The organism is Acidovorax cavernicola (assembly GCF_003581445.1).
In genome coordinates this window covers 56869-112438 of the sequence record NZ_QXMN01000010.1, presented here as the reverse complement: position 1 = coordinate 112438, position 55570 = coordinate 56869, and the positions used below count along the sequence as shown (strand labels likewise).

Sequence of the window (55570 nt, the reverse complement as noted above, 5' to 3'; positions counted from 1 at the left end):
ATCGTTCCAGGCTGCTTCGGTACGGGCGGTGCATCAACGTATCTCAACTGGATGATGTCCGCCTGGGGCTGGACGGTGTCGGTGTCGCTGTGCGCACTGGTCATCGCCCTGGTCGTCGGATCGGCCATCGGCATCCTGCGCACGCTGCCCGACAACCCGTGGCTGGTGAGATTCGGCAACGCCTGGGTCGAGCTTTTCCGCAACATCCCCCTGCTGGTGCAGATCTTCCTCTGGTACCACGTGGTGCCGTCGCTGTTCCCGGTCATGCGCGACTTCCCGCCCTTCGTGCTGGTGGTGATCGCGCTGGGCCTGTTCACGTCGGCGCGCATTGCCGAGCAGTTGCGCTCGGGCATCCAGGCCCTGCCCAAGGGGCAGCGTTACGCAGGCATGGCGGTGGGCTTCACCACGCTGCAGTACTACCGCTTCGTCATCCTGCCCATGGCCTACCGGATCATCCTGCCGCCGCTCACCAGCGAATCGATGAACATCTTCAAGAACTCGTCGGTGGCTTTCGCGGTGTCGATCGCCGAGCTCACGCAGTTCTATCTGCAGGCCGGCGAGGAAACCGGGCGCAACATGGAAATCTACGCCGGTGTCGTGCTGCTTTACATCTTCTCGGCACTGGTGATCAATCGGATCATGGTCTACATCGAGAAGAGGGCGAGGGTCCCGGGCTTCGTTGCCGCAGGCACCGGAGGAGGACACTGACATGATGAATCTCGACTTTTCGTTCTACGACTGGGGCGTCATCAGCAACTACGTGCTGAAGGGCTTCTACTTCAGCGTGTTCCTCACGGTCGTGGCCACCCTGGGCGGCATCGTCTTCGGTACCGTGCTGGCGCTCATGCGCCTGTCGGGCAAGAAGTGGCTGGATGTGCCGGCGGCCATCTACGTCAACGGCATGCGCAGCATCCCGCTGGTGATGGTGATCCTGGGCTTCTTCCTGCTGGTGCCCTTCGTCATCGGACGGCCCATCGGCGCGGAGTATTCCGCGGTGATCACCTTCATCGCCTTCGAGGCGGCCTACTTCAGCGAGATCATGCGCGCGGGCATCCAGTCGATCCCGCGCGGCCAGGTCTTCGCCGGCCAGGCCGTGGGGATGAGCTATGGGCAGAACATGCGGCTGGTGATCCTGCCGCAGGCCTTCCGCAACATGCTGCCGGTGCTGCTGACGCAGACCATCATCCTGTTCCAGGACACCTCGCTGGTGTATGCCATCGGCGCCTACGACCTGCTCAAGGGCTTCGAGACCTCGGGCAAGAATTTCGGCCGACCGGTGGAGTCGTACCTGCTGGCCGCGGTCGTCTACTTCATCATCTGCTATTCGCTGTCTTATGTGGTCAAGCGCCTGCACAAGAAAATCGCCATCATTCGCTGATTGAGTGGCTGAACTGAACCGGAGAGAAACAAATGTCCGAAAAAATGATTGAAATCAAGAACGTCTCCAAGTGGTACGGCCCGGTGCAGGTGCTCAACGACTGCTCGGTGAACATCGCCAAGGGCGACGTGGTGGTGGTGTGCGGCCCGTCGGGTTCCGGCAAGTCCACGCTCATCAAGACCGTGAACGCGCTCGAGCCCTTCCAGAAGGGCGAGATCACCGTCAACGGCATCCCGCTGCACGACCCCAAGACCAACCTGCCCAAGCTGCGCTCCAAGGTCGGCATGGTGTTCCAGCACTTCGAGCTGTTCCCGCACCTGTCGGTGACCGAGAACCTCACGATCGCTCAGATCAAGGTGCTGGGCCGTTCGGCCGACGAAGCCAAGACCCGCGGCCTGAAGATGCTCGACCGCGTGGGCCTGATGGCGCACAAGGACAAGTTCCCGGGCCAGCTGTCGGGCGGCCAGCAGCAGCGCGTGGCGATCGCCCGTGCGCTGTCGATGGACCCGATCGTGATGCTGTTCGACGAACCCACCTCGGCGCTCGACCCCGAAATGGTCGGCGAAGTGCTCGACGTGATGGTGAGCCTGGCCAAGGAAGGCATGACCATGATGGTGGTCACGCACGAAATGGGCTTCGCACGCAAGGTTGCCAGCCGCGTGATCTTCATCGACGTCGGCGGCCGCATCCTGGAAGACTGCTCGAAGGAAGAGTTCTTCAACCACCCGGAAAACCGCCAGCCGCGCACCAAGGACTTCCTCAACAAGATCCTGCAGCACTGATCCGCTGCGGCGCCCAAAGCAAAAAGCCACGCTGTTCGCAGCGTGGCTTTTTTCATGGGGCTCGCCTAGAGGCTCAGGGCAGCCGCGCGATGTGCTCCGTCAGCAGGTCGAAGAAGCCCTGCGCATCGCCGTCGATGATCCAGTTCACGTTGGCCGGCCGCTTCAGGCTGCCGTGCCAGTCGGCCACGGTCTGGCCGAAGCCCATGCCTTCGCGGCTGTCGATCTCGACGTGGATGCGGCGGCCCTGGAACAGGTCTGGCCGCAGCAGGTAAGCCGTGACGGTGGCGTCGTGCACCGGCCCGCCGGGCATGCCGTAGTGCTTCATCTCCTGCGGCGCGTAGGCGTCGAGGATGTCGGCGACGATCGCGCCGGCGCGGTTGCCGAGGCCGCGCAGGCGCGCGATGCGCGCGTCGCTCGTCAGGATCTTGTGCGTCACGTCCAGCGGCAACATCGTGATCGGCACGCCGCTCTTCAGTACCGCCTCGGCGGCGTGCGGGTCGGCGAACACGTTGAACTCCGCCACGGGCGTGATGTTGCCGCCGTTGAAATGCGCGCCGGCCATGAGCACCAGCTCGCGAATGCCGCGTGTGATGTCGGGTGCCTGCTCGAGCGCCAGCGCAAGGTTGGTCTGCGGGCCGAGCATGGCGAGCGTCACGCTGTTCTCGGGCGCGGCGCGCAATGTGCGAACGAGGTAGTCGACGGCGCCGCCTTCGGCCAGCGGCACGGCGGGCTCGTGCACGACCACGCCCGTGAGGCCTTCGTGGCCGTGGATGTTGGCGGCGTAGATCGGTGTGCGCTGCAAGGGGCGCTCGGCGCCCGCGTAGACCGGCACCTCGGGCCGTCCGGCCCATTCGCAGGCCAGGCGTGCGTTGCGCGAAGTCTTGGCGAGGGGAACGTTGCCCGCCACCGTGGTCAGCGCCTGGATCGAGAGAGATTCGGGCGCCGCCAGGGCGAACAGCAGCGCGATCACGTCGTCCGCGCCGGGGTCCGTGTCGATGATCAGGGTGTGCATGGCCGCATTGTCGCGGCCACCCCGATCCACAGACGCGAGAGAGTGGTTTGTTGCTTACTTCGCGCGCGCGGCGATGGCCTTCTCGGCCTTCGCCACCAGGTCGGCGCCGATGGTCGACTTCCACTTGTCGTACACCGGGCGCGTGGCCTTCACGAAGGCGTCACGCTCGGCCGGCGTCAGGTTGGTGACGGTCACGCCCATGGCCGCGATGTCCTTGAGCACGGGCTTGTCGGCTTCCACCAGGCCCTTGCGCGCGATGGCGATTTCCTGCTTGCCGGCGTCGACCGCGGCCTGGCGCACGATGGCCTGGTCGGCCGGCGTCCACGAAGCCCAGATTTCCTTGTTCACCACGAACACCAGCGGGTCGGCCACGTAGCCCCAGGTGGTGACGAACTTCTGGCCCACCGTGTGCATCTTGAGCACCGTGAACAGGAACAGCGGGTTCTCCTGGCCGTCGACCGCGCCGCTGGCCAGCGCCGGCTGTGCGTCGGCCCAGCTCATCTGCGTGGGGTTGGCGCCCAGCGCGGTGAGCATGTCGGAGTAGATCGGCGAGCCGACCACGCGGATCTTCATGCCCTTGATGTCGGCCGGCGACTTGATGGGCTTCTTCGAGTTGGTGATCTCGCGGAAGCCGTTCTCGCCCCAGGCCAGCGGCACCACGCCGGCCTTGTCGAGCGTCTTGAACATGTCCTTGCCCACTTCGCCCTGCGTGAGCGCGTCGATGGCCGCGTAGTCGGGCATCAGGAAGGGCATGGAGAACAGGTTGAGCTGCTTGACCTGCGGCGACCAGTTGATGGTCGAGCCCACGGCCATGTCGATCACGCCCTGGCGCAGCGCGCTGAACTCGCGCGTCTGGTCGCCCTGAATGAGCGACACGCCCGGGTACAGCTTGATGTTGATGCGGCCCTGGGTGCGCTCCTTCACGAGGTCGGCCCAGATCTTGCCGGCCTGGCCCCACGGCGTGGGCGGGCCCAGCACCAGCGACATCTTGTACTCGGGCTTGTAGGCGGCCTGCGCCATCGCGCCGGTCGAGAACAGGCCGAGCGTGGCGGCGACGGCGGCGAGGCCGAGCAGGGTGCGGCGGAATTTCATGCGCATTCTCCTAAGGGTTCTGAGGGACGAAAAATCAATAGCCGAGCTTGCGGGGCAGCCAGAGCGCGAGTTCGGGGAAGGCGATCACCAGCACCATCACCACGAACATCGAGAACAGCATCCAGCCTACCCACGGCACGGTCTCTTCCATGCGCACCTTCGCGATGCGGCACGACACCATGAGGTTCACCGCCAGCGGCGGCGTGAACTGGCCCAGCGCCACCTTCAGCGTGAGGATCACGCCGAACCACACCGGGTCCCACTTGTAGTGCTGCACGATCGGCAGCAACAGCGGCACGAAGATCAGGAAGATCGACACGCCGTCCAGGAACATGCCCACCGTGATGAGCAGCAGGATCAGCAGCGCCAGGATGCCGTACTCGCCCAGCCCCGAATTCACGATGGCGCGCGTGACCGGATCGATCACGCCCAGCGTCGAGAGCGAGTACGCGAAGATGCCCGCCAGCGACACCACCAGCAGGATCACCGCCGACAGCTCGCCCGACTCGCGCAGGATCACGAACAGGTCGCGCACCTTGATGGTCCGGTGGATGCACATGCCCACGAACAGGCCGTAGAACACCGCCACCACGGCCGCCTCGGTGGGCGTGAACCAGCCCGCGCGCATGCCGCCCAGGATCAGCACCGGCGCCGCCAGGCCCCAGATCGCTTCGCGAAAGCTCTTCCAGAACGGTGGGCGCGGCAGCGTCGATTCGAGCGCGCCCATCTTGTGCTTGCGCGCCATCCACACGGCCGGAATCATCAGCGCCAGGCCGGCCATCACGCCGGGGATCATGCCGGCCGCGAACAGTGCCGGCACCGAGGCGCCCGGCACCAGCACTGAGTACACGATGAACGCGACCGAGGGCGGAATCAGGATGTCGGTGGCCGCCGCGGCGCCCACCACGCTGGCCGAGTAGGCGGCCGGGTAGCCGGCGCGGCTCATGGCCGCGATCATCACCGCGCCCACGGCGGCGGCGTTGGCCGGGCCCGAGCCCGAGATGCCGCCCAGGAACATCGCCACCGCAATCGCCACCAGCGGCAGCATGCCGGGGCCGCGCCCCACGATGGCGATGGCAAAGTTGACCAGGCGCAGCGCCACGCCCGAGCGGTCGAAGATCGAGCCGACCAGCACGAACATCGGAATGGCCAGCAGCGGGTACTTGCCCAGGCCGGCGTAGAAGTTCTGCGGCACCGCCAGCAGGCCGAACCACTGGGCGTCGGCATTGGCCAGCGCAATGCAGGCGGCGCCGGCCAGGCCGAGCGCCGCGCCGATGGGCACGCCCACCAGCATCATCACGACGAAGGCGACGAAGAGCAGGGTGGCGATCACTTGGCGCCGCCCTTGCCGTTGTTGGTGTTGCTGTTGTCGTCGTCGGACTTGTAGTTCGTCTTGCGCCCGCGCCGCACCATGAGGCCGATGGCGCGCCCCGCGATCGCGAAGGACACGATCGGCAGCCAGATCGAATACCACCAGGCCGGCAGCCCGATGCCCGGCGTGGTTTCTTCAAAACGGTAGTCGTCCCACACCATGCGGATGCTGAGCGCGCCGATCAGCGCGAACAGGATGGCGATCATCAGCGCGCCGAACTGGGCCAGCCGCTTGCGCCGCGCCATCGAGCCGCTTTCGGAGAAGTACTCGATGCGGATGTGCCGGTCGCGCGCCACGGCGGCCGAGCCGGCCACCAGCGCCAGCATGATCATGAGGAACACCGAGAACTCTTCCGTCCAGGCGAAGGACGAGTCGGTGAAGTAGCGCACGATGACATTGGCGAACGTGATGAGCGCCAGCGCGCCCATGATGATGACCGTGAGCCAGTCTTCGATGGCAAGGGGAACCTTGGTGGGTTCGTCGGCGGCTTCGATGTCGGGGGGAAGGGGGCTGGCGGCGTCCAGCGTGGGGCCGGACTCGGGAGGTGTAGTCATCGCAGGAAGGGCAGCTGAGGCAGGCGCCATGTCACCGGGCGGACGCCGGGACGCGATCCGTACACCTTGTACAGGCGAGCAAATTCCGATGCTAGGTGGTCAATGACCATTCATATATCGGGGGTTTCCTTAGCTTTTTGGCTTCTGTGGTCTTCTTTAAGCGCGCCGGTGCCCTGGGCACGATGAGTGCGGGTGTGAGGTCGGTGGGTTGACCGCTGTGGGGTATTGCAGGCGTGCGCGGGGGGGCGAACTACTGGGTTTTTGTGAGAGACGGGTTTTGCAGAAGTTGGAATCCGAAGAGCTGGTGTTGGTTGCGGTCGACTTTGGTAGGACTGCGTTCGATGTTCGCCTCAAACTGGTTGCAGTCGGTCGGCTTTTACGGCCGAAGGGCGGAGGGCTCCGAAACCTGACTTTCGCCGTCCCTCAGCATCAGCGTCAGGCCGGTTGCTCTTCGTTGAATATCCCCCGCCTTCGGCAGGCTTCGAGGAATGGCTCTTTGAGAAAATTGCAGTCGGTGTAGGGGCTCCTTTTCGTATGGAGTGCCAGCGTCCGCAGGAACTCTTTGGGGTCTCGCCCTAGCTCCCTCCACTCGTCCAATACTTGCGCAAGCCAGGCCTTGCCATCGCTTTCGGTACAAAGCTTGGATTTGTAGCGCTCTTCGATCCCGTACACATCCTTCCACGTGTCAATCTCCTGCGCGATGGCCGCAGGGCCAAATTGCAGGGTGATATCGGCCGGGGTCAGCTTGGCGATGTCGGAATGCTGCAGGTCTATTTGCAGCTCAATGGAATGAGGCTTCGTCTTGTAGGGATAGAAGAAGGGGCGGCGATGAACAGCCCTCGTTGGATCTTTGAGCGGGTAGGCTGGATCCTTGCTGGTCTTGTAGCTGCTGTTGCAGTGGTGACAGGCCGGGACGAGGTTGCGGAAGTTGATGGAGTTGAACGGATATAGCGCTTTTGGCAGGTAATGGTCATAGGCCTCTCGCTTGCTGTGGTACTCGCCCAGCAAATCGTTGATGCCGCAAAACGGGCATTTGCCTGCCTTGTTGGTCTGCACAAAGGTCTGGTAGTGATCGTCGATGTCGCCGCACTTTTTTCTCAGAGCGGCAACCTCCACATGCGAATACAGCCCTTTGAAGAATGACGCCAGCTGATCACACAGGTCTTTGAGCTCTATGGGAAAGTCAGCGTATCGCTTCAGCGACATGGCGTGGTCGTTGGCACACACGCGCTCCACATCGTTGTTTGCGATGTACCACAGACGAAGCTGCTCGACCTGGCAAGCGCTCAAAGGCGCGAAGAGCGCATAGATGCGTTCTACATGTCCTGCGAAAAACTCGGCCCCTTTGCTGTCATCGTAGTGAAACGCCGTCATCACCTCAAGCAGCTCAGGATTCCAGGCGAACAGCTCCAGACGGTAGGGGCCTTTTGACGGTGCCTGGCACCACACCGCATAGAAGATAAAGTCGACGAACGCCTGCATCTTTTCCATCCGGTGCGGGACATAGGTGTAAGGAAACAGCATCAGCCCTGCCCCTTCCCATCGTCTGGCTGATCGCCATCGAGGATGGCCTTGATCAGCAGCACCTTTTCTACCGAGTCTCCGAGTTGCTGATCAATCTCCGTGATAAGGGCCTCTTTGTCTTCGACGCCCTGTTCAAAGCGCGTCCGCATCGCATCCAGCAACGCCTGCGCATGGCCGCCGATGGTTTCGCGCTTGCCAAAGGTGCTCATGGTGATCCTGTTGATCGAAGCACCCAGCGTGTTGTATGGCGGGTGGCTGATGCTGACCTTGCCGCTGGCTTTGTCCTTGGCAAACACCAGTACCTTGTCCGGCTTGCTGTCGGAGATCAGAAATGGTGTGTGGGTGGTGATCAGCATTTCCTGCGCGCATTCACCATTGCCCGGCAGGCACTGGCGCAAGCGGCTGATGAAGTTAGCGCGCCAGTCGGGGTTGAAGTGCGTTTCGGGCTCGTCGAGCAGGAACAGACTGTTAGTGTCGCGGAACAGCAGGCACAGGCCGAGGCTGTGCAGCAGTTGGTGCTCGCCATCCGACAACTCTTTGAGACGCATCGGCTTCTCAACGCCCTGATTCGTGAAGTAGAAGTTCTTGATGCGCATGGCGCGCTCATCGGACGCCAAGGTTGGCACCGTCTCACTGACGTAGTGACTGGTCGAGGTGTAGAGATCTGCCTTCAGGGTTTCGCTAACCGGGTAAAGATTCAGCGCCAGGAGAACTTGCAGTGCTTGGAACAAGGCCAGAGGCGAATCATCAAAGTTGGCGCGGAAGGCTTTCTGGGTGTGATCATTGACCCAGTAATCAAGGGTCAGTGTGTCCGACGCCTCATCGTGGAAATGCAGCGTGGCGCAGCGCTTGAGCTTCTCGATGATGGAGGTATTTTGTGTTCGCTCATTCGCCTCTAAGCCGTGCAACAGCTTGAGTCGATAGTCTCCGGTGGCTGGATCAAGATAGACCGCATCGGTATCCGCGAACCGACCGTCCTGCGTCTCGGTGTGCATGATGTAGTCACCTGATGTGAAGGCTGCCAGCTGGTGACGCGTGACGGGAATACTCCGGCGCAAAATGATGCGAAATTGCTTTAGCTCTCCAATGCCTATGTCCTCGCGGAAGGGCTGCAAGGTGGCCTCGTCCTGAAACAGCAGATTGCACAGCAGGATGGCCTGACTGAAACCGTTATCGAGGTAAGCCAGCCGCGTTTCTGGGTAACCAGGATAGGGTAGTTGCTTGGCGAGCGCGTTCCAGTATTCGTCGAACTGCACGAAACGCATCTTGAAGAACGGCAGGCTGAGGATCTCGTTCTCGCCCGAGGAATAGCCCAGCACGTACTGCGGCAGCAAGATGTCGGCGTGTCCGCCCTTGAACGCCTCATACGCATCGGTGCTGAAGTCGCCCTGGTTCTCCCAAAGAAAGCGCACCGATTCGCCGGCGTTCTTCCACACACCCACCTTCGCCCACAGCGGGCTGTCGGGGCTGCGGTACTCGGCGGGCACGCGGATCAGGTAATCCAACTCAAAGGCGATGGGCGAAACATCCAGCGCCTCGTCCTGCAAGGCTTCCGGCAGAAAGCTGCGGCGCACGCGCAGCACTTCCAGCTGGTAGAAGATCGCCGCCAGCGCTTCGAGCAGGTTGGATTTGCCGCTGCCGTTGGGCCCGGCGCAGACGAAGGGCGCAAAGTTGTTCGCTTGCACCAGCTCGCCCTGCAAGCTCCACTCGGTGCGAAAGTGGTGCTCAAAACCACAGGGCAGGCTGCGAAAACCTGCAGGGTCGTTGATCTTGAGGCGCAGCAGCTTCATGCCAGGCTTTGCTCGGAGGCGGCTTTGAGCTCGATGCGGTTGCCGTCGTCGTCAAACCCCTGCGTCAGGGCCCCAGCGGCCAAGGCCTCAAACACCCAGGCCTTGATGGGCTCGTAGTCGCTGGCAGCCAATTCGAAATCGTTGTCCGGGTGCAGTTCGGCCAGTCGGGTTTGCGCGGCGGCGATGAAGCGTTCTAGGGAGAAAACCGCACGGCCCAACTGCATGCGATAGGCCTCCAGCCAGAAACGCAACAGAGGCGCAAGTTGTGCGCGGTCTTGCAGTACGGGCAACAGCAAATCGGTTTCGGGCAGCTCGATCACCGGCGTTGTGATGGGCGCAGGCACGGCAGCGGCCACGGGCTTTTCTCCTTCGATGGGGGTGGTAGCCAAGGCCACCCGCGACAAATCCAACTCGCCCTTGAATGCCTGCTGGCTTAGGGCACCGTAGAGGGCTTCGAGGTCGGTGAGGCTTTGTTGGTAGCGGGATTTGATGCCTTCGACTTGCTCTACGATGACAGCGAATTGATTCTGGATTTCAACGGGCGGCTTGATCATCGTGATCTTCGAAAAATCGCCTTTTGTAAGAATCTTCTTCATTCCCTTCGTGGCGTGACTCTGTATGTAAGCCCTAGACAACTTAAACAAACCATACAGATACAAAGCGTTCACATCCTTGCTGGGCTGGATGGCATTGATCTGCTGATTGAACGACACCGCCCTGTCTGTCAATGCGGCACGCCCGATTGATTCGACGCTGCCCGCGATGCAGGCCACAAGCAAGGCACCGTTCGTGACCGTTCTTGCCTTTTTCGCTCCACTCTCAGAAAGATGCTCGGTGGCCTGCGTGACGAGAACAGCATCACCGGTGATGTTGTCCGTTTTAATCCATTCGATGAAATCGTCATCGTAATTTGCAGGCTCATTTCTGGGGGGCGTGTTGCCGGTCGAAATCGTGCCGAAGGCTTTCAACTCAGGTTTGTCCCACCCCCTCTCATTCCGCATTGGGTCGCCGAACATCTCCAGAAACACGCTTTTGAGCAGGTCGTCGAGTTGTTGCAGGTGTTGTTTGCGCTGGGCGATCAGCCCTTCAACTTTGCCGAGCAAATGGGCAATGCGAATTTGATCGTCGTATTCAACTGCCGGGAGGGATATGTCCTTGAGAGCACTTCTACTGATGTGTGGGATCGTCGCACCTGTTGCCGTCTGCCGCAGGTAGTCAAATTTTGACTTCAAGTAAAAGCCGAGAAATGGAGTGAATAGCCGGACACCCGGATTGACGCGAAGGCGCGCAATTGTGCTGCCGATATACCCACCCTTCCCATAGCCGATCGTGCCAGCATTGGCGCCATCCCAAGCGATCAGTACATCGTCTGGAACCGCTTCGGTTCCACTGGCGTCATCTGTATAACGAACTAAGTCATCATTTCGAAGATCATCGATTCCGATCAATCGTCTTGAAGTGCTGGATGGCGAGTCAGTTATCTCGTGCTTTCTGCCCTTGGAGATTGAAATGACAGAACCAAGATACTGAGGCGTGAGTTCAATCATCCCACCATCCCCTTCAACTCCAGCAATTCGCGCACGATGCCACTCCGCACTTTGCCCAGTTCCGCTCCGTCCACGTCTCCCACCTCGGCCTGAATAAGCCGATCCAAAATCACCCCTGGCGCGTCGTAGTGCACTTCCTCGAAGACAGCCTGCTTGTAGCGGGAGAGCGAGAGGTCGTAGTTGTTCTTCTCGTCGGCAATCTCAGTGCGCGGCACCATGAAGCACTTCGCGGTGCGGTCGGTGTCAGTGGCGGGATTGCGTGAGTGATATCTGGCGACGATGTCTTGCAGGTCGCCAGAGCCTTCCTGCTTGCTGCGCTTGTCGTCCAGCGAATAGCCGTCGGCGGCCATTTCGTAAAACCAGACGTGTTCGGTGGCGGGCTTGCTCACCTTGTCTTTCGGCCCCCAGACCTTGGTGAACAGCAAAATGGCGGTGCTGACCCCTGCATAGGGTTTGAACACGCCGCTAGGCAGAGTAATCACGGCCTTGAGGTCGCAACGCTCCACCAGCATCTGGCGCAGGGTCTTGAAGGCGCCGCCGGAGCCGAACAGCACGCCCTGCGGCACGATCACGCAGGCGGTGCCGCCCTTCTTGAGCAGACGGTAGATGTTCTCGACAAACAGCAGCTCGGTCTTGGTGGTGGCCAGTTGCAGGTGCTCGTTGATGTCGCCCTTGTCGATGCTGCCGGTGAAGGGCGGGTTGGCCAACACGATGTCGTATTCGGCTTCCTCGGTGTAGCTTTTGCTGAGAGTGTCCTTGTAGTCAATGCGCGGCTCGTCGATGCCGTGCATCATCAGGTTCATCAGCCCCAGCCGCACCATGGTCTGGTCGATGTCATAGCCACACAGTGAGCTGGCCAGAATGTCCTGCGCCTTTTCGGTTAGCGCTGCGGCCACCGAGGTGCGGGTGAAGCCGTCTTCATCAGGCTTGAGGTCTTGGGCGCCCGCTTTTTTCGCCAGTTCGGTGACGATGTACTGATACGCGCCAAGCAGAAAGCCGCCTGAACCGCAGGCCGGGTCGGCAATCTTGTGGCCCAGTTGCGGCTGCACCAGATCGGCCATCAGCTTGATGATGTGGCGTGGGGTGCGGAACTGACCGTTCTTGCCGGCGGTGGCGATCTCGGACAGCAGGAATTCGTAGACATCGCCCTGGATGTCCTGGAAGGCCTGGCCTTTCTCCTTCGAGTCGTTCTCCATCACCTCGAAGATGGCGTCGATGGTCTTCACCGCTTCCACCAGAAGAGCGGCCTTGGGGATGATGAAGACCGCGTTCTTCATGTGGTGGGTGAAGTTGGATTCGGCACCGTTCAGGTCCTTGAGAAAAGGGAACACCTTGCCCTGCACGTGCTGCAGCATCTCTTCGGCCTGCATGCGCTTGAATTCGCTCCAACTCAGGCTGCGCTTGTCGATGGCGAACTTCTCGGGCTCTGGCTGGCTGCGGTATTCGGGCGGAATCCACGTGCCCGTGAACTTGGAGATGTAGTTCTCGCCGGTCCACTCGGCATCGGCCTGGCGCTTCTGGTCCAGCTCATCCAGCCGCTTCATGAACAGCAGGTAGGTGATCTGCTCGATGGCGGTGAGTGGGTTGCTGATGCCACCGCTCCAGAACTTGTTCCAGAGCTGGTCGATCTTGCTTTTGAGTTCGGGGTTGTTTTGCAGCATGGTGTGCCCTGTTATTTAGGCAGCCAACCGTTCGGTCAGCTGCAGGATCTCGTTGATTTCGTTCGGGCTGAACACGCCACGGATGCCCTGCGGATGGATGACCGTGAAGGGGGCGTTGATCAGGTCTTTCTTCTCCACCTTTTCGCGCTCGATGATGAAGCCCTTCAGCAGATTGAGGAACTCCATCTGCCGGCTGCTGAGCGTGGTGTGGGCGCGGATGAATTGGTCAAAGGCGGCGCTGACCTCGTCCGGGAAGCTCCTCAGCACTTCAATACCTAGGATGTGGCGGATGAACTGGATGAAGCGCGCCTTGCGGTTCTTGTAGACCTGACGCAGCAGGTCTTCGGTGATGTGCGGGTGCTCCTCGTGCAGCAGTTCGGCCAGTTCGTTGGCCTCTTCGCTGCTAACTTCCTCGCCGTTCTTGATCTTCTGCAGCACCGGGTTGTGCGCGGTGAGTTCGGCGATCAGGTTTTCCACCATTTCACGGTAGCGGGTGATGCTGACCGCCTCGTGCTGTGGGCCGAACTCCACCCATTCCTTTTTGTGCAGTTCATCGGCCAGATCGAGGTGGGTTTGTTCCTGGCCGGTGGATTGCTCGCGGAATTTCATCAACGGGCCGAGTTTGGCGACCAGTCCGTCGAAGGCGTCTTCATCCGCCTTGGCCCAGTAGTGGCTGGTTTGTGCGGCGCGGATCAGGGCCTCTTCCTGCTTGACGAAGCTGACGGAGAGCGGCAGTTCGCTGATCTGCTCGACGATGCCTTCCTTGAGGGTGTCGGCCTGTTCCTTTTCTTCGCTCAAAACGGCCAGCGAGTACTCCAGCAGGTCGCGCTCGAAGCGCATGGCCTTGAAGTCGGCCTCGGACACCGTGCGGAACAGCGGCTTGATTTCTGCGCGCAAAAACTCCAGCCGGTCGTGGCTGAGGCTGATCCAGAAGTTGTCATCGTCCAGCCGCGCCAGCGCAGCGGCGGCTTCCATGATCACCACCGACTCTTTGGGTAGCGCCGCAATCTGCAGGCGGAGCTTGGCGATTTCCCGCGCAGCGATGTCGGTATGGCCGCTGTCCTTGGCCTTTTCGATCTTGTCGAGGCGCAGGCCCACCAGCCGCACCGGCAGCGGCAACTGTGGTTTGAGCTCCTTGCCCTTGGGGTTGAGCTTGAAGTATTCGAAGTTGTCCCAGCAGTCGAGAATCAGGAACACATCTTTTTCAAGACACCAGGGCTTGGGCTTGCTGGTTTCCAGCAGGCGTGTGCCGCGCCCGACCATCTGCCAGAACTTGGTGTACGAGTAAACCGGCTTGGCGAACACGAGGTTGACGATTTCGCGCACGTCGATGCCGGTGTCGAGCATGTCCACGCTGATGGCGATGCGAGGCATGTCGTTGTTGGTGAATTGATCGAGCAGCCCACCTTTGCCGTAGACGCGCGGGTCGTCTGACACCAGTACCTTGGCCAGCTCACCGTGGTGTTGCGGGTAGAGCTTGTCGAAGATTTCCTCCATGCGCCGGGCGTGGGCCTTGGTGGCGCAAAAGAAGATGGTCTTGCCAGGCAGCACGCCGTTGGCATCCTTGATGGCCTCTTCCATGAATTCGCGGACGATCAGGGTGTTGGTGCCCTTGTTGACCACCCGCTTTTCGAGCTGGGTACCCTCGAAGTTGATGTCTTCAACCTCCTTGCCCTGCAGGATCAGCTTCTTCTGGTCTTCCAGGGAAATAGTGCGTTTGCTGATGCCTTCCATCTGGAACTTGGTCTGAATCTTCATGACCTGGAAGTTGCAGAGGTAGGGCGGCACGTTGTTCACGGCTTCTTCATAGGTGTAGGCAAAGGTAGGGATGCCGTCTTCGCAATGAAAAAGCTGGAAGGTGTTGTGGTCGATGATGTCGGTAGGCGTGGCCGTCAGGCCCAGCGTGATGGTCTTGAAGTAGTCCAACACTTCGCCAAAGGTGTTGTAGATGGAGCGATGGCTTTCATCGACAACGATGAAATCGAAGAAGTGCGGCGACAGGTGCCGCGCCTCATCCCGGATGATGTTGAGCATCGTCGGGTAGGTGGCGACATACACACGGCGATCCGTCGCGATCAGCTTTTCACCCACGTTAGGCCAGCGCGGCTCGTTGGGCATGTGCTCCTTAAAGGCGGCCAATGCCTGTTCACGCAAAGCGATGCGGTCCACGAGAAATAGCACTTTTTCTGCGTGTCCAGCCCGCATTAGGGCCTCGACCATGGCAATGCAGGTGCGGGTCTTGCCTGTGCCGGTGGCCATCACCAGGAGGAAGTCACGCCGTTTCTGTTCGATGCCTTCGAGCACCGCGCGAATCGCTCGGATCTGGTAGTCGCGACCGGCAATCGAGGTGTTGATGAATTCCAACGTCAGCGGCTTGCGGTTACGGCGGATGTAGGCAAAGCGCTCCAGGTCGTCGCGGGTGGGAAAGCCGACCACTTTGCGCGGTGCGGCGTTCTCCAGATCCCAAAAATACAGATCATGGCCGTTGGTGTAAAAGCAGAACGGCAGCTCACCGCCCAGCTGCTTCTGGATGTTGTAGCAGTACTGCTTGGCCTGCTCACGGCCAATGGCGGCATCACGGCTGGTCTTCTTGGCCTCGATCACTGCCAGGGGTTTGCGATCTTTGCCAAGCAGGACGTAGTCGCTGAACTGGTGGCCCTCGTAGGACGTGCGCGGCTCCGCTACCCCATCACGCAGTGCAGTAAGGATGTCGAATTCCTCAACGACCTGCGTCGGGTCTTTCACGTTCCAGCCCGCCTGAGCGAGTTGCTGGTCGATCAACTCTGACCGGGTTTGTGCCTCGGATTTGGTCACGCGTAGCCCTCCCCCACTGGATTCATTTGTGTTCGCTCCCGCTCTCCGTGTCGTCATCAGCACCACCCGCACGCACCCATTCGTCAACCTCAGACAACTGAAATTTCCACAGCCGCCCAATCTTGTGCGCGGGGAGTCCTTTGCGCTCGCGCCAACGATAAACGGTGTCCTTTACAACGCCCAGATGCCTAGCGACATCAATGGCTGTGACCCAGGGTTCGGCACTCATGGCATTCGCGCTCAAAATATCTCAAAGTCGTTTTAAATCGTTCTTAGTCTATCAAGCGGGCGAAAGATCCAAGTCGATCACCTTGGTCGGGTAGATTGGACGTTTTATGGTCAGCAAGGGGTCTTCGACGGTCAGGCCAAGCAAGGGGACGGCGTTGACGTACGTGTCAGGCGATTGAGGGGGCCAACGACTGCTTTTATCAGTTAGCGTGAGTTCGGCTCGGTCAGACGACCGACTGCAACCGCTGCGTATCCGCCGCTCGCAGAGATGCGCTCCCGACTTGGGCGCAGCACGTTTCTCCCGCTTGCGGTGCGCTCTCTGCCGTCGATAGCCAGGCGTCGACGTGCCTTTCGTTGTCGTCGGTTGGGCGCGTGCTCGTCCTCAGCGCGGAGGCATTTGGAGTAGGGAATGCGCTGCGCGCTGGCCGGCCGCATCAGACTGGACAGCGTCACTCGCGGCCGGAGCTGGAGTGGCTGCTTCAAGCGTTGTCGTCCAGGGCCTGTTCGCACACGATTTCTGGCATCGCCTTGGTCGGCTGCCGGGCTGCAACCCGCGCCCGGCAAGGCTTTTTTCTCTGCAAATTCAAAACGCTCAAACCGCCGCGAATGGCCGTTTTCCAGCCAACCCGAAGGGAAGGCCCGCTGCGGCGGGCCGCCCCGCGTCGCGCGCCTTGAGGGGACCGCCATGGCCGGGCCTTCGCGACGCCAGAAATTGAATCGCCCCGGGATTCGCGGAGCAAGGTGCCCCGTCGGCTTGAGCGTGCCCTGAACGGCAGGCCGTCAGTTCATCCAGCCGCGCGCCCGGTCCAGATGCTCCCGGCACTCGCGCACCATGCGCTCCAGCAGTTCCGCACACGTCGGGATGTCGTCGATCAGTCCGATGCACTGGCCGGCCGACACCACGCCGTTGTGCACCTCGCCCGATTGCAGCGCGGCGCGGCCGCGTGCGCCGGCCACCAGCGGGCGGATGTCCTCGAACTCACAGCCGCCGGGGCGGCGCTCGGTGGCCACCACTTCTTCGGAGATCGCGTTGCGGAACACGCGCGCCGTGTTGTGCAGCGTGCGGAACATCAGCTTCGTGTCGCGCTCGGTCGCATCGACCAGCGCCTGCTTGATGTTCTCGTGGATCGGTGCTTCCTGCGTCACGCAGAAGCGCGTGCCCATGTTGATGCCCTCGGCGCCCAGCGCGAGCGCGGCGGCCATGCCGCGCCCGTCGGCGATGCCGCCCGACGCGATGATCGGAATGCGCAGCTTGCGCGCCGCCACGGGCAGCAGCACGAGGCCGGGCACGTCGTCTTCGCCCGGGTGGCCCGCGCACTCGAAACCGTCCACCGACACCGCATCGACGCCGTTGCGCTCGGCCGAGAGCGCATGGCGCACCGAGGTGCACTTGTGGACGATCTTCACGTCATGTCGCTTCAGCGCCTCGATGAAGTCCTTCGGGCTGTTGCCCGCGGTCTCCACGATCTTCACGCCGGTGTCGATGATGGCCTGTATGTACTCGGCGTACGGCGGTGGCTTCACGGCAGGCAGGATCGTGAGGTTCACGCCGAAGGGCTTGTCGGTCATCGTGCGCATGCGCGCGATTTCGTTGCGCAGGTCGTCGGGCGTGGGCTGCGTCAGCGCGGTGAGGATGCCGAGGCCGCCGGCGTTCGACACGGCCGCGGCCAGCTCGGCGCGGCCCACCCATTGCATGCCGCCCTGGATGATCGGGTAGCGGATGCCGAGCAGTTCGGTGATGCGGGTCTTCATCGTCGCAGCCGCTTACAGCGTCGTCACGAGTTCCGGCACAGCCGTGAACAGGTCGGCCACGAGGCCGTAGTCGGCCACCGAGAAGATCGGCGCTTCTTCGTCCTTGTTGATCGCGACGATGACCTTCGAGTCCTTCATGCCGGCCAAGTGCTGGATCGCGCCCGAGATGCCTGCTGCGATGTACAGCTGCGGCGCCACGATCTTGCCCGTCTGGCCCACTTGCCAGTCGTTCGGCGCGTAGCCCGCGTCCACTGCGGCGCGGCTGGCGCCCAGGCCGGCGTTGAGCTTGTCGGCCAGCGGCGTCATCACTTCGGTGAACTTCTCGGCACTGCCCAGTGCGCGGCCACCCGAAACGATGATCTTGGCGGCCGTCAGTTCAGGACGGTCGCTCTTCGTCACTTCACGGCCCACGAAGCTGCTCTTGCCGCTGTCTGCGACGCCTTCAGCGGTTTCGACGGTCGCGCTGCCACCGGTGGCGGCTGCGGCGTCGAAGCCGGTCGTGCGAACGGTGATCACCTTGGTGGCGTCGGTGCTCTGCACGGTGGCGATGGCGTTGCCGGCGTAGATCGGGCGCTCGAACGTATCCGGGCTGTCGACCTTGGTGATGTCGGAGATCTGCGCCACGTCCAGCTTGGCAGCCACGCGCGGGGCGACGTTCTTGCCGTTGGCGGTCGAGGGGAACAGGATGTGGCTGTAGTTGCCGGCGATCGCCAGCACCTGGGCGGCGACGTTTTCAGCAAGGTTCTCAGCCAGGGATGCGCTGTCGGCGGCGATCACCTTGGACACGCCGGCGATCTGCGCGGCGGCCTTGGCGGCCTCTGCTGCGTTGGCACCGGCCACGAGCACGTGGACGTCGCCACCGCAAGCCAGGGCTGCAGTCACGGTGTTGAGGGTGGCCGGCTTGATGCTGGCGTGGTCGTGTTCGGCAATAACAAGTGCGGTCATGTTCAGATCACCTTCGCTTCGTTCTTCAGTTTGTCCACCAGCGTTGCAACGTCGGGCACCTTGATGCCAGCGCCGCGCTTCGGCGGTTCTGCGACCTTCAGGGTCTTCAGGCGCGGCGCGACGTCCACGCCCAACTCGTCGGGCTTGACCGTGTCCAGCTGCTTCTTCTTGGCCTTCATGATGTTGGGCAGCGTCACGTAGCGCGGCTCGTTCAGGCGCAGGTCGGTCGTGATGACAGCCGGCAGCGTGAGCGTCAGCGTTTCCATGCCGCCGTCGACTTCGCGTGCCACGGTGACCTTGTCGGCCGCCAGGTCAACCTTCGAGGCGAAGGTGGCTTGGGGCAGATCAGCCAAAGCAGCCAGCATCTGGCCGGTCTGGTTGGCGTCGTCGTCGATGGCTTGCTTGCCCAGGATGACCAGTTGGGGCTGTTCCTTGTCGACCAGGGCCTTGAGCAGCTTGGCCACGGCCAGGGGCTGCAGCTCGGCGTCGGTCTCGACCAGGATGCCGCGGTCGGCGCCGATGGCCATCGCCGTGCGCAGGGTTTCCTGGCACTTGGCATCGCCGCAGGACACGGCGATCACTTCCGTGACCACGCCCTTTTCCTTCAGGCGAACCGCTTCTTCCACAGCGATCTCGTCGAAGGGGTTCATGCTCATCTTGACGTTGGCAATGTCCACCCCGGTGCCGTCGCTCTTGACGCGCACCTTCACGTTGTAATCGACGACCCGTTTGACCGGTACCAGAACTTTCATGGCTGTTCCTCTTGAATGACAAAAAAGAAAAGGAGAAAAAGGGGAGAAGGGGTTACTCGAGCTTGGCGCCCGACTGCTTGATCAGGCGCTCCCACACGGGACGCTCCTGCTTCCAGGCCGCGGCGAAGAGTTCGGGCGAGCTGTCCTTGATCTCGAAGCCCATGGCCGCCACGCGCTCGCGCACGTCGGGCTGCTGTGTGGCCTTGCGCACTTCATCGGCGATGCGGTCCACGATGGCCTTGGGCGTCTTGGCGGGGGCCGCGATGGCGAGCCAGCCGGTCACGCGGTAGGCCTCGTCCTTCAGGCCTTGTTCGGCCAACGTGGGCACGTTGGGCAGCGTGCTCATGCGGCGCTCGCCGGTCACGCCGACGGCCTTGAGCTTGCCGGCGTCGATGTGCGGCTTGGCCGCCAGCGCGCTGGCGTAGGCCATCTGGATCTGGCCGCCGATGAGGTCCTGCACCATCGGCGCCTCGCCCTTGTAGGCGACGTGGTTCATGTCGGCCTGCTGCGTGAGGCTCATGTGCGCGCCGGCCAGGTGCGGGTAGGCGCCCACGCCATACGAGCCATAGGCGACCTTGCCCTTGTTCGCGGCCACGTACTTCAGCAGCTCGGGGCCGGTCTTGGCGGGCACGCTGGGGTGCACCACGAGCACCAGCGGCGCCATCGCGATCTGGTAGACCAGCGTGAGGTCGCGGCCCGTGTCGTAGGGCAGCTTCTCGTAGAGGAACTCGTTGGTCATGAGCGAGTTGCTCAGCGACAGCACGATGGTGTAGCCGTCGGGCGCGGCCTTGGCGACCGCGTCGGTGCCGATGATGCCGGCCGCGCCGGGCTTGTTGTCCACCACGATGGGCTGGCCCATGCTGGCCGCCATCTTCTGGCCCAGCACGCGCGCCAGCACGTCCGTCGCGCCGCCGGCCTGGAAGGGCACGACGAGACGGATCGGCTTGTTCGGATAGGTCTGGGCCTGGGCGGGTGCCAGCGCGAACAGCGCGGCGGTCGATGCGGCGGCGCACAGCAGGGCGCGGCGGTTCGTGTGCGGATGGGTCATGGTTTGTCTCCCGTTCGGTTTCAGAAAATCTTGTGGAGGAGGCCGTTCACTTCAGCGCGATGCGCGTCTTGAACGGCAGCGGCGCCAGCGCCTTGAGCAGCTGCTCCTCCAGCGCTGCGGCCTGTGCGCCGGCTGCGGCGGCATCGATCTGCACGCGCACCAGGCTTTCGCCTTCGGTCTCGGTGGTGGGTTGCGCGGCGGTGCCCAAGCCGAGTCCGGCGCAGACTTCGGCGACGGTCGCCGCCACCACCTGCCGCGCGGCCATCGCGCGCAGCTCGGGCTTGTAGATCTTGCCGACGTTGGTCATCGGCATCGTGGCGATCACCGACACCCACTTGGGGCGCGCCGGTGCTTCGTCGACACGCGCGGAGGTGAAGGCCAGCAGCTCTTCCTCGGTGGCCGAGGCGCCGGGCACCAGCGTCGCGAAGATCACGGGCAGCTCGCCCGCATAGGCATCGGGGGCGCCGACGGCGGCGCACAGCTGTACGGCCGGGTGCGCGCCCAGTGCGTCCTCGATGGTCTTGGGGTCGATGTTGTGGCCGCTGCGGATGATCAGGTCCTTCGAGCGGCCCGTGAGGTGCAGCCGCTCCTCGGCGTCCATCCAGCCCAGGTCGCCGGTCGCAAGCCAGCCGTCGGCCGTGAAGGCCTTGGCGTTGTCGGCCGGATCGACGAAGCCCGAGAACACGTTGGGCGACTTGAACAGCACCATGCCGGTCTCGCCCGTGGCCACGTCGCGGTCACTCGCGTTGCCGTTCTCGTCGAGCGCCACGATGCGCACCTGCGAGTAGGGCAGGCGGAAACCGACGCAGCCTGCGGGGCCGACCACGCCGGGCGGCGTGATGGTCGAGATGCCGGCCATCTCGGTCATGCCCAGGCTCTCGTGCACATGCAGGTCGAACAGGCGCTCGAAGCGCGCCGCGAGTTCGGGCGAGAGCACGGCCGCGCCGGTGCGGCAGTAGGTGATGGAGGAGATGTCGGCGCCGTCCAGCGGCACATTGGCCAGCGCCGCGAGCACCGTGGGCACGGCCGAGAGCGAAGTGGGGCGGTACTTCTCGACCAGCTTCCAGTAGTTGGCCAGCACCTCCTTGTTGCGCAGCAGCGAGGGCGTGGGAATGATCACCTCCACGCCTGCCGACAGCGACGAGAGCGAAGCCGGCAGCACGCCCGCCACATGGAACAGCGGATAGCCGTTGATCGAGATGCCCTGCTCGTTCATGCCCGCGAGCTGCACGCTGGCCCAGGCGGTGAACACCTGCGCGCCGTGGCTGTGGCGCGCGAGCTTGGGTGCGCCGGTGGTGCCGCCGGTGTGGAAGTAGGCGGCGATGTCCGAAGACTGGATGTCGCGGCCGCTCACGAGGCGGTCGCTGGGTTGCGCGGCGCGCAGCGTGTCGAACTCGGCCACGCCTTCGGGCAGCGTGCCTGCCGCGCCGGGCGCCTCGTCGTGCGGCGCCACGCGCAGCACGGTGGTCAGCGTCGGCACCTGGCCGCGCAGGCGCATGGCCTTCGACCACATGCCCGATTCGCTGTCCGAGCCGTAGGCGATCAGCACCTTGGCGCGGCCCGCGGTCATCAGCGCCACCAGCTTCTCGTCGGTGAGCAGCGGGTTCAGCGGCTGCACGATGCCGGCCGCCTCGCCGCCCCAGAGCGCCAGGTGGTATTCGAGGCAACCGGGCAGCAGCACGGCCACCGCGTCCTGCGGGCCCACACCGAGCGTGTGCAGCAGGTTGGCGGTCTGGTGAATGCGCGCGAGCAGCTCGGCGTACGACCAGCGGATGGGCTCGTCGGCCGGGTTGCCGCTGCGCAGGAAGGTCAGTGCGGTCTTGTCGCCGAAGGCCGCACCGGAGTTGCGGAAGAGCTCGTAGGTGCTGCGCACCGTGAGCGCCTCGGCGAGCGGCGTCTCTTCGAGCGCGCGGATGTCGGCCAGCCCGCGCACCGGAAACCGGGGGCGGAAGGGTGCGTGGTTCTTGTCGTTCGCTGTCGTCATGTCTTGCCTCCTGTCGTGTCCCCGATCGGGCGCGTGGCCCGGGCTCTTACTGGTTCGTGATCTTGTTGTCGCGGATGACCTTGCCCCAGCGCTCGAAGTCCTGGCGCATGCGCGTGCCGGTCTGCTCCGGCGTGCCGTAGGCGGCGAAGGAGCCCACGCTCTGCAGCTTGTCCTGCACTTCCTTGTCGGCCAGCGCCTTCTTCAGCTCGGCGCTCATGCGATCGACCACGTCCTTCGGCGTGCCGGCCGGTGCCAGCAGACCGCCCCACGAGGTGGCGTCGAAGCCGGCGAAACCTTGCTCGGCCACGGTCTTCACGTCGGGCAGCAGGCTCACGCGCTTGCCCGAGCCCACGGCGATCGGGCGCAGCGTGCCGGCGCGGATGTGCGGGATCACGGCCACGAGGTCCGAGAACATCGCCGGCACCTGGCCGCCGATGAGGTCGGTCACGGCCGGTGCGCTGCCGCGGTAGGGCACGTGCTGCATGTCGAACTTGCCGATGTTCTTGAGCTGCTCGGTCGTCAGGTGGCCGAAGCTGCCCGCACCGGCGGTCGTGTAGTTGAGCTTGCCGCCGTCGGCCTTGGCCTTGGCGATCAGGTCCTGCAGGCCATTCACGCCGGGCAGCACCTTCGGGTTCACCACCATCACGATGGGCAGGTCGTACACGATACCCACGGGCGTGAAGTTCTTGAAGATGTCGTAGGGCACGGTGCCGTACAGGTGCGAGGCCAGCAGCGTCGGCGTGGCCAGCATCACGAAGGTGTAGCCGTCGGGCGCGGCCTTGGCGGCGAAGGCCGCGCCGATGGTGCCCGAGGCGCCGCTGCGGTTGTCGACCAGGATGTTCTGCTTGAGCGACAGCGACATCTTCTGCGCCACGATGCGCGAGGCCACGTCGGTCGGGCCGCCGGGCGGGAAGGGCACGACCAGCGTGATCGGCTTGGCGGGCCAGGCTTGTGCGAAGGCGCCGCCGGCCAGCAGCGGGAGGGCCAGCGCGATGAGCGCGCGGCGGGCGGGGTTGCGGAGGGTGCGGAAAGACGGAAAGGCCATGGACTTCTCTTCAGGGATGCGGGCGTCGCGGTCTGGCGATCAGACGACGCCGTTCGTTTTCAGCGCTGCCAGCTTTTCATCCGACAGGCCGAGCAGGGACTTCAGCACGTCGTGCGTGCCTTCGCCCAAGGTGGGCGGCGCGCTGCGCACGGGCAGGCGCTCGCCATCGAAACGGTAGGGGGGGGCGAGCACGTCGACTTCGCCGGCCACCGGGTGCGGCTGCTTGGTGACGAGGCCGCCCTGCGTGGCGCGCGGCGACTTCAGCGCCTCCAGCAGGCCCAGCACCTCGCCGCAGGGAATGCCCGCGGCGTTGAGCTTGTCGAGCAGCGCGGCGCGCGGGCGCTTCGCGAGTTCGGCGGTCAGCTCGGGCAGCAGCGCGGCGCGGTTCGCGGAGCGCAGGATGTTGGTCTTGAAGCGCTCGTCGGCCGCGAGGTCGGGGCGCTCGATCACCTCGGTGCAGAAGCGCGCGAACTGCGCGTTGTTGCCCACGCTGATCACCAGCGGGCCGTCGGCCGCGTCGAACACGCCGTACGGCACGATCGACGGATGCGAGTTGCCGTAGCGCGGCGGGTCTTCGCCCATCAGCAGCGCCTCGAGGCCGTAGTAGGCGGTGATCATCAGGCCGCAGTCGAACAGCGCCATCTCGACGTGGCGGCCCGTGCCGGTCTTCTCGCGCTGGTACAGCGCCGCCAGGATGGCTTGCGCCGAGTACATGCCGGTGAACAGGTCGACAGCGGCCACGCCGAACTTCAGCGGCGGCTGGTCGGCCTCGCCGTTCAGCGCCATCAGGCCGGCCTCGCCCTGCACCACAAGGTCGTAGCCGGGGCGCGCGGCCTCGGCGCCGGTGCGGTCGTAGCCCGAGATCGAGCAGTAGATGAGGCGCGGGTTCTCCTTGCGCAGCTGTTCGTAGCCCAGGCCCAGCTTGTCGATGCCGCCGAACTTGAAGTTCTGGATCACTACGTCGCACTGCTTCGCGAGATCGCGCGCGATCTGCTGGCCTTCGGGCGTCTGCAGGTCGAGTGTGACGGAGCGCTTGTTGCGGTTGACGCTGTTGAAGTAGGCGGTCTCGGTCTTGCCCACGCGCAGGCCCCAGTCGCGGGTGTCGTCGCCGCGGCCCGGGTGCTCGACCTTGATCACTTCGGCGCCCATGTCGGCCAGCACCATGCCGCACCAGGGGCCGGCGAGGATGCGGGACAGATCGAGCACGCGCACACCGGCGAGCGGCAGCGAGGAATTCAGCGAAGGCATGGGAACAACTCCAGGAGGACAGAAAGGCCCCGCCGGATGGCGAGGCCGGGGCAGGCGAGCGAGCGCAGCAGGATCAGGCGGCGTCCGAAGGGCGGCGGCGCAGCGCGACGAAGTCGGCCTTGCGCTTGCCGAGGAAGGCACCGATGCCTTCGGCCGCTTCGGCGTCGGCTTGCGACTCCACCATGTAGACCGCCTCGGCGTCCAGTTGTTCCTCCAGCGTGGCGCGATGCGCCTGGCGGCACAGCGCCTTGATGCGCGCGCTCGCGCGCTGCGGGCCCTCGGCCACCTTGGCCGCCAGCGCGACGGCCTCGGCCAGCGCGGCGCCCTTGTCGGTCAGGCGGTTGACGGCGCCCATGGCGTGCAGGCGCTCGGCCGTCATGCGGTCGCCGGTCAGGCACATCTCGGTCAGCACCTGGCGCGAGACGAACTCCGCGAGGAAGGCCGTGGCGCCGCCGTCCGGCGTGAGGCCGACCTTGACGTAGGCGACCGTGTAGAACGCATCGCGCGCCGACACTAGCATGTCGCAGGCCAGCGCCATCGACAGGCCCGCGCCGGCCGCGCCGCCTTCGACGGCCGCGATCAGCGGCTTGCCGAAATCGCGGATCTCGCGGATCAGTCCGTGCAGGCCTTCGAGCTTCTCGCGGCGCTCCTCGGCGGGCAGTTCGCGGCGCTTGGCCAGCAGGTTGAGGTCGCCGCCCGAGCAGAAGAAATCTCCCGCGCCGGTGAAGACAACCGCGCCCACTTCGGGATCGTTCGCGGCATCGGCGAGCGCGGCGCGCAGCTCGTCGTACAGCGTCGGCGTGATCGCGTTGCGCGCGCCGGGGTTGCTGTTGGTCAGGATGCGGACCGCACCCTGCTGCGAGATGAGGACGGTCTTGTCCGTCATGCCGCCACCTCTTTGCTGCACTCTTTACCCAAGGCGATGTAGCGCTGCAGGTGATGGTCTTCGTCGCCGAGCTGGTGATCGATCATCACGAGGCGCTTGGCGTAGTGCGGCAGCGGCAGTTCCCAGGTCATGCCGATGCCGCCGTGCATCTGGATGCTCTCTTCCGCCACCAGCGCGCCGATGCGGCCGATGCTGAACTTGGCGGCCGACAGCGCACGCTCGCGCGCCACGCGGTCGCTGCCGTCGATGGCGGCTGCGGCGTTGATCACGGCCGAGCGGGCCTGTTCGATTTCCAGCAGCAGGTCGGCCATGCGGTGTTGCAGGGCCTGGAAGCTGCCGATGAGGAGGCCGAACTGCTTGCGCGTGCGCAGGTATTCCAGCGTGGCGGTCTTGGCGGCTTCCATCGCACCCAGCGCCTCGGCGCACAGCGCGAGCACGCCGCGGCCGATGGCGCGTTCCAGCGTGGCGGCGCCCTGGCCTTCGGCGCCCAGCAGCGCGTCGGCGCCGAGCTTCACGCCGTCGAGCGTGAGTTCGGCCACGCGGCCACCGTCGATCGCGGGGCAGCCGCGCACGGTGAGGCCGGCGGTTTTCGCGGGCACGAGGAACAGCGAGATGCCGGCTTCGTCGTCCACGTTGCCCGAGGTGCGGGCCGAGACCAGGAACAGGTCGGCCTGCTCGCCTTGCGGCACCACGGCCTTGGCGCCGGTCAGCACCCAGCCGTCGCCGTTGCGCGCGGCCTTCGTGGCCACGCGGGTGCGTTCGTAGTGCGTGTCGGCTTCGTCGTGCGCGAAGGCCGCGACGACGGCGCCGTTGACGATGTCGCCGATCTTCTCTTTCTGTGCGGCATTGCCGGCGGCGCTGATCGCCTCGCCGACCATCACGGCGCCCAGCAGCGGCTCGATCACGAGGCCGCGGCCCAGGGCCTCGAAGACCACGGCGATGTCGAAGCCGCTGCCGCCGAAGCCGCCGTCGGCCTCGCTGAACAGCGCGCCGATCACGCCGAGCTCGGCGAAGTTCTGGAAGATTTCCTTGCTGAAACCGTGCGCCGACTTCGCGATGCGGTCGCGCGCATCGAAGGCGTACTGCTCGGCGATGAAGCGGTTCAGGCTGTCGGCGAGCATGCGCCGGTCTTCGGTGTGTTCGAAGTTCATGTGCGTGTCTCCTTTACAGCCCGAGGATCATCTTGGAGATGATGTTCTTCTGGATTTCGTTCGAGCCGCCGAAGATCGACAGCTTGCGGTTGTTGAAGTAGCGCGAGGCGGCAGCCTTGGCGTAGACCGGGCCGAAGGTCTCGCCGGTAAAGCCGTCGTGCAGCGCTTCCTCGACGAAGGGCCGTCCATACACGCCCATGGCGCGGCGCGCGAGCGACGAGATCTCTTGCCGGATCTCGGTGCCGCGAATCTTCAGCATCGAGCTTTCCGCGCCGGGCACGCCGCCGCCGGCCACCGCCGCGATCACGCGCAGGTTGGTGGTCTTCATGTTCTCCAGGTCGATCTCGACGCGGGCCATGCGCGCGGCGAAGGCCGGGTCTTCCGCGAGCGGCTTGCCGTTCTTGGTCTGCGACGCGGCGATGCCCTTGAGCTGTTCGAGCGCGGCCACCGAGAAGCCGACGCCCGCGATGTTGGTGCGCTCGTAGGTCAGCAGGTACTTGGCGCAGGTCCAGCCCTTGTTCTCCTCGCCCACGAGGTTCTCGGCGGGCACGCGCACGTCGGAGAAGAACACCTCGTTGACTTCATGCTCGCCGTCGAGCGTGATGATCGGGCGCACTTCCACGCCGGGCGAGGTCATGTCGACCAGCAGGAAGCTGATGCCTTCCTGCTTCTTGGCCTCGCGGTTGGTGCGCACCAGGCAGAAGATCATGTTGGCGTGCTGACCCAGCGTGGTCCAGGTCTTCTGCCCGTTCACGATGTAGTGGTCGCCCTGCGCATCGATGCCGCGCACGGCCGTGGTCTTCACCGCGGCCAGGTCGGAGCCCGCGCCGGGTTCCGAGTAGCCCTGGCACCACCAGTCGGCGCCGTTCAGGATGCGCGGCAGCCAGTAGCTCTTCTGCGCTTCGTTGCCGTACTTGATGAGCACCGGGCCCAGCATGTTCACGCCGAAGGGCACGATGCGCGGCGCGAAGGCCAGGGCGCATTCGTTCTCGAAGATGAACTTCTCGACCGCCGTCCAGCCGGGGCCGCCGTACTGCTCGGGCCAGTGGTTGGCGAGCCAGCCGCGTTCGTTCAGGATGGCGTGCCATTCCTGCATGTCGGCCTTGTCCAGGATCGCGCCGCCGCGCACCTTGTCGGACAGGCGCGCGGGCAGCTTGTCCGCCAGGAAGGCGCGCACTTCGCTGCGGAAGGCTTCTTCTTCGGTCGTGAAGTTCAGGTCCATCGCGAGCTCCTCGATCAGTAGATTTCGAACAGGCCCGCGGCGCCCATGCCGCCGGCGATGCACATCGTGACCACGGCGTACTTGGCGCCGCGGCGGCGGCCTTCGAGCAGCACGTGGCCCGTGAGGCGCGCGCCGGTCATGCCGAAGGGGTGGCCGATGGAGATCGCGCCGCCGTTCACGTTCAGGCGTTCCGACGGAATGCCCAGCTTCTCCTGGCAGTAGATCGACTGCGAGGCGAAGGCTTCGTTGAGTTCCCACAGGTCGATGTCCTGCACCTTCAGGCCGTGGCGCGCGAGCAGCTTGGGCACGGCGAAGACCGGGCCGATGCCCATCTCGTCGGGTTCGCAGCCGGCCAGCGCCAGGCCGCGGAAGGCGCCCAGCGGCTTGAGGTTGGCGCGCTCGGCGTCTTTCGCTTCCATCAGCACGCAGGCCGAGGCGCCGTCGGACAGCTGCGAGGCGTTGCCGGCGGTGATGAACTTGTCGTCGCCCATCACGGGCTTGAGCTTGGCCAGCGCCTCGTAGGTGGTGCCGCGGCGGTTGCAGTTGTCTTCGGTGGCAGTGACTTCGCGGTGCGTGACTTCCTTGGTCTCCTTGTCGGTCACGGCCATCGTGGTGGTGCAGGCCACGATCTCATCCTTGTAGCGGCCGGCCAGTTGCGCTTCTTCGGTCTTGCGCTGGCTCTCGGCGGAGAAGCGGTCTTGCGCTTCGCGGCTGATGTTGTAGCGCTGGGCGACCACGTCGGCGGTGTCGATCATGGCCATGTAGAGCTCGGGCTTGTGCTCGACGATCCACGGGTCCAGGCTGAGGTCGCCGCCGTCGCCGGGGCTGCGGCCACGGATCTGCGAGATGCTTTCCACGCCGCCCGCGATCATGGCCGGCGCGCCGTCCACGACGATGCGGCCGGCGGCCATGGCGATCGCCTGCAGGCCCGAGGCGCAGAAGCGGTTCACGGTGGTGCCTGCGATGCTGATCGGCAGGCCCGAGCGGATGATCGACTGGCGCGCGATGTTGCGGCCGGTGGTGCCTTCGGGGTAGCCGCAGCCGAGGATGGCGTCCTCGATCAGCGCCGGGTCCAGGCCCGAGCGCTCGACCGCGGCCTTCACCGCGAACGAGGCCAGCGTGGCGCCGGAGGTGATGTTGAATTCGCCGCGGTGCGCCTTGGTGAGCGGGGTGCGGGCGGTAGAAACGATGACGGCTTCACGCATGGGTTGTCTCCTGGACGATGGGCACTAACAGTTACTCGGATTGATTCAGGCTGGCGAAATCGGCGCCGCGTTCGACCAGCTCCACCAGGAGCGGCGACGGCTTCCAGAAGATCGGGTCTTCCTTCGCGAATTCGCGGATGTCGGCCAGCACCTTCGGCAGGCCCACGGTGTCGGCGTACTTCATCGGGCCGCCGCGGTGGCGCGGGAAGCCGTAGCCGTAGAGGAAGGTCACGTCCACGTCGAGTGGGCGCAGCGCGATGCGCTGGAGCACGACATTCGCGCCCTCGTTGATCATCGCGGCCATGTAGCGGCGCATGATTTCTTCTTCGGTGAAGGTGCGCGGCGTGATGCCGGCGCGCACGCGTTCAGTGTCGATGATGGCCAGCACCTCGGGGTCGGGCTGGCCGGTGCGTGCGCCTTCGGGGTACAGGTAGTAGCCGCGCTGCGTCTTCTGGCCGAACCAGCCGCGCTCGCAGATGCGGTCGGCCACCTGCACGTAGCGCGCCTGAGGGTCGCGCGTGGCGGCCTTGCGCTTGCGCGTGGCCCAGCCGATGTCGCCGCCGGCCAGGTCGGACACCTGGAACGGGCCCATCGGGTAGCCGAAGTTGCGCACGGCCGCGTCGATGTCGTAGGGCGAGGCGCCGTCTTCCATCATGTGGTCGGCGGCCTGGCGGTACACGGCCAGGATGCGGTTGCCGATGAAGCCGTCGCACACGCCGGCGCGCACGGGCACCTTCTTGAGCTTCTTGGCAAGCTCGAAGCCGGTGGCGACCACGTCGGCGCTCACCTTGGCGGGCACCACGATCTCCAGCAGCTTCATGATGTTGGCCGGCGAGAAGAAGTGCAGGCCCACCACGTCCTGCGGACGCGAGATGCTGGCGGCGATCTCGTCGATGTCCAGGTACGAGGTGTTGGTGGCGAGCACGGCGCCCTTCTTGCACACGCGGTCGAGTTCGGCGAACACGGCCTTCTTGACGCCCATCTCTTCGAACACGGCCTCGACCACGATGTCGACGTTGGCGAACGCGTCGTAGCTGGTCGAGCCCGAGAAGCGCGCCATCACGGCGGCCTTGGCTTCGGGCGTCATGCGGCCCTTGGCGATGAGGCCGTCGTACACCTTCTCGACATTGGCGCGGCCGCGCGCGAGCTGGGTGTCGTCGCGCTCGACCATGGTCACGGGCAGGCCCGCGTCGAGCATGGCCACGGCGATGCCCGCGCCCATGGTGCCGCCACCGACGATGCCGGCCGAGGTCAGCGCACGCGGGGTGGCCGAGCGTGTCTCGGGCGCCTTCAGCACTTCGCGCTCGGCGAAGAAGGCGTGGATCAGGCCGGCGCGCTGCGGGCTGTCGATGCACTGCAGGAACAGCTTACGTTCGAGCGCCATGCCTTCGTCGAAAGGCAGCGTGAGCGCGCCTTCGACGGCTTCGATGATCTTCATCGGCGAGAACAGGCCGCGGCTCTTCTTCGCCGTGTCGGCGCGCGCGGCGTCGAGGGCGGCGCGTGCGGCGTCCTTGTCGGCCAGGCCGGCGGCTTCGCGCGTGCGGCGCACCGGGGCGTTGGCGGCGACCAGTTCCTGCGCGTAGGCCAGGCCTTCGGCGCGCGCGTCAGCGTCATTGCCGAGGCGGTCGACGAGGCCCAGCGACAGCGCTTCCTTCGCGCCCGCATGGCGGCCGCTGAGCATCAGTTCGAGTGCGGGCTTCACGCCGATCAGGCGCGGTGCGCGCTGCGTGCCGCCCGAGCCGGGCAAGAGGCCGAGCGCCACTTCGGGCAGACCGAGCTTCGCGGTGGGCGCGGCCAGGCGGTAGTGCGCCGACAGCGCGATTTCCAGCCCGCCGCCGAGCGCGGCGCCGTGGATGGCCGCGACCACCGGCTTGGTGCAGTTCTCGATCTTCAGGCAGACCTCGGGCAGCGAAGGCTGCTGCGGCGCCTGGCCGAACTCGCGGATGTCGGCGCCCGCGATGAAATTGCGGCCCGCGCCCACGATCAGCACCGCCTTGGCACTGCTGTCGGCCTCGGCCGCGTCGATGGCGGCCGCCAGGCCGCGGCGCACGTCCACGCCCAGGGCATTGACGGGCGGGTTGTCGATGGTCACCACGCACACGTCGCCTTGACGCTGGAAGGTGACGGGACCGTTGGACGTGGAAGGGCTGGGAGAGGGGGTGGCCATGTGCGTGTCGCTTGTCTCTTGCGTGGCAGGCCCTCGCGACGTCGGCGAGGGTTCGGGGCTCTGGGGAGCCCTGCATTCTTGGCCGGCATGGCCTCTTTGACAATTGCATAGGTGGTTGACAGACTGTCAAAATATTTTTGACACAATCCGCTCATGGACCTGCAATCGCTCACCCTGCTGGTGGAAATCCTCGACGCGGGCAACTTGAGCGCGGCGGCCCGCCGGCTCAAGATGACCCGCGCCAACGTCAGCTACCACCTGAATCAGCTGGAGCGCTCGGTCGGCGCGCAGCTGATCCGGCGCACCACCCGGCGCGCCGAGCCCACCGAGATCGGCCTGCGGCTGTACCAGCACGGCGTGGCGATTCAGGGCGAGCTGCTGGCGGCGCGGGAGTCGGTCACGGCGCTGGGTGAGGGGCTGCAGGGGCGGGTGCGACTGAGCGTGCCCAGCGGCTACGGCCAGCTCGTGATGGCCGACTGGCTCATCGACTTCAAGCGCCAGTACCCCGGCATCGTGCTCGACGTGGTGTTCGAAAACCGCATCGAAGATTTGCTGCGCGACGAGGTCGACATCGCGATCCGCGTGATTCCCGAGCCGCCGCAGAACCTCGTGGCGCGCGAGATGGGGCCGGTGCGTTACGTCGCCTGCGCCACGCGCGCCTACGCTGAGCGCCATCCGCTGCCCGAGCAGCTCGACGCGCTGCGCGCCACCCCGGTGGTCACGGCCGCCGTCATCGGACGGCAGCTGCGCATCTCGGCCTACCAGGGTGAAACGCGGCGCGAGGTGGTCCTGGAGCCCACGCTGATCTCGGAGAACTTTTTATTCCTGCGCCAGGCCATCCTCGCGGGCCTGGGCGTCGGCCTCGTGCCCGACTACGTGGTGCAGGAAGACGTGCGCCGCGGCGACGTGGTGACCACGCTCGACGACTGGCGCCTGTCGATCTTCGGCACGCAGATGTTCATGCTCTACATGCCGAACCGCCAGCACACGCGGGCGATCCGGACGTTCATTGATTTCATTCTGGCGCGGGTGAGGCCGGAGGCATAGCAACCGGTCGTGGAATCAGGAGACGGCGTTTTCGACCTTCGCCTTCAAGGTGCGGCCGGCAGCCTGGACCAGTTCACGCAGCCGCTGCCTGTCGGCCGGATTTCCGAGATCGAGTTGCACCCTCCACCGTCCGGAGACCGAGAAGAATTCATTCCAGCTCATGCACTCGGCGGCCCGGATCACGGCGCGCTGCTTTCCGCTCTTCAGGTGATAGATCCGCGCGCTCAGGCGAGCCCCGTCCTGCTTCCCTCCGCCGAAATATCCGCCCTCCAGGTGGCGAAGGAAATCCTTGCGTGGCATGGCCCGAACTTCGCCGAGATGAAGCCGGACCGGCTTCTTGCGGAAGAACGAGAACATCGGGGCGGGAAGCGCGATCTAGCGACAGGCCCGCATGTCGGCGATCTTTCTCTGTTTGTCGCGCCGCTGCGGCTCGGTCAGGCTGATGCTGTTGGCGGACACCTCTTCGTTCTTGATGTCGAACTCGGACGGGCAGGCGCGTGCCTGCTGCGACGGAGTGCGCGCTATGGCCGCCGAGGTCTGGATCGAGCGCACCACGCCGCTTTCCGTGTAGACATAGAACGTGCCGTTGTCGCGTTCGTAGATGCGCTGTTCGGTGAAACCGCCCGGATAGTCGCCAGTGTTGATGCGCGTGGGGGCGCCCATGGCCGACTGCAGTTCTTTCAAAGTCATCCCGCGAACAGGATGGCCCTGGAGGATGGCGACATTGATGGCGCTGCGGTCCGCCGGTGATCGCATGTCCTGCGCGGTGGCAGGCGATGGTGACGGTGCTGCGAAGGTCCGCACGTCACTTTGCTTTTCCGCGTTGGCGCAGGGCGTCTCCTGGAAAGCGACTTTCCCGTCCGGCGATTGGCACTTGAAGACTGCGGCAGCCGGCAGCGACAAAAGCAGCAGCGGGAGCAGGATGATCGGCTTCATCGATGGCATGGGGCCTCCTTATCGTTATCAGTCGCAGCGGTAGACGACTTCCCCGGTCGGCACGCCCGATGCCGGCACCTCCGACAACGTGCTGCTCAGGAACCGCATCGGCGCGCCGAAGTTGCGGCAGTAGTTCTCGGCGTCCTGCGCGGTGGGCGACTTGAACACGCCGTCGGCGAGGAAGGTGACGCGCGGCGCGGGCCGTGAGACGCAGCCTGCGATGAGCAAGGCCGGAACGAGGGCGGAGAGAGCGGCGAATCGGCGCATGAGGCAGGGTGGAGAAAAGAGGTCGCGACTGTAGCGGTTCGGCGATGTCAATTCGCCAGCCACACGCTGCCGTCCGGCGCCTCGCGCAGCGCCAGCGGCGTCAGTTGCGCCCCGCGGCAGGGGCCGCCCACGCAGCGGCCGGTGTCGGGTTCGAAGATCGCGCCGTGCCGCGCGCACATCAGGTAGCGCCCGGAGCTTTCGAGGATCTGTCCTTCGAAGTCGAGCGGGCCGCCCGCGTGCGGGCACTGGTTCAGATAGCCGTGCACGGCGCCCTGCCAGCGCACCGCGAAGGCCGGTGCGCCGCCGGGCGCGGTGAACAGGGCAGCGAGGCCGCCGTCGGCGAGTTCGGTGGCAATGGGCTGGACGGTCGGCTGGGCGGTGGGGGCGGGCGCGGTCATGGGACGCGAGCCTACCAAGGTCCGCCGCAGGGCCGCCGTCCGGGCGAAGCCCCCGTGTCATCACATGTTCTGGCTATGTCGTCAGACCAATAGACGCAGGGGGCGTGCCGTTTTCACAATGCACCCGCTCGCATTCCTTCGTCCGTGCATCCTTGTCAAGGGGGATTCCGCCGATGAGCACGTTGAAACAGGGCTGGCGCGGCGCCGATGTACGGCGCCTGCAGGAAGCCCTGAACCGCAAGTTGCAGCCCGCGCCCGGACTCGTGCCCGATGGCGACTACGGCCCCGTCACCCGGGCGGCCGTGCTGCGGTTGCAGGCCGCGCACTGGTTGTGCGAGGACGGTGAGGCCGACCCCTGCACCCGCAACGTGGCCTTCGACAACGAAACCCACGCGCCCCTGCTGCATCCGGTGGCGCTGATTCCGCAGCCCGCACCCGCGCTGTGCTGGGCCGCCGCCACCGCGATGCTCACGCGCTCCACCGTGCAGACCGTGGTGGCGCGCACGCCGTGCGAGTTGATGGACGCCGACGGCGCCTTGCGCCGCCACCTGGACAGCGACCGCCGCGCCGCCAGCGGTGAGGACGACGACGGCGACGAGGACAACCGCCGCTTCGCCGCCGCGCACGGCCTCACGCTGCGGCCCCTCGGCCCCTGGACCGTCGCCGCGCTGCGCACCGCGCTGCATGCCGGGCCGCTGATGTTCGACCTGCGCTGGGGCGCCAAGGGCGGCGCGCCCGCCGGCCAGCCGGGCCACATGGTCGTGCTCGCGGGCATCCGCGGCGACAACGACCCCGGCGGGGGCGGCACCACCCTGCGCGTGTTCGACCCCTGGCCGCCGGGCCGGGGCGCGCGCTCCTCGATCAGCCAGGTGCGCTGGATGCAGGCCGTGGCCGAGCGCGTCTGCGGGGTGTTCCAGCGATAGCTGTGCTCTCGCGAGCGCGCGTTGCCGCGACGGCATGAAAAAATCCTGACTTTCCGCGAACCGTTTCGGTGGGTGGCGGCCTCTTTCCTTCCGGGAGGGGCGTTCGCTTTTCTCCCCGCACTCACTCACGTCACGGATCGAAGGAAACCACCAATGCTCTACGTCAAGAATGTCCCCGGCTGGGAACGCGCCCTGCGCATCGTCATGGGCCTCATCGGCATCGCATTCGCCGCCATGAACTGGCCGGCGGATGCGCTGGCGGTGGCGGTCGGCCTCATGGGCGCGATGCTGGCGCTCACCGGGCTGGTCGGCTTCTGTCCGATGTGCGCGATGGTCGGGCGCAAGCTCGACAAGGGGCGCTGATTCATGGCAGCCCCGGCCATCGACCGCACCTGCCTGATCCTGGCCGCGCAGACCGGCGACCCCGTCGCCATCGAGGGCCTGCTCGCGGCGTGCCAGACCGACGCGCGCCGCTACGCCCGCCGCCACTGCCAGGCCAGCGACGTGGACGACGCCGTGCAGGAGTCGCTGCTGGTGGTCGCGCGCCGCGTGCGCGGGCTGCAGGCGGCCGCGGCGTTCTCGTCGTGGCTCTTCACCGTCATCCGGCGCGAATGCCAGCGCCTGCAGCGCGCGATGTTCCGGCACGACCCGCTCGACGAAGACGTGGTCGAACGCCAGCTCGCGGCCCGCAGCGACGACGCGCTGCGCATCGACCTGGCCAACGCCCTCGAATCGCTGCCCGCGCACTACCGGGAGGTCGTGCTGCTGCGCGACTTCGAGGAGCTCACCATCGCCGAGATCGCCGCGCGCCTCGGCGAGCCGCCGGGTGCGGTCAAGAGCCGGCTGCACCGGGCGCGCATGCTGGTGCGCGAGTACCTGCTGGGGTAGGGCTTGTCTCGGAGGGCGGTGCGACAATCGCCCCGCCATGACAGACACCCTCACGATCACCCGCCCCGACGACTGGCACCTGCACGTGCGCGATGGCGCCGCCCTCGAAGCCGTCGTTCCCCACAGCGCCCGCCAGTTCGGCCGCGCGCTGATCATGCCGAACCTGCGTCCGCCCGTGACCACCGCCGCGCAGGCCGTGGCCTACCGCGACCGCATCCGCGCCGCCGTGCCCGCGGGCACGTCCTTCGAGCCCGTGATGTCGCTCTACCTGACCGACAAGCTGCCGCCCGAAGAGATCGCGCTGGCCGCCGAAGCCGGCGTGCGTGCGCTCAAGCTCTACCCGGCCGGCGCCACCACCAACAGCGATGCCGGCGTGACCGACATCCGCAAGACCTACAAGACGCTCGAAGCGATGCAGAAGCACGGCCTGCTGCTGCTGGTGCACGGCGAGGTGACCGACCCCGCCATCGACCTGTTCGACCGCGAAGCCGTGTTCGTCGACCGCGTGATGATCCCGCTGCGCCGCGACTTCCCCGAGCTCAAGGTGGTGTTCGAACACCTCACGACGAAGGAAGGCGCCGAGTACGTGCGCGACGCCGACCGCTTCACCGCCGCGACCATCACCGCGCACCACCTGCTCTACAACCGCAACGCGATCTTCACCGGCGGCATCCGCCCGCACTACTACTGCCTGCCGGTGCTCAAGCGCGAGACGCATCGCGTCGCGCTCGTCGAAGCGGCCACCAGCGGCAGCGACCGCTTCTTCCTGGGCACCGACAGCGCACCGCACCCGGCGCACCTGAAGGAGCACGCGCTCGGCTGCGCCGGCTGCTACACCGCGCTCACCGCCATCGAGCTGTACGCCGAGGCCTTCGACAGCGTGAACGCGCTCGACAAGCTCGAAGGTTTCGCCAGCTTCCACGGCCCCGACTTCTACGACCTGCCGCGCCACACCGACACCATCACGCTCAAGCGCGAAGCCTGGACCCTGCCCGAGACCGTGCCCTACGGCGAAGCCACGCTCAAGCCGCTGCGCGGCGGCGAGACCGTGCAGTGGAAGCTCGCATGACGGCACCCACGCCGCTGTCGTCGCTGCGCGTGATGTTGCTGATCGACGCCGACAACGTCTCGGCCGACGTCATCGAGCAGGCCGTGCAGCGCACGATGGAAGACTACGGCGCCATCCACGTGCGTCGCGCCTACTGCAACGCCGAGATGGCCGTGAACCGGCAGGCGCTGTTCAAGCGCCTCTCGGTGCGGCCGATGGTGAACCTGTCGGCGGGCAAGAACAGCACCGACATCGCGTTGTCGGTCGATGCCATCGACCTCGCCATCGCCGAGCGGCCCGACGTGGTGGTGCTGGTGTCGTCCGACTCCGACTTCGCGCCGCTCGTGATCCGGCTGCGCGAAAAAGGATGCCGCGTCTGCGGCATCGGCCAGCAGGGCAAGACCGGTGAAGAGACGGTAGGTATCTACGACAGCTTCATCGACCTCGCGCACCATGGCATCAAACCGGCCGTGCGCACCGCACCGGCCAAGAAGGCTGTAGCAGCGAAGAAAACACCGGCCTCCAAGACGGCGCCCGCGAAGAAGGCCGCAGCGAAGACCGCGCGCAAGACTGCGGTGAAGACAGCCAAGTCCGTAGCACCTCCACCACCGCCGCCCGAACCGGAAATCTCCGAAGCGGCCGAGTTCATCCTGCAAGCCGTGCCCGCGCTGCGCAGCGGCACCGACGTGCCGCTCAACGACATCGCGAAGGCCTTGCGCACCGCCGGCCTGCTCGGCAAGAACAGCAGCTCGCTCAAGCTGTTCGACAAGCTCACGGCAGAGTTCGCGGTGATGCAGCACCCCGACCGCATCCGATGGACGGGGGCGACGGCGCCTTGACCTCCGGCCTGCCGGCGGTCGCGGCCATCGATTGGGCCGCACCCTGGCTGGCCCCGTACCGCGACCCCGGCGAAGCCATCGCGCGTGCCGCAGCACACGGCGGCTGCGTCGCTGCCGCGCTGCAAGTGGCCAAGCCACCCGGCGTGCCCGACTTCGTCACGCAGGACGCGCTGCCCGAGGGCCAGGCCTACGAGGCCCACATCTTCCGCACGCGCACCGTGCCCACGCGCGACAACCTGCACGACTTCTTCAACGGCCTCGTCTGGCGGGCCTTTCCTGAAGCCAAGCGCCGGCTCAACGAACTGCAGGCCGCCGAGATCGCGCGCGCCGGCGTCGGCGCCACGCGCGGGCCGCTGCGCGATGCGCTCACGCTCTTCGACGAGAACGGCGCCGTGCTCGATGCCCCGCCGGCGCTGTGGGATGCACTGATCGCGCGCGACTGGCACACGCTGTTCGTCACGCAGCGCAGCCTGTGGCATGACGCGCGCCTGCTGCTCTTCGGCCATGCGCTGCTCGAGAAGCTGGCGACGCCGCGCAAGCCGATCACCGCGCATGTGCTGCTGCCCGACGCGTGTGAGCGGCAGGCAGCAGATGACCTCACATTGGTGAAGAAACTCGACCCTCGAAGGCTCGAAACGAAACCTTTCGTACCCCTTCCGGTGCTCGGTGTGCCCGGCTGGTGCGCGGACAATCAATCGGCTTCGTTCTATGCCGACCCGCAGGTGTTCCGACCCTTGCCGGGCGCGGTGTCAGCGCCGAAGCCACGCTAGCGTTCACGGGCTCGGGAGGGCCCTTCGCCCAGCGGTTGCATCGCGCGCAGCGCGCGCGTCATACGTTCACATGCCAGGGGAGAGGAAAAAAAGATGGACACCATCATCGTCGTGCTCAAGGTCGGGCTGCTTCTTTACGCGATCTACAGCGTCATCGTCTACATGTCGCGGCGCTCCGACAACCGCAGCGCCCTGAAAGACATCCGCACGGCGCCGGTGCTGCGCCGCATCACCGACGAAGAAAAATCGGCGCTGCAGCCGTTTCTGATGGGGCAGGGCCTCACGGTCGACGACGACGTGCGCGAACTCGCCGGCGTCTTCATGCGCCATGGCCTGCATGCGCAGGGCGGGTCCACCGAGCACAACACCATCGACGACGTCGAGGTGCTGCTGCCCTATGACGCCATGAACTACATCGAGGCGCACAACCAGGCGCAGGTCGTGCTGAGCAAGAAGGGCGCGGTCGTGATCCGCCTGAACGACTTCGACCTGCTCGAAGGTCGCCAGCGCGCACAGCGCCAGCAGGCGCAGGATGCGCAATGGAAGCGCGGCGATGTCGGCGCGCTGCCGACGCTCGAGGAGGCAACGCCGGGTGTACCCGGCGCGGCGCTCGCCGCGGGCGAAGCCGCTGCGCCGGCATCGGATCCGGCCGGCCCGTTCGATCGCTACCGTCGCGGCGAGGTCGACGTGCTCGGCCAGCGCACCGAAACACCGGAAGAAGTCGCGAGCCGCATGGGCCGCGGCGGCTGGGCGTCGGCCTTCGCATGGGTGGGTGCCTTCGCGCTGCTGTGGATCGCCACCTGGGACGCCACGCGCGGCGCGCAGGCGTACCTGGCGGGCGCGGGCCTGCTCGTGGGCCTCTGGGCGGCGTGGCTCTTCGTACGCACGCCCGCGGCCGAGGCGCCGCAACCGGTCAACCGCGTGCGCGGCATGCTCAACCAGATCGCCGTGGTCAACGCCAGCAATGCGTCGATCCAGAACGTCAGCCTTTTCATCGGCGACAAGCTCAGCCTCACGCTGCCCGCGCACTGGCGCAAGGCCGAGGCGGTGCCCTATGGCGAGGTGATCGAGGCCGAGCTGCGCACCAGCGACTACAGCGCGGTCGGTTTCGGCAGCAAGTGGTCGGTGGCCGACGAGTGGCGGCGCTTCCGGCCCGTGTTCTGGGGGCGCCATCTGCTGCACCTGATCGTCGGTGTGCTGGCACTGGGCGCGGTGGTGTTGTCGGCGCCCGATCCGCGCGGCGAGGCTGCGCTGGCTGCGCAGTGGGTGATGGGCGGCAGCGAGACCGCCGTCTACACCGATGCTGCTCAGCTCGCCGACAAGGTGCCGGCGTGGGGCCGCACGGTGCGCGTGGCAGGCGAGGGCCGCTGCGAGATCGACATGAACGCCCGCAGCCAAGGCAACGACGTCGTGCCCGTCGTCGACTGCACCCGCGTGCGCTGGAACGGGAGCGCGCCCGTCATCCCCGCGATCGATGTGCCGCCGAGCGTGCTGGCGCTCGCCGGCCCCGGCTTCATCCGCGCCACGGAGAACTACGCGGCGGCCAGCCTGATCGCGATGATGCGCATGCAGATGGGGCAGGCCGCCGATCCGCTCGCGGTCTACCGCGCGCGGGAAAACGTTCCCATGATCGTGCGCGGTTTCGACCGCTCGGTGGCGATGGTCGACGCTGCCTGCAAGGACGGCGGTGGTCTTTCGCCGCAGGCTTGCGAGAACCTGCAGCGTGAGCTGGTCCGCGCCATCGATGCCACGGTCGAGAAGGATGGCGTCGAGACGCCCGTGAGCACCTGGCAGATGCTGGCAGCGAGCGCGGCTTCGGACCAGGCGAACGCCAGCCTCATGGTGTCGCGTCGCCAGCTGGCCGAGGTCCAGCGCGCCGTGCAGCAGGCCGTCGACAGCGTGGTGGCCGCGAAGATCGACACAGCGCGTGCGGCCATCGTGCCCGCGTCGGGCGGTGTGGTGCTGGCCTCGCCTTTGCGCATCGATGAGGCGCGAAGCCGGCCGGCCGAAGGCGAGGAAGGCGATCGCGCCCCGCCGCAGTCCGACGACGGCGCCGACAGTTCGCTGCTCGGCAGCTGGGCGCGCCTGCAGCAGCACGCCACGGCCGACGGCCTGAAGCGCTTCAGCCTCGAAGGCCTCGTGACCGCCAGCGGCAAGGATGCCGCCGGCACGCCGCAGGTGCGCATCGACCCGACGCTGGACGCCTCGCGCATGGCCACGGCGGGCGCCTATACCCTGTGGTGGCTGCTGGCTTCGGCGCTGGTGCTGGCCAACGGGTTGCTGTTCGCGCTGCGCCTGGTGCAGGCGCGGCGCCGCAATGCCCGCCTCGACGCCGACATCGCCACCCGCCCGGTGCCCGGCGCGACGGGGCTTTTCTGACAGGCCTTGACAGGCCTTCGCCATGGCGGGGAATACCGGGGACGCCAGAACTTTTGCTCCTATCATGGCTCCACCACCGTCTGCCGTGGCCTGCTGGCGCAGGACACGGCTTGAAGAAGGCCCCCGGGCCCTCATCTGGTGAGGCAGATTTCCCCACGGAGAATTCAACTTGAAACGTATCCTTCTGTTCGTCCTGACCAACGTGATGGTCGTCGCGGTGCTCGGCGTGGTCGCCAGCCTGCTCGGCGTCAATCGCTTCCTCACGGCCAACGGGCTCAACCTCACGGCGCTGCTCGGCTTCGCGCTGGTCATGGGCTTCGGCGGCGCGATCATCTCGCTGCTCATCAGCAAGCCCATGGCCAAGTGGACGGCTGGCCTGCGCATGATCGACAACCCCCAGTCGCCCGACGAGGCCTGGATCGTCGGCACCGTGCGCAAGTTCGCCGACAAGGCCGGCATCGGCATGCCCGAGGTCGGCATCTTCGAAGGCGAGCCCAATGCCTTCGCCACCGGCGCCTTCAAGAACTCGTCGCTCGTGGCCGTGTCCACCGGCCTGCTGCAGAACATGACGCGCGAAGAGGTCGAGGCCGTCATCGGCCACGAGGTCGCGCACATCGCCAACGGCGACATGGTCACGATGACGCTGATCCAGGGCGTGATGAACACCTTCGTCGTGTTCCTCTCGCGCGTGATCGGTTACGCGGTCGACAGCTTCCTGCGCCGCGGCGACGACCGTTCCTCGGGCCCCGGCATCGGCTACTACGTGAGCACCATCGTGCTGGACATCGTGCTCGGCTTCGCCGCCGCCATCGTGGTGGCCTGGTTCTCGCGCCAGCGCGAGTTCCGCGCCGACGCCGGCGCCGCCGCGCTGATGGGCAACCGCCAGCCGATGATGAACGCACTCGCCCGCCTGGGCGGCCTGCCGGCCGGCGAACTGCCCAAGGCGGTCGAAGCCATGGGCATCACGGGCGCCATGGGCAAGCTGTTTGCCACGCACCCGCCGATCGAGGAGCGCATTGCGGCGCTGCAGAACGCGCGCTGAGCAAGCCAACGGGCACGGCGCTCATCGCCGTCGCCCATGAAAAAAGCCGCCACAGTGATGTGGCGGCTTTTTTCGTTGGGGCTGGCGCGCCGAGCGTCAGTCGGCGGCGGGCGTGTCGGTTGCTTCAGGTGCCGCAGGGGCGGCGTCTGCTTCGGCGGGCTCCGCCTGCACTTGCGTGGCAGCCACGGCAGCAGCTGCGGCAGTTGCCTCCGCCCGCTTCTTGTCGTCACGCACCCGCTGCAGCGTACGCGTCACATCGCCGGGCTTCATGCCGTACATGTCGGCGAACTCCTGCTCGCTGCGGCCGCTGGCCTCGAAGGCGCGCGCCAGCGCTTCGCGCTTGGCGGCCTGCTGGGCGAGTTCGGCCAGGGCTTCGTCGACGACGGCGTTGTTGTTGGCGTCGCGCGAGCGCACCAGCACGGCATAGGCTTCGTGGTCCAGGCCCGAGGCCTCGATGGCCTTGGCGATGCGCGTCACCAGCTGCGGGCGCAGGTCTTCGCCGGGGTTGCGCTGCGAGCGGCGGCGGTGCAGCTCGAGGATGGCGTGGTGCACGTGCTCGGGCGCGACCGGGTCGAGCGCGTTGCCGTCGAGGTCATGGCGCGCATGGCCGGCGGCCACGCTTTCGAGGTAGCGCGTGGAGCGCGCGTGCTGGCCCATCGCGATCTTGAGGTCTTCGGCCTTGAAGTCTTCGGGATGGCGCGCGATCAGCTCTTCGTACACGCCGAGCTTGAGCGGCACGAAGCGCGCACCGAAGAGCTGCGGGTACAGCTCGAACAGGCGCTCCAGCACCGGGTTGACCTTGCGCGGTGCGCGCTGGGCTTCGGTGGGTTGCTGTTGTTGCGGCTGCTGTCCGCGCGGCTTGCGCCCTTGCTGCTGCTGTTGCCCATGCGGGCGCTGCTGCTTGGCCCGCGGGGGGCGTTGTTGCTGCTGCTGCGCGGGGGCGGGCTGCGTTGCCGACGCGTCGGCGCCTGCTTCGGTGTTGCCCGCGCCGGCCTTCAGCTGTTGGAGCTGCTCGGCCATGTCCGGGCGCTGGCGCCGTGCGTTGCGCGAGTTCGTGTTCGGGGCGGCGGTGGATGCGTCGGTCATACGGAAGGCTCGGCGATGGGCGCGAGGGGATGGAAAGGGAAGAAAAAGAACAACCGGTCCCGCGCGGTCAGCGCGGCCGGAACATCCTGTGCGTATTGTCAGGGCGGATCGTCATGGTCGCAGCGCTCTGGTCAGTGGCCGGACGCCGACGTGCGCAGGGCGGCCTGCCGCCCGATCAGCAGCCGGAACGGCAGCAGCATCAGCACGCCGACGCCGAGCTTCACGCCCAGGTCGCCGAGCGCCCAGGTGATCCACGGGCCGTCGGTCCCTGCGAAGGCGATGCCCCAGAAGACGATGCTGTCGAGCACGGCCGCGATCACGGTGGCCACGAGCGGCGCACGCCACCACAGGCCCTGGCGCAGCTTGTCGAACACGCGGATGTCCAGCAGCTGCGAAGCGATGAAGGCCAGGCCCGAGGCCGCGGCGATGCGCGCGGGTGCGAGCAGCAGCGACACCGCCACGGCCACCGCGAAGCCGACCCAGGCCACGCGGCGCGCCATGCCGGGGCCGAAGCGCCGGTTGACGAGGTCGCTCACGAGGTAGGCCACGGGGTAGGTGAAGGCGCCCCAGGTGAGCCAGTCGTTGATGGCGAACTGCACCAGGATGTTGGACGCGAGCACCACGGCGGCCATCGCCAGCGTGGCGACGGCCAGCTGGCCGGTGGTGGGGCGGTTGAAGTGCATGGCTTGCACCATCGTCATCAAGCGGCCTCGCCGAGCACGCTGCGCGCCACGGCTTCGGCCACCTTGATGCCGTCCACGCCGGCCGACAGGATGCCGCCCGCGTAGCTCGCGCCTTCGCCGGCCGGGTAGAGGCCGCGCACGTTGAGGCTCTGGAAGTCGTCGCCGCGCGTGATCTTGATCGGCGACGAGGTGCGTGTTTCCACGCCCGTGAGCACGGCGTCGTGCGTGTCGAAGCCCTTGATCTTGCGGCCGAAGGCCGGGAAGGCCTCGCGCATCGCCTCGATGGCGTAGGCGGGCAGGGCCTGGTGCAGGTCGGTGGGCGTCACGCCGGGCTTGTACGACGGCGTGACGCTGCCCAGCGCGGTGGAGGGCTTGCCGGCGATGAAGTCGCCCACGAGCTGGCCGGGCGCGTGGTAGTTGCTGCCGCCGAGCACGTAGGCGTTGCTTTCGAGTTCGCGTTGCAGCGCGATGCCTGCCAGCGCGTCACCCGGGAAGTCGCGCGGGTCGATGCCCACCACGATGCCCGCGTTGGCGTTGCGTTCGTTGCGCGAGTACTGGCTCATGCCGTTGGTGACCACGCGGTTCGGCTCGCTGGTGGCCGCGACCACGGTGCCGCCGGGGCACATGCAGAAGCTGTAGACCGAGCGGCCGTTGCTCGCGTGGTGCACCAGCTTGTAGTCGGCCGCGCCGAGCAGCGGGTGGCCTGCGTGGCGACCCCAGCGGGCGCGGTCGATCAGGCCTTGCGGGTGTTCGACGCGGAAGCCGATGGAGAAAGGCTTGGCCTCGATGTGCACGCCGCGCGCATGCAGCATCTCGAAGGTGTCGCGCGAGCTGTGGCCCAGTGCCATCACGACGTGGTCGGCGCGCAGCTCGCTGCTCGTGCCCGTGGTCTGGTCGAGCACGGTCAAGCCGCGCAGGTGGCCGTTCTCGATGTGCACGTCGGTCACGCGCTGCTCGAAGCGGATTTCGCCGCCGAGCGCGACGATCTGCTCGCGGATGTTCTCGACCACCTTCACCAGCTTGAAGGTGCCGATGTGCGGATGCGCGACGTACAGGATCTCGGGCGGCGCGCCGGCCTTCACGAACTCTTCCATCACCTTGCGGCCGAGGAAGCGCGGGTCCTTGATCTGGCTGTAGAGCTTGCCGTCAGAGAAGGTGCCGGCGCCGCCTTCGCCGAACTGCACGTTCGATTCGGGGTTGAGCACGCTCTTGCGCCACAGGCCCCAGGTGTCGCGGGTGCGCTGGCGCACGGTCTTGCCGCGTTCGAGCACGATGGGCCTGAAGCCCATCTTCGCGAGCATCAGCGCCGCGAAGATGCCGCAGGGGCCGAAGCCGATCACCACGGGGCGCGTTGCATCGGCAGGCGCCTGGCCCGGAGGCGTGTAGCGCATGTCGGGCGCGGGCTGGATGTGCGGATGGCCGGCGTGCTTTGCGAGCAGCGAGGCTTCGAGCTTCGCGTCGGCCAGCTGCACGTCGCAGATGTAGACCGTGAGCAGGTCGACCTTGCGGGCGTCGAAGCTGCGCTTGTAGACGGTGTGGGAGGCGATCGCTTCGGGCGGAACGTCGAGCGTTCGGGCGATCAGGGTGGCCAGCGCCTCGGGCGCATGGTCGAGCGGGAGTTTGAGTTCGGAGATTCGCAGCATGTCGTGGGGCTTGTGGTTATCAAGCAGACCGACGATTTTAAGCGCCCGAGGCGCTATGAAACTTGTAGCTGGATCAGGCGGGGAGAAAGCCCTCTACGGAGAGATAGCGCTCGCCCGTGTCGTAGTTGAAGCCCAGCACCACCGCATCTGGCGCCAGCGAGGGCAGCTTCTGCGCGATGGCCGCGAGCGTGGCGCCCGACGAGATGCCGACCAGCATGCCTTCCTCGACCGCGCAGCGGCGCGCCATTTCGCGCGCCGGTTCGGCGTCGACCTGCAGCACGCCGTCGAGCAGCGCGGTGTCGAGGTTCTTCGGGATGAAGCCCGCGCCGATGCCCTGGATGGGGTGGGGCGCCGGTGCGCCGCCCGAAATGACCGGTGAGGCCACCGGCTCCACCGCGAACACCTGCAGCTTGGGCCACTTCTTCTTGAGCACCTTCGCCACGCCCGTGATGTGGCCGCCCGTGCCCACGCCGGTGATGATCACGTCGATGCCGTCGGGGAAGTCCGCCGCGATCTCCTCGGCCGTGGTGCGCACGTGCACGTCGACGTTGGCGGGGTTGTTGAACTGCTGCGGCATCCACGCGCCGGGCGTGCCGGCCACGATCTCTTCGGCACGGGCGATGGAGGCCTTCATGCCGCCGGCGCGCGGCGTGAGATCGAAGGTGGCGCCGTAGGCCAGCATCAGGCGGCGGCGCTCGACCGACATGCTATCGGGCATCACCAGGATCAGCTTGTAGCCCTTGACGGCCGCGACCATCGCCAGGCCGATGCCGGTGTTGCCCGAGGTCGGCTCGACGATGGTGCCGCCGGGTTTCAGCGCGCCGCTCTTCTCGGCGTCCTCGACCATCGCCAGCGCGATGCGGTCCTTGATCGAGCCGCCGGGGTTGGCGCGCTCCGACTTGATCCAGACCTGCTGCTTCGCATTGCCGAACAGGCGCTGGATGCGGATGTGCGGCGTGTTGCCGATGGTCTGGAGGATGTTCTGGGCCTTCATGGAATCTCCTTGGGTGCGAGGGTCGGGATGGTCAGCGTGCATTGTGAGACCAGGGCCATCGTCCCGCGAGCGGATCGCCCCGCGCCGTGCGGCGATAATCCGGCCCGTGAAGCTCGCCAGACCGCCGCTGGTGCAAGTGCCGAAAGGCCGCACTGGAGGAACGTCCGGACTGCACAGGACAGCGCAGGAGTTAACGACTCTCCACCGTGAGGTGAGGATCAGAGCAACAGAGACGAGCCGATTCAGTTCGGGTGAAACGGGCAATCTCTGCGCGCAGCAACACCAAGTAGGCCAGTATTGAGGTGGTTCCGCTGAGCTGGCGGGTAGGTGGCATCGAGCCGTTTGGCGACAAACGGCCCAGAGTAATGGCGGTCACGCCGGGATCTTCGCAAGAGGGTTCCGGTGCACAGAATCCGGCTTATCGGCGAGCTTCACATTTTTCTTTCCTCCCCCTTTTTCCCCGGGCCGTGCGCTGGCGACGCGCGCGGTCGCGTGCAAGTCTCGGTGGAAACCCGTACAATTGTTAGCAAGCTAACTAATTGATAACGCCGTGGCCGACTCCGAACCCATTTCCCCGATGCGCGAACACGCGCTGATGCGGCTCGGCACCTCGCTGTCGGTGCTCCAGCGCGGTTATCGCGCGGCGGCCGACAAGGCGGTGGCGCACGTGGGCCTCTCGCAGACGCTGGCCTGGCCGGTGGTGGTGCTCGGGCGCATGGAAGACGGCGTGCGCCAGGGCACGGTGGCCGAGGCGTTGGGCATCGAAGGGCCGTCGCTGGTGCGTTCGCTCGATCAGCTGGTCGAGGCCGGCTTCGTCGAGCGCCGTGAAGACCCGGCCGATCGCCGTGCCAAGACGCTGCACCTCACGCCCGCGGGCCGCGCGGTCTGCGAGCCCATCGAGGCCGCGCTGCGCCAGATGCGCGCCGCGCTGTTCGAAGGCATTCCCGACGAGGACATCGCCGCCACCCTGCGCGTTTTCGGCGCCATCGAGGCCAAGCTCGGCCGCAGTGCCTCCGGCATGCAGAGCCTGCAGCAGGAAGGGCGCGGCCAGTAGATGTCGGCTTCGTTGGCGCTGCCGCGCTTCACGCGCGCGGAGCTTCTCTTTTCCGTCAAGAGCTTCGCCGCCGCGATGCTGGCGATGTACCTGGCCAGCCGCGCCGGCCTGCCGCGCCCCTTCTGGGCGCTCATGACCACCTACGTCGTCGCCCATCCGCTGGCCGGCGCCGTGCGTTCCAAGGCGGTGTTCCGCTTCTGCGGTACGCTGATCGGCAGCGTCGCGACCGTGCTGATGGTGCCGGCGCTGTCCAACGCGCCCGAGCTGCTCACGCTGGTGCTCGCGCTGTGGGTCGGGCTGTGCCTGTACATCTCGCTGCTCGACCGCACGCCGCGCTCGTACGTCTTCATGCTCGCGGGCTACACAGCGGCGCTGATCGGCTTTCCGTCGGTGCAGACGCCGCTCGTGCTGTTCGACACCGCCGTGGCGCGCGTGGAAGAAATCGGCCTGGGCATCCTGTGCGCCACGCTTGTCCACAGCCTCGTGCTGCCCGCGGGCCTCGCGCCCACCGTGCTGGGCCTGCTCGACCGCACGCTGAAAGACGCGCGCCAGTGGCTGGGCGACCTGTTCCAGCCCGCCGACCGCAGCGTTCCCAAGGACGCCGACCCCAAGCGCCTGGACGACGACCGCCGTCGCCTCGCGGGCGACATCACGCAACTGCGCCTGCTGTCCACCCACGTGCCCTTCGACACCACGCACCTGCGCTGGACCGCCGGCGCGATCCGCGCCATGCAGGATCGCGTGGCGGCGCTCACGCCCGCGCTGTCGGCCGTCGAAGACCGGTTGCAGGCGCTGGTGCAGGCCGAAGGCCGCCTGGCGCCCGACATCACCGCCGTGCTGGCGCTGGCCGCGCAGTGGCTGCGCGAAGAAAACGATCCGGCGGTCGATGCGTCGGCTCGCCTGCAGGCGCTGCGCCAGGCGATCGGCGCGCTGGGCACCGCACAGGACACCGAACGCACTCCCTGGGCCCGCGCGCTGCGCATCGGCCTGGCAGGCCGGCTCGAGGAGCTGGTCGACGGCTGGACCGCCTGCGCCCGCCTGCGCCGCGACATCGACGAGGGCCTGAAGGGCGGCGCACCGCTGCGCCGCACGGCCGCGCTCGGTCACCGCGCGATGCACCGCGACCACGGCATGGCGCTGCTGTCGGCGCTGGCCGCCGTCATCGCCATCTGCGTGTGCGGCGCGTTCTGGATCCTCACGGGCTGGCCCATGGGTTCCGCCGCGACCATGATGGCCGCCGTCTTCTGCTGCTTCTTCGCCACCATGGACGACCCCGTGCCCGCGATGCACGGCTTCCTGAAGTGGACGCTGTGGTCCATTCCGATCTCGGCCGTCTACGTGCTCGTGCTCATGCCCACGGTGCAGGACTTCGGCATGCTGGTGCTGATTTGCGCGCCGCTGTTCCTGCTGCTGGGCTTGTACCTGCCGCGCCCGACGCACTTCATGGCCGCGATGGCGCTGATCTTCGGCGTGTCGGGCACGCTCGCGATGCACGACACCGCCAGCGCCGACCTCGTGAGCTTCATCAACAGCATGATCGGCCAGATCGTCGGCGTGGTGATGGCCGGTCGCGTCACGCGGCTGGTGCGCTCGGTGGGCGCCGACTGGAGCGCGCGCCGCATCCAGCGCGCCACCTGGCGCGAGCTCGGCGACATGGCCGCTTCGGCCCAGCCGCAGTACGCGCAGAGCGACGCCTATGCCGTGCGCATGCTCGACCGCATCGGCCTGCTGGCACCGCGCATCGCGCAGTCCGGCGGCACCGTCGAAGGCGTGGTCGCCGACGATGCGCTGCGCGACCTGCGCATGGGCGCCGACATCGCCGTGTTGCAGCGCGTGCGCGCCCAGTTGCCGCTGGCCACTTCGGGCGCGCTGCTCGGCGGCATCGCGCGCTTCTTCCGCCAGCGTGGCGAAGGCCACATGACGCCGCGCCCCGCCGCGCTGCTGCCGCAGATCGACGAGGCGCTGGCCGCCGTGCTCGCCGCACGCGACACCTCCAGCGCGTCGCGCGCCGCCGTCACCGCATTGGTCGGCCTGCGCCGCAACCTGTTCCCCGACGCGCCGCCTTCGCTCGCGGCCGTGTCCGTGTCCTCTTCACCGCAAGGAGCTTCCGCATGATCGGCGAAGCCAGTTTCTACGGGCTCTACGTGCCCTGGCTCATGGTGCTGGCCGGCGCCGCGCTGCTCGCCCTGTGGGGCGTGCGCCGGCTGCTCGCCGCCACCGGGTTGTATCGCTGGGTATGGCACCCGGCGCTGTTCGACATGGCGCTGTACCTGTTGCTGCTGTACGGCCTGAGCCGGCTCACGGCACCCCCGCAATGACAACGCAAACAACAAAGAGATTTCCATGAAAGCCAACCCCTTCGCAGACAACCCCCGGGCGCAGCGCCTGCTGCGCGTTCTTCTCACCGTGGCCGTGGTGGCCGCCGCCGTCTGGGCGGGCTTTCGCCTGTGGGACCACTACGAGCTCGCACCGTGGACGCGCGACGGCCGCGTGCGCGCCAACGTGGTCCAGATCGCGCCCGACGTGTCGGGCCTCGTGACTGCCGTGCCGGTGCACGACAACCAGCCCGTCGCGGCCGGCGCGCTGCTGTTCGAGGTGGACCGCGCGCGCTACGACCTCGCCGTGCGCCAGGCCCAGGCCGCGCTTGCCGCGCAGCGCGCCGTGAGCGCCCAGGCCCAGCGTGAGAACGCACGCAACGCGGGGCTCGACGACCTGGTGTCGAAGGAGTCGCGCGAACAGACCCGCGCCCGCGTCGAGCAGGCGCAGGCCGCCGTCGCGCAGGCCGAGGTCGCGCTCGATTCGGCGCGCCTGAACCTGCAGCGCGCCGAGGTGCGCGCACCGGCCGACGGCCTCGTCACCAACCTCGACCTGCGCCAGGGCAGCTACGCCGCCGCGGGTCGGCCGGTGCTCGCGCTGGTCGATGCGCAGTCGTTCTACGTCGAGGGCTACTTCGAGGAAACCAAGCTGCCGCGCATCCACCTGGGCGACCGTGTGCGCGTGACGCCGATGGGCGGCGGCGCGGTGCTCGAAGGCGCGGTCGACAGCGTGGCCGCCGGCATCGCCGACCGCGACCGCTCCACCAGCGCCAACCTGCTGCCCAGCGTGAACCCGACCTTCAACTGGGTGCGGCTGGCGCAGCGCATCCCGGTGCGCGTGAAGCTCGATCCGCTGCCCGACGGCGCGCGCCTCGTGGCGGGCCAGACGGTCACCGTGCAGGTCCTGGAACACCACGCGGCGCCCACCGCTGCCGCACCGAAGAAGGGATGACCGCCATGACCCGCTTCGCCTTTCGCATGGCCTCGCTCGCGGTCGCGGCCGGACTCGCGGCTTGCGCGGCGGTCGGCCCCGACTACCACCAGCCGTCCGAGGCACTGGCCAGCCAGCCCGCTGCCGCCAAGCCCTTCGCCGAAGCGCCGGCCAACGCAGCGCCGCTGCCCGCGCACTGGTGGCGGCTGTACCACGACCCGCTGCTCGACAAGCTCGTCACCCAGGCCCTCGCGCACAACACCGACCTGCGCCAGGCCGTCGCCAACCTCGAGCGCGAACGCGCCATCGAAACCGAAGTGGCCGGCGCCAAGTACCCCACGATCGGCGTGAACGGCGGCCCATCGTTCGGCCACGTCTCGGGCCTGTCGCTGCTGCAGAAGGGCTATGAGCCGCCCAACACCTTCAACTACAGCGCGGGTGCGTCGCTGTCGTACCAGGTCGACCTGTTCGGCCAGATCCGCCGCGCCATCGAGGCCTCGGCCGCGAACAGCCAGGCCGCCGAAGCCGCGCTCGATCTCGTGCGCGTGAATGTCGCGGCCGGCACCGCGCGCGCCTACGCCGAGGCCTGCTCGGCCGGCCTGCGGCTGCAGATCGCGCAGAAGTCGGTCGCGCTGCAGCAGGACGCCGTCAACGTCACCGAGCGCCTGCAGCGCGCGGGCCGTGCCGGCGCCATCGATGCCGGCCGTGCGCGGGCCCAGCTCGCGCAGCTCGATGCCGCGCTGCCGCCGCTGAAGGCCCAGCGCCAGGGCGCGCTGTACCGCCTGGCCACGCTCACCGGCGCGCTGCCGCAGGACTTCCCGCGCGAGGTGGCCGACTGCACCACGCCGCCGCGCGTCGCAGGCGCACTGCCGGTGGGCGACGGCGCTGCGTTGCTGCGCCGCCGGCCCGACATCCGCCAGGCCGAGCGCAGTCTCGCCGCGTCGACCGCGCGCATCGGCGTGGCCACGGCCGACCTCTATCCGAAGGTCACGCTGGGCCTGTCGGGCTCGTCGGCCGGCCATGCCAACGACTTCGGCCGCAAGGACACCCTGGCCTGGAGCCTCGGCCCGCTGATCTCGTGGACCGTGCCCAACACCGGCGCCGCGCAGGCCCGCATCGCGCAGGCCGAGGCCGGCACGCGCGCCGCGCTCGCCAAGTTCGACGGCACCGTGCTGACCGCACTGCGCGAGACCGAGACCGCGCTCGGCGCCTACGCACGCGAGCTGGATCGGCGCGCCGCATTGCAGGCCTCGCGCGACGAAAGCGCCAAGGTCGCCGCGCAGGCGCGTCAGCTCTATCGCAACGGCCGCACCGCCTACCTCGACGCGCTCGACGCCGAACGCGCATTGGCTGGCGCTGACGCTGCATTGGCGGCCAGCGAGGCGCAACTGGCCGACGACCAGGTCGTGCTGTTCATGGCGCTCGGTGGCGGCTGGGAGCCGGCCGACGACGCGCTGGCGCAAGGCAAGCCCACCACGACCGCCCGATGAGCGACTCCTTGCCGCCACGCCCGCGGCACGCGCCGCTGTGGCTGCTTGCGCTGGTCACCTTCAGCGGCACGCTGGCGATGCACGTCTTCGTGCCCGCGCTGCCCGTCGCCGCGAAGAGCCTCGGGGCCGGCATGGGCGCGATGCAGATGACGGTGAGCCTGTACATCCTCGGCCTGGCCGCCGGGCAGCTGGTGTACGGTCCGCTGGCCGATCGCTTCGGCCGCCGGCCCGTGCTGCTGGCGGGGCTCGCGATCTACGCCGTGTCGGGCCTGGCGGCGGCCGTGGCACCCGACGTGCATGCGCTGATCGCCGCGCGCCTGTTCCAGGCCGTGGGCGGCTGCGCGGGCCTCGTGCTGGGCCGCAGCATCGTGCGCGACACGGCCGAACCGCAGGAGGCCACGCGCCGCCTCGCGCTGATGAACCTCATGGTGGCGGTGGGCCCGAGCGTGGCGCCGCTCATCGGCGGCGCGCTGGCCACCGCGCTCGGCTGGCGTTCGATCTTCTACGCGCTCTTTGCGCTCGGCGTGACCGGCTTTCTCTTCGCCTGGCGCCTGCTGCCCGAGACCGGCGCGCCCGGCACGGCGCTCGACGGCGCCGCGCTTGCGCGCAACTACCGGCAGTTGGTGGGCTCGCGCGCTTTCGTCGGCTTTTCGGTCGGCGGCGGCTGTGCCACCACCTCGATGTACGCCTTCATCGCTTCGGCGCCCTTCATCTTCGTGGACCAGTTGCACCGGCCCGCGCACGAGGCCGGCATCTACCTTGCCATCCTCGTGTCGGGCGTGTGGCTCGGCAGTTTCCTCACGAGCCGGCTGATCTCGCGCGTGCGGCTCGACCGGCTCATGGTGCGCTCGAACGCGCTGAGCGTGGCGGCGGCCTTCGTGCTGCTGGGCGCGGCGCTCGCGGGGCAGCTCTCGGTGCCGCTGATCGTCGCGAGCATGTTTCTCTTCACCGTGGGCGCCGGCATGGCCTCGCCGGCCGCGCTGACGCTGGCGATCAGCGTCAATCCGAAGGTCATCGGCTCGGCCTCGGGGTTGTATGGCGCGACGCAGATGGCGATCGGCGCGCTGTGCACCGCGCTCGCGGGCATGGGCCACGGCAACCCTGCACTCGCGGCGGCGATCGTGTTGGCCGGCGCGGGCATCGTGGCGCAGCTGTCGTTCGGCATCGGCCTGCGCGCGCAGGCCAGGGCCGGTGAAGGAACGCTCAGCGCGTGAACAGCCAGCCGCCCTTGGGCTGGCGCATCAGCTCGTGGCGCTTGATGGCGCGCTCCTCGCCGTCGTCGCCCACGTAGACCACGTCGAAGCGCAGCAGCCGGGGCGACACCAGTTTCCAGTTCTGGATGCGCTGCACCGTCACGCAGGCGGTCTTGTCGTGGTACTGCATCTCGGCCATCGGCCCGCCCTGGAAGCCTGTACCGTCGAACAGCCGGCCGGGCGCCGCGAAGGGATTGAGCACCGCGCCGTTGCGCGCCGTGATGCAGCCTTCGGTGCGCAGGAAGGATTCGATGGTCGGCGACGCGCTCCCCACCACCTTGCCCACGGCGGGGCTCGGGGGCTTGCCGCCGACGGCTTCGCGGATGCGCTCGACCTGCACCGCGGTGATCGGCGCGAGGCCGTCTTTCGACACCACGGTGGGCGGGGATGCGGGTTGGGGGGCTGTCGTCGCGGCAGGCGGAGAGCCGACCGGCGCGTCAGGAAACAGCAGGTTGGTGAGGTAGCTGCAGCCCGCCAGCAGCGTCAGGGGCAGGGTGCAGGCCAGGGTGCGGATCGGTGTGCCGAACTTCATGTGCTGAATCTCCCGTGTGCGGCGCGGCGCCGCTGTCGTCAGGTGGCAGTTTGCGGTGCTGCCTCGTCGTCCTCAAGCCTCTTTCAAAAACGCTCGTGCGGCGCCAGGTAGCGCCACTGTCCCGGCTGCAGTCCCGCCAGCGGCACGCGCCCGATGCGCAGGCGCCGCATGGCCACGATGCGCAGGCCCACGCTGTCGCAGATGTTGGCGATCTGCCCGGGCCGCGCGCCCTTCAGCGCGAAGCGCAGACCGGTCTGGTCCTCGGCCTGGCGGCCGATGCTCACGCGCGCGGGCGAACGCTCCAGCCGCGCCAGCACCTCGGGGCCGACCGGGCCGGCCACGTCGACCATCACCTCGTGTTCGAGAAAGGCCGCGTCTTCCTGCAGCTTGCGCTCGATGCGCCATTCCTGCGTGTAGGCCACGAGGCCGCTGGCGCCGGTTTCGAGCGGCGTCATGCAGCGCTGCCCGCGCGCATGCGCCGGCAGGAAGCGCTGGCCTTCGCGCTCGGGTTCGTGGTGGTTGGCGGCCACCAGCAGCTGGTGCGCGGTGTCGGTGGGCATGCCTGCGGGCTTGTAGAGCACCAGCGTCACCGGCAGCACGGGCTCGGGCCGCGCGCCGGCGGCAATCTCGACCTGCTGGTGTGCCTGCACGCGCGACTGCGGCAGCAGGGCGGGCACGCCGTCGACGCGCACTGCGCCGTTCTCGATCAGCATCTCGGCCTCGCGCCGCGACACCTGGGCCAGCGCGGCCACGCGCTTGGCCAGGCGCACGCCTTCGTCGTCAGGGAAAGAAGGGCGGTTCGAGCGGTTCATCGGGCCTCGGCCAGTTGCCGGATGCGCGCCACGTGCGCGGCCAGCGAACGCGCCGCCACCGGCCACATGCGCTCGGGCACGTCGTCGTAGGCCAGCGGCAGCCATTGCTCCGGCGTGCCCTCGGGCAGCCGCTGCATGGCGGCGGCGATCTTGGCCTCGCGCTTCAGACGGTGCGCTTTCAGGTGCGCGATGGCCGTGCGCGCGAAGCCGATCACGTAGCCGTGCGCCGGCAGGATGAAGTCGATGCCACCGGCCGCGCAGGCCGCGTCGAGCTTGTCGAGCGAATCGAGGTAGGCCGTCATGTCGCCGTCCGGCGGATCGATGACGGTCGTGCTTCCGTTGAGGATGTGGTCGCCCGAGAACAGCAGGCCGTCTTCTTCCAGCACCAGGCACAGGTGATTGGCCGCGTGGCCGGGTGTGTGAACGGCGCGCAGCGTGTGCGTGATCGGCGTGCCGTCGGGCGCGGTGCCCGAAAGCACCAGCCGTTCGCCGTCGGCCAACTCGCGCTCGGCGCTGAAGCGCGCGGTGGCGCGCGCCGTGGGCGCGGACGACAGCCCCAGGATCGGCGGCTTGCGCCCGGCCGCGCACAGCGCCTGCAGCGGCGCGGCACCCGGCGAGTGGTCGGCGTGCGAGTGCGTGCAGACGATCAGGCGAATGTCGCCCTGCGTGGCGTCCATGAGCCGGCCGAGGTGCACCGCGTCGTTCGGGCCCGGGTCGATCACGAGGTAGCCGGTGGCCGCGTCGCCCACGAGGTAGGTGTTGGTGCCCGGGCCGGTCATGGCGCTGGGGTTCGGCGCGGTGAGGCGCTGCACGTTCTTCAGCAGTGCCACCGGCTGCGTGCTCTGCCAGTCGAGCGCGTGCGCGATCTGGCCGTCGGGGCACACCAGCGCGAGTTCGCCGAAGGGCGATTCGTGCTCCATGTAGCGCGCGTCCTCGCCCTTGAGCAGGCCGGCGCGCGGGCAGCTGGTCCACAGCGGCTTTTCTTCGCCACCTGCGACAGGTGCGCAGGCCGCGAGCACCGCGTCGACCGTCGCATAGGCCGCCATGCGCTGCAGCGTGCGGATGGTCGGGAAGATCATGA

General features: G+C 67.0%; 51 protein-coding genes and 1 other RNA gene (2 of these 52 running past the window's edge). 19 read left to right on the top strand and 33 right to left on the bottom strand.

Annotation, left to right across the window (positions count from 1 at the left end; all coding sequences use genetic code 11):
• The 3 genes in view from D3H34_RS11155 to D3H34_RS11145 are tightly spaced (at most 44 nt apart) and all read left to right on the top strand, a layout consistent with a single transcriptional unit that may run on beyond the window.
• A protein-coding gene (locus D3H34_RS11155) for an amino acid ABC transporter permease (protein WP_119553521.1) crosses the window boundary here: on the top strand, positions 1 to 708 show its 3' portion. 48 nt of this gene lie to the left of the window's left edge; 708 of the gene's 756 nt are visible here — the last part of the coding sequence; its start codon lies off the left edge, out of view; it ends in the stop codon at positions 706 to 708.
• A 1-nt stretch (position 709) separates the two neighbouring features.
• Entirely contained in the window at positions 710 to 1378 is a 669-nt protein-coding gene (locus tag D3H34_RS11150; RefSeq protein WP_205736711.1) for an amino acid ABC transporter permease, read from the top strand.
• A 44-nt stretch (positions 1379 to 1422) separates the two neighbouring features.
• The gene (locus tag D3H34_RS11145; protein ID WP_119553520.1) at positions 1423 to 2160 is read left to right on the top strand and encodes an amino acid ABC transporter ATP-binding protein; all 738 of its coding nucleotides are present in this window, start codon (positions 1423 to 1425) and stop codon (positions 2158 to 2160) included.
• A gap of 73 nt (positions 2161 to 2233) precedes the next feature.
• Here D3H34_RS11145 and D3H34_RS11140 read toward each other — a convergent pair whose 3' ends face one another.
• From D3H34_RS11140 to D3H34_RS11035, 22 genes are all read right to left on the bottom strand, one after another.
• Positions 2234 to 3172 carry a nucleoside hydrolase gene (locus D3H34_RS11140; RefSeq protein ID WP_119553519.1) on the bottom strand — a complete coding sequence of 313 codons (939 nt, stop codon included), beginning with the start codon at positions 3170 to 3172 and terminating at the stop codon, positions 2234 to 2236.
• Between the two features lie 54 nt (positions 3173 to 3226).
• Entirely contained in the window at positions 3227 to 4264 is a 1038-nt protein-coding gene (locus D3H34_RS11135; RefSeq protein WP_119553518.1) for a DctP family TRAP transporter solute-binding subunit, read from the bottom strand.
• A gap of 34 nt (positions 4265 to 4298) precedes the next feature.
• Positions 4299 to 5597, bottom strand: coding sequence for a TRAP transporter large permease (locus tag D3H34_RS11130; RefSeq protein ID WP_119553517.1), 1299 nt, complete (start codon positions 5595 to 5597; stop codon positions 4299 to 4301).
• Entirely contained in the window at positions 5594 to 6190 is a 597-nt protein-coding gene (locus D3H34_RS11125) for a TRAP transporter small permease (protein ID WP_119553516.1), read from the bottom strand. The genes D3H34_RS11130 and D3H34_RS11125 overlap by 4 nt, the downstream gene beginning before the upstream one ends.
• Positions 6191 to 6625: 435 nt before the next feature.
• A complete protein-coding gene (locus D3H34_RS11120) occupies positions 6626 to 7714 on the bottom strand; it encodes an HNH endonuclease (protein ID WP_119553515.1) in 1089 nt (362 codons plus the stop codon).
• Positions 7714 to 9504, bottom strand: a complete 1791-nt coding sequence (locus D3H34_RS11115) for a restriction system-associated AAA family ATPase (RefSeq protein WP_119553514.1) — start codon at positions 9502 to 9504, stop codon at positions 7714 to 7716. The genes D3H34_RS11120 and D3H34_RS11115 overlap by 1 nt, the downstream gene beginning before the upstream one ends.
• Positions 9501 to 11051 (bottom strand): restriction endonuclease subunit S, encoded by a 1551-nt coding sequence (locus tag D3H34_RS11110; protein WP_119553513.1) that lies wholly within the window; start codon positions 11049 to 11051, stop codon positions 9501 to 9503. Before D3H34_RS11110 ends, D3H34_RS11115 begins: the two co-directional genes overlap by 4 nt.
• Positions 11048 to 12712 carry a type I restriction-modification system subunit M gene (locus D3H34_RS11105; protein WP_119553512.1) on the bottom strand — a complete coding sequence of 555 codons (1665 nt, stop codon included), beginning with the start codon at positions 12710 to 12712 and terminating at the stop codon, positions 11048 to 11050. The genes D3H34_RS11110 and D3H34_RS11105 overlap by 4 nt, the downstream gene beginning before the upstream one ends.
• 15 nt (positions 12713 to 12727) lie before the next feature.
• Entirely contained in the window at positions 12728 to 15526 is a 2799-nt protein-coding gene (locus tag D3H34_RS11100; RefSeq protein ID WP_119553511.1) for a type I restriction endonuclease subunit R, read from the bottom strand.
• A 22-nt stretch (positions 15527 to 15548) separates the two neighbouring features.
• On the bottom strand, positions 15549 to 15755 hold the full coding sequence (locus D3H34_RS11095) for a helix-turn-helix domain-containing protein (protein WP_119553510.1): 207 nt from the start codon (positions 15753 to 15755) through the stop codon (positions 15549 to 15551).
• A 779-nt stretch (positions 15756 to 16534) separates the two neighbouring features.
• The gene (locus tag D3H34_RS11090) at positions 16535 to 17506 is read right to left on the bottom strand and encodes an NAD(P)H-dependent flavin oxidoreductase (protein WP_119553509.1); all 972 of its coding nucleotides are present in this window, start codon (positions 17504 to 17506) and stop codon (positions 16535 to 16537) included.
• Positions 17507 to 17518: 12 nt separating this feature from the next.
• Positions 17519 to 18451 (bottom strand): electron transfer flavoprotein subunit alpha/FixB family protein, encoded by a 933-nt coding sequence (locus D3H34_RS11085; RefSeq protein WP_119553508.1) that lies wholly within the window; start codon positions 18449 to 18451, stop codon positions 17519 to 17521.
• A 2-nt stretch (positions 18452 to 18453) separates the two neighbouring features.
• Positions 18454 to 19203: an electron transfer flavoprotein subunit beta/FixA family protein gene (locus tag D3H34_RS11080; RefSeq protein ID WP_119553406.1), complete on the bottom strand. Its 750-nt coding sequence runs from the start codon at positions 19201 to 19203 to the stop codon at positions 18454 to 18456.
• A 52-nt stretch (positions 19204 to 19255) separates the two neighbouring features.
• Positions 19256 to 20251 carry a Bug family tripartite tricarboxylate transporter substrate binding protein gene (locus D3H34_RS11075; RefSeq protein WP_119553507.1) on the bottom strand — a complete coding sequence of 332 codons (996 nt, stop codon included), beginning with the start codon at positions 20249 to 20251 and terminating at the stop codon, positions 19256 to 19258.
• A gap of 46 nt (positions 20252 to 20297) precedes the next feature.
• A complete protein-coding gene (locus D3H34_RS11070; RefSeq protein WP_119553506.1) occupies positions 20298 to 22235 on the bottom strand; it encodes an acyl-CoA synthetase in 1938 nt (645 codons plus the stop codon).
• 46 nt (positions 22236 to 22281) lie between these two features.
• Positions 22282 to 23280 (bottom strand): Bug family tripartite tricarboxylate transporter substrate binding protein, encoded by a 999-nt coding sequence (locus D3H34_RS11065; RefSeq protein ID WP_119553505.1) that lies wholly within the window; start codon positions 23278 to 23280, stop codon positions 22282 to 22284.
• A 39-nt stretch (positions 23281 to 23319) separates the two neighbouring features.
• Positions 23320 to 24528 (bottom strand): CaiB/BaiF CoA transferase family protein, encoded by a 1209-nt coding sequence (locus tag D3H34_RS11060; protein WP_119553504.1) that lies wholly within the window; start codon positions 24526 to 24528, stop codon positions 23320 to 23322.
• A 73-nt stretch (positions 24529 to 24601) separates the two neighbouring features.
• Positions 24602 to 25414 (bottom strand): oxepin-CoA hydrolase, alternative type, encoded by an 813-nt coding sequence (locus D3H34_RS11055; RefSeq protein ID WP_119553503.1) that lies wholly within the window; start codon positions 25412 to 25414, stop codon positions 24602 to 24604.
• The gene (locus D3H34_RS11050) at positions 25411 to 26565 is read right to left on the bottom strand and encodes an acyl-CoA dehydrogenase family protein (protein WP_119553502.1); all 1155 of its coding nucleotides are present in this window, start codon (positions 26563 to 26565) and stop codon (positions 25411 to 25413) included. Before D3H34_RS11050 ends, D3H34_RS11055 begins: the two co-directional genes overlap by 4 nt.
• 13 nt (positions 26566 to 26578) lie before the next feature.
• Complete coding sequence (locus D3H34_RS11045; protein ID WP_119553501.1) at positions 26579 to 27787, bottom strand: acyl-CoA dehydrogenase family protein; 1209 nt, start codon at positions 27785 to 27787, stop codon at positions 26579 to 26581.
• Between the two features lie 14 nt (positions 27788 to 27801).
• Complete coding sequence (locus D3H34_RS11040; RefSeq protein WP_119553500.1) at positions 27802 to 28992, bottom strand: acetyl-CoA C-acyltransferase; 1191 nt, start codon at positions 28990 to 28992, stop codon at positions 27802 to 27804.
• A gap of 31 nt (positions 28993 to 29023) precedes the next feature.
• Positions 29024 to 31159 (bottom strand): 3-hydroxyacyl-CoA dehydrogenase NAD-binding domain-containing protein, encoded by a 2136-nt coding sequence (locus D3H34_RS11035; RefSeq protein ID WP_119553499.1) that lies wholly within the window; start codon positions 31157 to 31159, stop codon positions 29024 to 29026.
• A 153-nt stretch (positions 31160 to 31312) separates the two neighbouring features.
• Between D3H34_RS11035 and D3H34_RS11030 the strand changes: the two genes are divergently transcribed.
• Positions 31313 to 32206, top strand: coding sequence for a LysR family transcriptional regulator (locus D3H34_RS11030; protein WP_119553498.1), 894 nt, complete (start codon positions 31313 to 31315; stop codon positions 32204 to 32206).
• A 15-nt stretch (positions 32207 to 32221) separates the two neighbouring features.
• On the opposite strand, the gene D3H34_RS11025 is transcribed toward D3H34_RS11030, so the two are convergent.
• Genes D3H34_RS11025 through D3H34_RS11010 form a run of 4 tightly spaced genes read right to left on the bottom strand, consistent with a single transcriptional unit; the run spans position 32222 to position 33807 of the window.
• Complete coding sequence (locus D3H34_RS11025; RefSeq protein WP_119553497.1) at positions 32222 to 32563, bottom strand: hypothetical protein; 342 nt, start codon at positions 32561 to 32563, stop codon at positions 32222 to 32224.
• Between the two features lie 18 nt (positions 32564 to 32581).
• Positions 32582 to 33142 carry a DUF4124 domain-containing protein gene (locus D3H34_RS11020; RefSeq protein ID WP_167481174.1) on the bottom strand — a complete coding sequence of 187 codons (561 nt, stop codon included), beginning with the start codon at positions 33140 to 33142 and terminating at the stop codon, positions 32582 to 32584.
• Positions 33143 to 33169: 27 nt separating this feature from the next.
• The gene (locus D3H34_RS11015; RefSeq protein WP_119553495.1) at positions 33170 to 33409 is read right to left on the bottom strand and encodes a hypothetical protein; all 240 of its coding nucleotides are present in this window, start codon (positions 33407 to 33409) and stop codon (positions 33170 to 33172) included.
• Positions 33410 to 33456: 47 nt separating this feature from the next.
• Entirely contained in the window at positions 33457 to 33807 is a 351-nt protein-coding gene (locus D3H34_RS11010; protein ID WP_119553494.1) for a Rieske (2Fe-2S) protein, read from the bottom strand.
• A gap of 173 nt (positions 33808 to 33980) precedes the next feature.
• Between D3H34_RS11010 and D3H34_RS11005 the strand changes: the two genes are divergently transcribed.
• The 8 genes from D3H34_RS11005 (at position 33981) to htpX (ending at position 41696) form a co-directional block, all read left to right on the top strand.
• The gene (locus tag D3H34_RS11005; protein ID WP_119553493.1) at positions 33981 to 34730 is read left to right on the top strand and encodes a peptidoglycan-binding protein; all 750 of its coding nucleotides are present in this window, start codon (positions 33981 to 33983) and stop codon (positions 34728 to 34730) included.
• Positions 34731 to 34883: 153 nt separating this feature from the next.
• On the top strand, positions 34884 to 35093 hold the full coding sequence (locus tag D3H34_RS11000; protein WP_119553492.1) for a YgaP family membrane protein: 210 nt from the start codon (positions 34884 to 34886) through the stop codon (positions 35091 to 35093).
• A gap of 3 nt (positions 35094 to 35096) precedes the next feature.
• Positions 35097 to 35618 (top strand): RNA polymerase sigma factor, encoded by a 522-nt coding sequence (locus tag D3H34_RS10995; RefSeq protein WP_119553491.1) that lies wholly within the window; start codon positions 35097 to 35099, stop codon positions 35616 to 35618.
• 37 nt (positions 35619 to 35655) lie between these two features.
• Positions 35656 to 36687 carry a dihydroorotase gene (gene pyrC, locus D3H34_RS10990; RefSeq protein ID WP_119553490.1) on the top strand — a complete coding sequence of 344 codons (1032 nt, stop codon included), beginning with the start codon at positions 35656 to 35658 and terminating at the stop codon, positions 36685 to 36687.
• Positions 36684 to 37505 carry an NYN domain-containing protein gene (locus tag D3H34_RS10985; protein ID WP_119553489.1) on the top strand — a complete coding sequence of 274 codons (822 nt, stop codon included), beginning with the start codon at positions 36684 to 36686 and terminating at the stop codon, positions 37503 to 37505. Before pyrC ends, D3H34_RS10985 begins: the two co-directional genes overlap by 4 nt.
• On the top strand, positions 37481 to 38275 hold the full coding sequence (locus D3H34_RS10980; RefSeq protein ID WP_119553488.1) for a DUF3025 domain-containing protein: 795 nt from the start codon (positions 37481 to 37483) through the stop codon (positions 38273 to 38275). Before D3H34_RS10985 ends, D3H34_RS10980 begins: the two co-directional genes overlap by 25 nt.
• Before the next feature lie 93 nt (positions 38276 to 38368).
• Positions 38369 to 40654, top strand: coding sequence for an IgaA/UmoB family intracellular growth attenuator (locus D3H34_RS10975; RefSeq protein WP_119553487.1), 2286 nt, complete (start codon positions 38369 to 38371; stop codon positions 40652 to 40654).
• Positions 40655 to 40823: 169 nt separating this feature from the next.
• The gene (gene htpX / locus D3H34_RS10970; protein WP_119553486.1) at positions 40824 to 41696 is read left to right on the top strand and encodes a protease HtpX; all 873 of its coding nucleotides are present in this window, start codon (positions 40824 to 40826) and stop codon (positions 41694 to 41696) included.
• A gap of 96 nt (positions 41697 to 41792) precedes the next feature.
• On the opposite strand, the gene D3H34_RS10965 is transcribed toward htpX, so the two are convergent.
• The 4 genes from D3H34_RS10965 to cysK form a co-directional block, all read right to left on the bottom strand.
• A complete protein-coding gene (locus D3H34_RS10965; RefSeq protein WP_119553485.1) occupies positions 41793 to 42782 on the bottom strand; it encodes a ProQ/FinO family protein in 990 nt (329 codons plus the stop codon).
• 131 nt (positions 42783 to 42913) lie between these two features.
• A complete protein-coding gene (locus D3H34_RS10960; RefSeq protein ID WP_286185627.1) occupies positions 42914 to 43465 on the bottom strand; it encodes a VUT family protein in 552 nt (183 codons plus the stop codon).
• 17 nt (positions 43466 to 43482) lie between these two features.
• The gene (locus D3H34_RS10955; RefSeq protein WP_119553483.1) at positions 43483 to 45108 is read right to left on the bottom strand and encodes an NAD(P)/FAD-dependent oxidoreductase; all 1626 of its coding nucleotides are present in this window, start codon (positions 45106 to 45108) and stop codon (positions 43483 to 43485) included.
• A 73-nt stretch (positions 45109 to 45181) separates the two neighbouring features.
• Positions 45182 to 46102 (bottom strand): cysteine synthase A, encoded by a 921-nt coding sequence (gene cysK / locus D3H34_RS10950; RefSeq protein ID WP_119553482.1) that lies wholly within the window; start codon positions 46100 to 46102, stop codon positions 45182 to 45184.
• A 108-nt stretch (positions 46103 to 46210) separates the two neighbouring features.
• Here cysK and rnpB point away from each other — a divergent pair.
• From rnpB to D3H34_RS10915, 7 genes are all read left to right on the top strand, one after another.
• Positions 46211 to 46539: RNase P RNA component class A (rnpB, locus tag D3H34_RS10945), an RNA gene on the top strand.
• A gap of 158 nt (positions 46540 to 46697) precedes the next feature.
• Entirely contained in the window at positions 46698 to 47156 is a 459-nt protein-coding gene (locus D3H34_RS10940; RefSeq protein WP_119553558.1) for a MarR family winged helix-turn-helix transcriptional regulator, read from the top strand.
• Entirely contained in the window at positions 47157 to 49271 is a 2115-nt protein-coding gene (locus D3H34_RS10935; RefSeq protein ID WP_119553481.1) for an FUSC family protein, read from the top strand.
• A complete protein-coding gene (locus D3H34_RS10930) occupies positions 49268 to 49474 on the top strand; it encodes a DUF1656 domain-containing protein (RefSeq protein ID WP_119553480.1) in 207 nt (68 codons plus the stop codon). Before D3H34_RS10935 ends, D3H34_RS10930 begins: the two co-directional genes overlap by 4 nt.
• A gap of 25 nt (positions 49475 to 49499) precedes the next feature.
• Entirely contained in the window at positions 49500 to 50423 is a 924-nt protein-coding gene (locus D3H34_RS10925; protein ID WP_119553479.1) for an efflux RND transporter periplasmic adaptor subunit, read from the top strand.
• On the top strand, positions 50420 to 51892 hold the full coding sequence (locus D3H34_RS10920; protein ID WP_119553478.1) for an efflux transporter outer membrane subunit: 1473 nt from the start codon (positions 50420 to 50422) through the stop codon (positions 51890 to 51892). Before D3H34_RS10925 ends, D3H34_RS10920 begins: the two co-directional genes overlap by 4 nt.
• Positions 51889 to 53106 carry a multidrug effflux MFS transporter gene (locus tag D3H34_RS10915; protein ID WP_119553477.1) on the top strand — a complete coding sequence of 406 codons (1218 nt, stop codon included), beginning with the start codon at positions 51889 to 51891 and terminating at the stop codon, positions 53104 to 53106. Before D3H34_RS10920 ends, D3H34_RS10915 begins: the two co-directional genes overlap by 4 nt.
• On the opposite strand, the gene D3H34_RS10910 is transcribed toward D3H34_RS10915, so the two are convergent.
• The 3 genes from D3H34_RS10910 to D3H34_RS10900 form a co-directional block, all read right to left on the bottom strand.
• Entirely contained in the window at positions 53096 to 53677 is a 582-nt protein-coding gene (locus D3H34_RS10910; protein WP_119553476.1) for a hypothetical protein, read from the bottom strand. The two genes, D3H34_RS10915 and D3H34_RS10910, sit on opposite strands and share 11 nt — an antisense overlap.
• An 83-nt stretch (positions 53678 to 53760) precedes the next feature.
• Positions 53761 to 54489, bottom strand: a complete 729-nt coding sequence (locus tag D3H34_RS10905) for an RNA pseudouridine synthase (protein ID WP_119553475.1) — start codon at positions 54487 to 54489, stop codon at positions 53761 to 53763.
• A protein-coding gene (locus D3H34_RS10900) for an MBL fold metallo-hydrolase (protein ID WP_119553474.1) crosses the window boundary here: on the bottom strand, positions 54486 to 55570 show its 3' portion. Its footprint extends 598 nt past the window's final position; only the last 1085 of its 1683 coding nucleotides appear in the window; the start codon falls outside the window, past its right edge; its stop codon occupies positions 54486 to 54488. Before D3H34_RS10900 ends, D3H34_RS10905 begins: the two co-directional genes overlap by 4 nt.

What these genes read in the sequence shown, in the direction of transcription:
- D3H34_RS11150 (WP_205736711.1), top strand. Translation starts at nt 710, where the DNA reads ATGATGAATCTCGACTTTTCGTTCTACGACTGGGGCGTCATCAGCAAC.
- D3H34_RS11145 (WP_119553520.1), top strand. Translation starts at nt 1,423, where the DNA reads ATGATTGAAATCAAGAACGTCTCCAAGTGGTACGGCCCGGTGCAGGTG.
- D3H34_RS11140 (WP_119553519.1), bottom strand. Translation starts at nt 3,172, where the DNA reads ATGCACACCCTGATCATCGACACGGACCCCGGCGCGGACGACGTGATC.
- D3H34_RS11135 (WP_119553518.1), bottom strand. Translation starts at nt 4,264, where the DNA reads ATGAAATTCCGCCGCACCCTGCTCGGCCTCGCCGCCGTCGCCGCCACG.
- D3H34_RS11125 (WP_119553516.1), bottom strand. Translation starts at nt 6,190, where the DNA reads ATGACTACACCTCCCGAGTCCGGCCCCACGCTGGACGCCGCCAGCCCC.
- D3H34_RS11120 (WP_119553515.1), bottom strand. Translation starts at nt 7,714, where the DNA reads ATGCTGTTTCCTTACACCTATGTCCCGCACCGGATGGAAAAGATGCAG.
- D3H34_RS11115 (WP_119553514.1), bottom strand. Translation starts at nt 9,504, where the DNA reads ATGAAGCTGCTGCGCCTCAAGATCAACGACCCTGCAGGTTTTCGCAGC.
- D3H34_RS11110 (WP_119553513.1), bottom strand. Translation starts at nt 11,051, where the DNA reads ATGATTGAACTCACGCCTCAGTATCTTGGTTCTGTCATTTCAATCTCC.
- D3H34_RS11105 (WP_119553512.1), bottom strand. Translation starts at nt 12,712, where the DNA reads ATGCTGCAAAACAACCCCGAACTCAAAAGCAAGATCGACCAGCTCTGG.
- D3H34_RS11095 (WP_119553510.1), bottom strand. Translation starts at nt 15,755, where the DNA reads ATGAGTGCCGAACCCTGGGTCACAGCCATTGATGTCGCTAGGCATCTG.
- D3H34_RS11090 (WP_119553509.1), bottom strand. Translation starts at nt 17,506, where the DNA reads ATGAAGACCCGCATCACCGAACTGCTCGGCATCCGCTACCCGATCATC.
- D3H34_RS11085 (WP_119553508.1), bottom strand. Translation starts at nt 18,451, where the DNA reads ATGACCGCACTTGTTATTGCCGAACACGACCACGCCAGCATCAAGCCG.
- D3H34_RS11080 (WP_119553406.1), bottom strand. Translation starts at nt 19,203, where the DNA reads ATGAAAGTTCTGGTACCGGTCAAACGGGTCGTCGATTACAACGTGAAG.
- D3H34_RS11075 (WP_119553507.1), bottom strand. Translation starts at nt 20,251, where the DNA reads ATGACCCATCCGCACACGAACCGCCGCGCCCTGCTGTGCGCCGCCGCA.
- D3H34_RS11070 (WP_119553506.1), bottom strand. Translation starts at nt 22,235, where the DNA reads ATGACGACAGCGAACGACAAGAACCACGCACCCTTCCGCCCCCGGTTT.
- D3H34_RS11065 (WP_119553505.1), bottom strand. Translation starts at nt 23,280, where the DNA reads ATGGCCTTTCCGTCTTTCCGCACCCTCCGCAACCCCGCCCGCCGCGCG.
- D3H34_RS11060 (WP_119553504.1), bottom strand. Translation starts at nt 24,528, where the DNA reads ATGCCTTCGCTGAATTCCTCGCTGCCGCTCGCCGGTGTGCGCGTGCTC.
- D3H34_RS11055 (WP_119553503.1), bottom strand. Translation starts at nt 25,414, where the DNA reads ATGACGGACAAGACCGTCCTCATCTCGCAGCAGGGTGCGGTCCGCATC.
- D3H34_RS11050 (WP_119553502.1), bottom strand. Translation starts at nt 26,565, where the DNA reads ATGAACTTCGAACACACCGAAGACCGGCGCATGCTCGCCGACAGCCTG.
- D3H34_RS11045 (WP_119553501.1), bottom strand. Translation starts at nt 27,787, where the DNA reads ATGGACCTGAACTTCACGACCGAAGAAGAAGCCTTCCGCAGCGAAGTG.
- D3H34_RS11040 (WP_119553500.1), bottom strand. Translation starts at nt 28,992, where the DNA reads ATGCGTGAAGCCGTCATCGTTTCTACCGCCCGCACCCCGCTCACCAAG.
- D3H34_RS11035 (WP_119553499.1), bottom strand. Translation starts at nt 31,159, where the DNA reads ATGGCCACCCCCTCTCCCAGCCCTTCCACGTCCAACGGTCCCGTCACC.
- D3H34_RS11030 (WP_119553498.1), top strand. Translation starts at nt 31,313, where the DNA reads ATGGACCTGCAATCGCTCACCCTGCTGGTGGAAATCCTCGACGCGGGC.
- D3H34_RS11025 (WP_119553497.1), bottom strand. Translation starts at nt 32,563, where the DNA reads ATGTTCTCGTTCTTCCGCAAGAAGCCGGTCCGGCTTCATCTCGGCGAA.
- D3H34_RS11020 (WP_167481174.1), bottom strand. Translation starts at nt 33,142, where the DNA reads ATGAAGCCGATCATCCTGCTCCCGCTGCTGCTTTTGTCGCTGCCGGCT.
- D3H34_RS11015 (WP_119553495.1), bottom strand. Translation starts at nt 33,409, where the DNA reads ATGCGCCGATTCGCCGCTCTCTCCGCCCTCGTTCCGGCCTTGCTCATC.
- D3H34_RS11010 (WP_119553494.1), bottom strand. Translation starts at nt 33,807, where the DNA reads ATGACCGCGCCCGCCCCCACCGCCCAGCCGACCGTCCAGCCCATTGCC.
- D3H34_RS11005 (WP_119553493.1), top strand. Translation starts at nt 33,981, where the DNA reads ATGAGCACGTTGAAACAGGGCTGGCGCGGCGCCGATGTACGGCGCCTG.
- D3H34_RS11000 (WP_119553492.1), top strand. Translation starts at nt 34,884, where the DNA reads ATGCTCTACGTCAAGAATGTCCCCGGCTGGGAACGCGCCCTGCGCATC.
- D3H34_RS10995 (WP_119553491.1), top strand. Translation starts at nt 35,097, where the DNA reads ATGGCAGCCCCGGCCATCGACCGCACCTGCCTGATCCTGGCCGCGCAG.
- pyrC (WP_119553490.1), top strand. Translation starts at nt 35,656, where the DNA reads ATGACAGACACCCTCACGATCACCCGCCCCGACGACTGGCACCTGCAC.
- D3H34_RS10985 (WP_119553489.1), top strand. Translation starts at nt 36,684, where the DNA reads ATGACGGCACCCACGCCGCTGTCGTCGCTGCGCGTGATGTTGCTGATC.
- D3H34_RS10980 (WP_119553488.1), top strand. Translation starts at nt 37,481, where the DNA reads ATGGACGGGGGCGACGGCGCCTTGACCTCCGGCCTGCCGGCGGTCGCG.
- D3H34_RS10975 (WP_119553487.1), top strand. Translation starts at nt 38,369, where the DNA reads ATGGACACCATCATCGTCGTGCTCAAGGTCGGGCTGCTTCTTTACGCG.
- D3H34_RS10965 (WP_119553485.1), bottom strand. Translation starts at nt 42,782, where the DNA reads ATGACCGACGCATCCACCGCCGCCCCGAACACGAACTCGCGCAACGCA.
- D3H34_RS10960 (WP_286185627.1), bottom strand. Translation starts at nt 43,465, where the DNA reads ATGCACTTCAACCGCCCCACCACCGGCCAGCTGGCCGTCGCCACGCTG.
- D3H34_RS10955 (WP_119553483.1), bottom strand. Translation starts at nt 45,108, where the DNA reads ATGCTGCGAATCTCCGAACTCAAACTCCCGCTCGACCATGCGCCCGAG.
- cysK (WP_119553482.1), bottom strand. Translation starts at nt 46,102, where the DNA reads ATGAAGGCCCAGAACATCCTCCAGACCATCGGCAACACGCCGCACATC.
- D3H34_RS10940 (WP_119553558.1), top strand. Translation starts at nt 46,698, where the DNA reads ATGCGGCTCGGCACCTCGCTGTCGGTGCTCCAGCGCGGTTATCGCGCG.
- D3H34_RS10935 (WP_119553481.1), top strand. Translation starts at nt 47,157, where the DNA reads ATGTCGGCTTCGTTGGCGCTGCCGCGCTTCACGCGCGCGGAGCTTCTC.
- D3H34_RS10930 (WP_119553480.1), top strand. Translation starts at nt 49,268, where the DNA reads ATGATCGGCGAAGCCAGTTTCTACGGGCTCTACGTGCCCTGGCTCATG.
- D3H34_RS10925 (WP_119553479.1), top strand. Translation starts at nt 49,500, where the DNA reads ATGAAAGCCAACCCCTTCGCAGACAACCCCCGGGCGCAGCGCCTGCTG.
- D3H34_RS10920 (WP_119553478.1), top strand. Translation starts at nt 50,420, where the DNA reads ATGACCGCCATGACCCGCTTCGCCTTTCGCATGGCCTCGCTCGCGGTC.
- D3H34_RS10915 (WP_119553477.1), top strand. Translation starts at nt 51,889, where the DNA reads ATGAGCGACTCCTTGCCGCCACGCCCGCGGCACGCGCCGCTGTGGCTG.
- D3H34_RS10910 (WP_119553476.1), bottom strand. Translation starts at nt 53,677, where the DNA reads ATGAAGTTCGGCACACCGATCCGCACCCTGGCCTGCACCCTGCCCCTG.
- D3H34_RS10905 (WP_119553475.1), bottom strand. Translation starts at nt 54,489, where the DNA reads ATGAACCGCTCGAACCGCCCTTCTTTCCCTGACGACGAAGGCGTGCGC.